At 69.9% G+C, this 57,671-nt stretch carries 46 protein-coding genes, 1 tRNA gene and 3 pseudogenes (2 of these 50 only partly in view); 30 read left to right on the forward strand and 20 right to left on the reverse strand.

The genetic code is table 11. The annotated features are described in order from the left end of the window. From ACZ4RZ_RS00435 to ACZ4RZ_RS00470, 8 genes are all read right to left on the reverse strand, one after another. A protein-coding gene (locus ACZ4RZ_RS00435) for a trypsin-like serine protease (RefSeq protein ID WP_467740595.1) crosses the window boundary here: on the reverse strand, positions 1-759 show its start. The gene continues 1,011 nt to the left of window position 1, outside the view; the window shows 759 of its 1,770 coding nt (coding positions 1-759); it begins with the start codon at positions 757-759; its stop codon lies off the left edge, out of view. A 171-nt stretch (positions 760-930) separates the two neighbouring features. Further along, positions 931-2,997: a transcription termination factor Rho gene (gene rho / locus ACZ4RZ_RS00440; RefSeq protein WP_467740597.1), complete on the reverse strand. Its 2,067-nt coding sequence runs from the start codon at positions 2,995-2,997 to the stop codon at positions 931-933. A gap of 388 nt (positions 2,998-3,385) precedes the next feature. After that, the gene (gene thrB / locus ACZ4RZ_RS00445; protein WP_467740599.1) at positions 3,386-4,315 is read right to left on the reverse strand and encodes a homoserine kinase; all 930 of its coding nucleotides are present in this window, start codon (positions 4,313-4,315) and stop codon (positions 3,386-3,388) included. A 452-nt stretch (positions 4,316-4,767) separates the two neighbouring features. Then, positions 4,768-5,826, reverse strand: coding sequence for a threonine synthase (gene thrC, locus ACZ4RZ_RS00450; protein WP_467740601.1), 1,059 nt, complete (start codon positions 5,824-5,826; stop codon positions 4,768-4,770). Between the two features lie 6 nt (positions 5,827-5,832). Further along, positions 5,833-7,131 carry a homoserine dehydrogenase gene (locus ACZ4RZ_RS00455; RefSeq protein WP_467741901.1) on the reverse strand — a complete coding sequence of 433 codons (1,299 nt, stop codon included), beginning with the start codon at positions 7,129-7,131 and terminating at the stop codon, positions 5,833-5,835. 220 nt (positions 7,132-7,351) lie between these two features. Continuing rightward, positions 7,352-8,743: a diaminopimelate decarboxylase gene (gene lysA / locus ACZ4RZ_RS00460; RefSeq protein WP_467740603.1), complete on the reverse strand. Its 1,392-nt coding sequence runs from the start codon at positions 8,741-8,743 to the stop codon at positions 7,352-7,354. A 7-nt stretch (positions 8,744-8,750) separates the two neighbouring features. Next, positions 8,751-9,728, reverse strand: a complete 978-nt coding sequence (nrtL, locus tag ACZ4RZ_RS00465) for an ArgS-related anticodon-binding protein NrtL (protein WP_467740605.1) — start codon at positions 9,726-9,728, stop codon at positions 8,751-8,753. Positions 9,729-10,219: 491 nt separating this feature from the next. Beyond that, entirely contained in the window at positions 10,220-10,753 is a 534-nt protein-coding gene (locus ACZ4RZ_RS00470) for a response regulator (protein ID WP_467740607.1), read from the reverse strand. 282 nt (positions 10,754-11,035) lie between these two features. On the opposite strand from ACZ4RZ_RS00470, the gene ACZ4RZ_RS00475 reads away from it, so the two are divergent. Together ACZ4RZ_RS00475 and ACZ4RZ_RS00480 are read left to right on the forward strand one after the other, a co-directional pair. After that, positions 11,036-11,107 (forward strand) — tRNA-Arg (locus ACZ4RZ_RS00475). A gap of 371 nt (positions 11,108-11,478) precedes the next feature. After that, a complete protein-coding gene (locus tag ACZ4RZ_RS00480) occupies positions 11,479-12,483 on the forward strand; it encodes a DUF6215 domain-containing protein (protein ID WP_467740609.1) in 1,005 nt (334 codons plus the stop codon). Between the two features lie 75 nt (positions 12,484-12,558). Here ACZ4RZ_RS00480 and ACZ4RZ_RS00485 read toward each other — a convergent pair whose 3' ends face one another. Beyond that, a complete protein-coding gene (locus tag ACZ4RZ_RS00485; protein ID WP_467740610.1) occupies positions 12,559-13,635 on the reverse strand; it encodes a zinc-dependent alcohol dehydrogenase family protein in 1,077 nt (358 codons plus the stop codon). Between the two features lie 12 nt (positions 13,636-13,647). Then, complete coding sequence (locus tag ACZ4RZ_RS00490) at positions 13,648-14,094, reverse strand: hypothetical protein (RefSeq protein WP_467740611.1); 447 nt, start codon at positions 14,092-14,094, stop codon at positions 13,648-13,650. A gap of 734 nt (positions 14,095-14,828) precedes the next feature. Here ACZ4RZ_RS00490 and ACZ4RZ_RS00495 point away from each other — a divergent pair. The 11 genes and pseudogenes from ACZ4RZ_RS00495 to ACZ4RZ_RS00545 all read left to right on the forward strand — a co-directional run bounded on the left by ACZ4RZ_RS00495 (position 14,829) and on the right by ACZ4RZ_RS00545 (position 33,278). After that, positions 14,829-15,626, forward strand: a complete 798-nt coding sequence (locus ACZ4RZ_RS00495; protein ID WP_467740613.1) for a hypothetical protein — start codon at positions 14,829-14,831, stop codon at positions 15,624-15,626. A 535-nt stretch (positions 15,627-16,161) separates the two neighbouring features. Further along, complete coding sequence (locus ACZ4RZ_RS00500) at positions 16,162-19,863, forward strand: S8 family serine peptidase (RefSeq protein ID WP_467740615.1); 3,702 nt, start codon at positions 16,162-16,164, stop codon at positions 19,861-19,863. Positions 19,864-20,236: 373 nt separating this feature from the next. Continuing rightward, entirely contained in the window at positions 20,237-24,016 is a 3,780-nt protein-coding gene (locus tag ACZ4RZ_RS00505; protein WP_467740617.1) for a S8 family serine peptidase, read from the forward strand. A gap of 114 nt (positions 24,017-24,130) precedes the next feature. Beyond that, positions 24,131-25,135 carry a helix-turn-helix domain-containing protein gene (locus ACZ4RZ_RS00510; RefSeq protein ID WP_467740619.1) on the forward strand — a complete coding sequence of 335 codons (1,005 nt, stop codon included), beginning with the start codon at positions 24,131-24,133 and terminating at the stop codon, positions 25,133-25,135. A gap of 146 nt (positions 25,136-25,281) precedes the next feature. Further along, complete coding sequence (locus ACZ4RZ_RS00515) at positions 25,282-25,695, forward strand: cytidine deaminase family protein (RefSeq protein WP_467741903.1); 414 nt, start codon at positions 25,282-25,284, stop codon at positions 25,693-25,695. 1,267 nt (positions 25,696-26,962) lie between these two features. Beyond that, positions 26,963-27,157, forward strand: a complete 195-nt coding sequence (locus ACZ4RZ_RS00520; protein WP_467740621.1) for a hypothetical protein — start codon at positions 26,963-26,965, stop codon at positions 27,155-27,157. A 232-nt stretch (positions 27,158-27,389) separates the two neighbouring features. Then, positions 27,390-28,286, forward strand: a complete 897-nt coding sequence (locus ACZ4RZ_RS00525) for a tetratricopeptide repeat protein (protein WP_467740623.1) — start codon at positions 27,390-27,392, stop codon at positions 28,284-28,286. Continuing rightward, positions 28,286-28,711 (forward strand): hypothetical protein, encoded by a 426-nt coding sequence (locus ACZ4RZ_RS00530; protein WP_467740625.1) that lies wholly within the window; start codon positions 28,286-28,288, stop codon positions 28,709-28,711. Before ACZ4RZ_RS00525 ends, ACZ4RZ_RS00530 begins: the two co-directional genes overlap by 1 nt. A 274-nt stretch (positions 28,712-28,985) precedes the next feature. Continuing rightward, positions 28,986-30,521, forward strand: a complete 1,536-nt coding sequence (gene amaB, locus ACZ4RZ_RS00535) for an L-piperidine-6-carboxylate dehydrogenase (protein ID WP_467740627.1) — start codon at positions 28,986-28,988, stop codon at positions 30,519-30,521. A gap of 92 nt (positions 30,522-30,613) precedes the next feature. Then, a pseudogene (locus ACZ4RZ_RS00540) lies at positions 30,614-31,056 on the forward strand (MarR family winged helix-turn-helix transcriptional regulator). Between the two features lie 461 nt (positions 31,057-31,517). Further along, positions 31,518-33,278, forward strand: a complete 1,761-nt coding sequence (locus ACZ4RZ_RS00545) for a beta-ketoacyl-[acyl-carrier-protein] synthase family protein (RefSeq protein ID WP_467740629.1) — start codon at positions 31,518-31,520, stop codon at positions 33,276-33,278. 114 nt (positions 33,279-33,392) lie between these two features. Here the strand turns inward: ACZ4RZ_RS00545 and ku are convergent, their stop codons facing one another. After that, on the reverse strand, positions 33,393-34,505 hold the full coding sequence (gene ku / locus ACZ4RZ_RS00550; protein ID WP_467740631.1) for a non-homologous end joining protein Ku: 1,113 nt from the start codon (positions 34,503-34,505) through the stop codon (positions 33,393-33,395). Between the two features lie 190 nt (positions 34,506-34,695). Here ku and ACZ4RZ_RS00555 point away from each other — a divergent pair, with 190 nt between their 5' ends. From ACZ4RZ_RS00555 to ligD, 4 genes are all read left to right on the forward strand, one after another. Further along, entirely contained in the window at positions 34,696-35,124 is a 429-nt protein-coding gene (locus tag ACZ4RZ_RS00555) for an SgcJ/EcaC family oxidoreductase (protein WP_467740633.1), read from the forward strand. A 43-nt stretch (positions 35,125-35,167) separates the two neighbouring features. Continuing rightward, positions 35,168-36,055 (forward strand): alpha/beta hydrolase, encoded by an 888-nt coding sequence (locus ACZ4RZ_RS00560; protein ID WP_467740635.1) that lies wholly within the window; start codon positions 35,168-35,170, stop codon positions 36,053-36,055. Positions 36,056-36,114: 59 nt separating this feature from the next. Then, positions 36,115-37,200, forward strand: coding sequence for a sigma-70 family RNA polymerase sigma factor (locus tag ACZ4RZ_RS00565; RefSeq protein WP_467740637.1), 1,086 nt, complete (start codon positions 36,115-36,117; stop codon positions 37,198-37,200). 78 nt (positions 37,201-37,278) lie between these two features. Then, positions 37,279-38,160: a non-homologous end-joining DNA ligase gene (gene ligD, locus ACZ4RZ_RS00570; RefSeq protein WP_467740639.1), complete on the forward strand. Its 882-nt coding sequence runs from the start codon at positions 37,279-37,281 to the stop codon at positions 38,158-38,160. A gap of 78 nt (positions 38,161-38,238) precedes the next feature. Here ligD and ACZ4RZ_RS00575 read toward each other — a convergent pair whose 3' ends face one another. Next, positions 38,239-39,042, reverse strand: a complete 804-nt coding sequence (locus ACZ4RZ_RS00575; RefSeq protein ID WP_467740641.1) for a nuclease-related domain-containing protein — start codon at positions 39,040-39,042, stop codon at positions 38,239-38,241. Between the two features lie 105 nt (positions 39,043-39,147). Here ACZ4RZ_RS00575 and ACZ4RZ_RS00580 point away from each other — a divergent pair, with 105 nt between their 5' ends. From ACZ4RZ_RS00580 to ACZ4RZ_RS00610, 7 genes and pseudogenes are all read left to right on the forward strand, one after another. Beyond that, complete coding sequence (locus ACZ4RZ_RS00580) at positions 39,148-39,657, forward strand: protein-tyrosine phosphatase family protein (protein ID WP_467740643.1); 510 nt, start codon at positions 39,148-39,150, stop codon at positions 39,655-39,657. Between the two features lie 134 nt (positions 39,658-39,791). Then, positions 39,792-39,950, forward strand: a pseudogene (locus tag ACZ4RZ_RS00585) (class F sortase); the annotation flags it as partial. A gap of 39 nt (positions 39,951-39,989) precedes the next feature. Beyond that, positions 39,990-40,748 carry a hypothetical protein gene (locus tag ACZ4RZ_RS00590; RefSeq protein WP_467740645.1) on the forward strand — a complete coding sequence of 253 codons (759 nt, stop codon included), beginning with the start codon at positions 39,990-39,992 and terminating at the stop codon, positions 40,746-40,748. Beyond that, entirely contained in the window at positions 40,745-42,025 is a 1,281-nt protein-coding gene (locus ACZ4RZ_RS00595; protein WP_467740647.1) for an ATP-binding protein, read from the forward strand. The genes ACZ4RZ_RS00590 and ACZ4RZ_RS00595 overlap by 4 nt, the downstream gene beginning before the upstream one ends. A gap of 167 nt (positions 42,026-42,192) precedes the next feature. Next, positions 42,193-42,690, forward strand: coding sequence for an SH3 domain-containing protein (locus ACZ4RZ_RS00600; protein ID WP_467740649.1), 498 nt, complete (start codon positions 42,193-42,195; stop codon positions 42,688-42,690). 95 nt (positions 42,691-42,785) lie between these two features. Further along, positions 42,786-44,162 (forward strand): FtsW/RodA/SpoVE family cell cycle protein, encoded by a 1,377-nt coding sequence (locus ACZ4RZ_RS00605; protein ID WP_467740651.1) that lies wholly within the window; start codon positions 42,786-42,788, stop codon positions 44,160-44,162. Between the two features lie 19 nt (positions 44,163-44,181). Then, positions 44,182-45,654 carry a penicillin-binding transpeptidase domain-containing protein gene (locus ACZ4RZ_RS00610; RefSeq protein ID WP_467740653.1) on the forward strand — a complete coding sequence of 491 codons (1,473 nt, stop codon included), beginning with the start codon at positions 44,182-44,184 and terminating at the stop codon, positions 45,652-45,654. 2 nt (positions 45,655-45,656) lie between these two features. Here the strand turns inward: ACZ4RZ_RS00610 and ACZ4RZ_RS00615 are convergent, their stop codons facing one another. After that, complete coding sequence (locus ACZ4RZ_RS00615) at positions 45,657-47,621, reverse strand: sensor histidine kinase (RefSeq protein ID WP_467740655.1); 1,965 nt, start codon at positions 47,619-47,621, stop codon at positions 45,657-45,659. A gap of 165 nt (positions 47,622-47,786) precedes the next feature. Here ACZ4RZ_RS00615 and ACZ4RZ_RS00620 point away from each other — a divergent pair. Beyond that, positions 47,787-48,002: pseudogene (locus ACZ4RZ_RS00620) on the forward strand (DUF3291 domain-containing protein); the annotation flags it as partial. Positions 48,003-48,015: 13 nt separating this feature from the next. Here the strand turns inward: ACZ4RZ_RS00620 and ACZ4RZ_RS00625 are convergent. Then, positions 48,016-49,125 (reverse strand): ferritin-like domain-containing protein, encoded by a 1,110-nt coding sequence (locus ACZ4RZ_RS00625; protein WP_467740657.1) that lies wholly within the window; start codon positions 49,123-49,125, stop codon positions 48,016-48,018. 140 nt (positions 49,126-49,265) lie between these two features. Here ACZ4RZ_RS00625 and ACZ4RZ_RS00630 point away from each other — a divergent pair, with 140 nt between their 5' ends. The 5 genes from ACZ4RZ_RS00630 to ACZ4RZ_RS00650 all read left to right on the forward strand — a co-directional run bounded on the left by ACZ4RZ_RS00630 (position 49,266) and on the right by ACZ4RZ_RS00650 (position 53,600). Then, positions 49,266-50,201, forward strand: coding sequence for an AurF N-oxygenase family protein (locus ACZ4RZ_RS00630; protein WP_467740659.1), 936 nt, complete (start codon positions 49,266-49,268; stop codon positions 50,199-50,201). A 194-nt stretch (positions 50,202-50,395) separates the two neighbouring features. Then, entirely contained in the window at positions 50,396-51,121 is a 726-nt protein-coding gene (locus ACZ4RZ_RS00635) for a TetR/AcrR family transcriptional regulator (protein WP_467740661.1), read from the forward strand. A 34-nt stretch (positions 51,122-51,155) separates the two neighbouring features. After that, a complete protein-coding gene (locus ACZ4RZ_RS00640; RefSeq protein WP_467740663.1) occupies positions 51,156-51,473 on the forward strand; it encodes a hypothetical protein in 318 nt (105 codons plus the stop codon). Between the two features lie 102 nt (positions 51,474-51,575). Next, positions 51,576-52,742, forward strand: coding sequence for a C40 family peptidase (locus ACZ4RZ_RS00645; RefSeq protein WP_467740664.1), 1,167 nt, complete (start codon positions 51,576-51,578; stop codon positions 52,740-52,742). Positions 52,743-52,964: 222 nt separating this feature from the next. Next, a complete protein-coding gene (locus ACZ4RZ_RS00650; protein ID WP_467740666.1) occupies positions 52,965-53,600 on the forward strand; it encodes a DUF1345 domain-containing protein in 636 nt (211 codons plus the stop codon). Between the two features lie 30 nt (positions 53,601-53,630). On the opposite strand, the gene ACZ4RZ_RS00655 is transcribed toward ACZ4RZ_RS00650, so the two are convergent. The 6 genes from ACZ4RZ_RS00655 to ACZ4RZ_RS00680 all read right to left on the reverse strand — a co-directional run. Next, a complete protein-coding gene (locus ACZ4RZ_RS00655) occupies positions 53,631-54,566 on the reverse strand; it encodes a Dyp-type peroxidase (protein ID WP_467741905.1) in 936 nt (311 codons plus the stop codon). A gap of 208 nt (positions 54,567-54,774) precedes the next feature. Continuing rightward, the gene (locus ACZ4RZ_RS00660) at positions 54,775-56,028 is read right to left on the reverse strand and encodes a styrene monooxygenase/indole monooxygenase family protein (protein ID WP_467740668.1); all 1,254 of its coding nucleotides are present in this window, start codon (positions 56,026-56,028) and stop codon (positions 54,775-54,777) included. A 24-nt stretch (positions 56,029-56,052) separates the two neighbouring features. After that, positions 56,053-56,691, reverse strand: a complete 639-nt coding sequence (locus ACZ4RZ_RS00665; RefSeq protein WP_467740670.1) for a GTP-binding protein — start codon at positions 56,689-56,691, stop codon at positions 56,053-56,055. Next, complete coding sequence (locus tag ACZ4RZ_RS00670) at positions 56,672-57,085, reverse strand: DUF742 domain-containing protein (RefSeq protein ID WP_467740672.1); 414 nt, start codon at positions 57,083-57,085, stop codon at positions 56,672-56,674. The genes ACZ4RZ_RS00665 and ACZ4RZ_RS00670 overlap by 20 nt, the downstream gene beginning before the upstream one ends. Further along, entirely contained in the window at positions 57,082-57,585 is a 504-nt protein-coding gene (locus ACZ4RZ_RS00675; RefSeq protein WP_467740674.1) for a roadblock/LC7 domain-containing protein, read from the reverse strand. Before ACZ4RZ_RS00675 ends, ACZ4RZ_RS00670 begins: the two co-directional genes overlap by 4 nt. Continuing rightward, positions 57,582-57,671, reverse strand: partial view of a sensor histidine kinase gene (locus tag ACZ4RZ_RS00680; protein WP_467740676.1) — the 3' end only. The gene runs 2,835 nt beyond the window's last position; 90 of the gene's 2,925 nt are visible here — the last part of the coding sequence; its start codon lies off the right edge, out of view — the gene reads right to left on this strand; the stop codon is at positions 57,582-57,584. The genes ACZ4RZ_RS00675 and ACZ4RZ_RS00680 overlap by 4 nt, the downstream gene beginning before the upstream one ends.

Genomic DNA, 57,671 nt, shown 5'->3' on the forward strand with positions numbered 1-57,671 from the left:
GCTGTCGGAGTTGATGGGCAGCGTGGCCGTCTTCAGGGTCTCGGAGATGTCCTGAGTGGTGGAACTCGTGCGGCCCCAGCCGTAGAGCGTCGCCTCGGTGCCGGACGCGTACGAGGCGGTGTCGCCGGACGTCGTCATGCGGATCGGCTTGGCGGTGACGGGGGTGTCCAGCGTGATGACCGCGATGTCGTTGTCGATGGTCGTCGAGCTGTACGACGGGTGGTTCCACTGCCGCAGGGGCAGGGAGACGGTGCCGCCGTGCAGGTCGGTGTTGCCGGAGCTGTCGGTGGTGGGCAGCTGGGCGGTGCCGGTGACGACGGCGCCGTACTTGAACCAGTTGTAGCCCTTGACGCAGTGGGCGGCAGTGAGGATCTTCGTCGGCGACACGACGGAGCCGCCGCAGAAGAAGCCGAGGTCGTCGCTCTCGTCGGTGGTGCCCTTGTCGTCGTAGTACCAGAGCTGGGCCATCCACGGGGCCGTGCTGATGGTGGTCTGGGTGCCGCCGATGATCTTCGGGTCGACGCTCGACGTGTTCGTACTGGCGCTCAGCGACGACTTCTTGGTCGTCTGACCCGCGGTGTCGTCACCAGCGAGGGCGCCCGCGACGCGCTTCTCCAGCTCGGCCGTGGACGGCGCGGAGGTGCTGGGCTTGACGGTCGGCGTGGGCAGCGCGGTGGCGGCGTTCGCGGACGACATCAGGAGCGCGCCGGCGACCGCGGCCGCCAGACCCGCCGCCGCGACGGGCACGGCTATGCGCACCCGGCGTCTGTGACGACCGCGCCCGGATATGGACGTATCCACTCAAGTCCCCCCTGAGACAGGCGAATTCGAAGTTGGCTGAAAGAAGCGTGATCGTACACCTGTCCCAGGCAGCACAAAGGGCCGCCCCCGTCACGGGGGCGGCCCTCAGATGTGGATCAGCAGGAGACGTCAGTCGTTGCCGTTGCCCGGCGACGGCGTGGTCTTCTGGATCTGCAGCAGGAACTCCGCGTTCGACTTCGTCTGCTTCATCTTGTCGAGCAGCAGCTCGATCGCCTGCTGCTGGTCGAGCGCGTGCAGCACACGACGCAGCTTCCAGGTGATGGCGAGCTCGTCGCTGCCGAGCAGGAGCTCTTCCTTACGGGTACCGGACGCGTCGACGTCCACCGCCGGGAAGACGCGCTTGTCGGCGAGCTTCCGGTCGAGCTTGAGCTCGGCGTTGCCGGTGCCCTTGAACTCCTCGAAGATCACCTCGTCCATGCGGGAACCGGTGTCCACCAGCGCGGTCGCGAGGATGGTCAGCGAGCCGCCGTCCTCGATGTTGCGCGCGGCACCGAAGAAGCGCTTCGGCGGGTAGAGGGCCGTCGAGTCGACACCACCGGACAGGATGCGGCCGGAGGCCGGGGCGGCGAGGTTGTACGCACGGCCAAGACGCGTGATCGAGTCGAGCAGTACGACGACGTCGTGACCCAGCTCCACCAGGCGCTTGGCGCGCTCGATGGCGAGCTCGGCGACCGTGGTGTGGTCCTCGGCCGGGCGGTCGAAGGTCGAGGAGATGACCTCGCCCTTGACCGACCGCTGCATGTCGGTGACCTCTTCCGGACGCTCGTCGACCAGGACGACCATCAGGTGGCACTCGGGGTTGTTGTGCGTGATCGCGTTGGCGATCGCCTGCATGATCATGGTCTTGCCGGTCTTCGGCGGGGCCACGATCAGACCGCGCTGGCCCTTACCGATCGGCGACACGAGGTCGATGATGCGGGTGGTCAGCACGCCCGGGTCGGTCTCCAGACGGAGCCGGTCCTGCGGGTACAGCGGCGTCAGCTTGTTGAACTCCGGCCGCCCGCGCCCGGATTCGGGCGCCATGCCGTTCACGGAGTCCAGGCGGACGAGAGCGTTGAACTTCTCGCGACGCTCGCCCTCCTTCGGCTGCCGGACCGCGCCGGTGACGTGGTCACCCTTGCGCAGGCCGTTCTTGCGGACCTGGGCGAGGGAGACGTACACGTCGTTGGGACCCGGCAGGTAGCCCGAGGTACGGATGAAGGCGTAGTTGTCGAGGATGTCCAGGATGCCCGCGACGGGGATCAGGACGTCGTCCTCGGCGAGCTGCGGCTCTGCGATCTCGTCCCGGCCACGACGGCCACGACGGTCACGGTAACGCCCGCGACGGCCGCGACGGCCGCCCTCGAAGTCGTCGTCGTCCTGCGGACCGTTGTCGCGCTGCTGCGGGCGGTCCTGGCGGCCGCCTCCGCCCTGCTGCTGACGGTCCTGGCGGTCCTGGCGCTGCTGGCCACCGCCCTGGCCGCCCTGCTGCTCGTCGCCCTTGCCGCGGCGGTCGCGGTCCCGGCCACCGCGGTCACGGTCGCGGTCACGGCGGTCACGGCGGCCCTGACGGCCGTCGGCGCCCTCGGCGGTGTCGCCCTTGGGCTCGCCCTGCGCCTGGACCGGCGTCTCGGCCTTCGGCTCGCTCTTCGCCTCGGCGGCGACCGTCTCGGGGCTGCCGGCCTCGGCGGTGGCACGGCGACGACGGCGCTCAGCGGGGGCGTCGTCTCCCCCACGCTCGGCTTCGCTCGCGCGCGAGGGGCCCCCAGCGGGCTGGCCGGGGATCTCGATCTGCTGCTGGGCCACGGCCTGCTCGGCGGCGGCCTTCTCGGCCTTCTTCTCGGCCGCAGTGGCGGTCTCGTCGCCCGTACGGGCCTTCGAGGTGGCCCGGCGCTTCGGCTTGGTCTCGGTGGCTGCCTCGGCGGTCTTCGCCGGGGCTCCCCCTCCCCCAGAGGGGGCACCCCCAGCCTGCGCCTCCTTGATGACCTCGATCAGCTGGCTCTTGCGCATGCGCGCGGTGCCCCTGATGCCGAGGCCGGATGCGACCTGCTGCAGCTCGGCCAGCACCATGCCCTCGAGGCCGGTACCGCGGCGCCGCCGGGAGCCGGCACCGGTGGCAGGCGCGGAGGCGTCCGTGGCGGGCGCGGCAGCGGTCTCCTCGACACGTGCGCCCATCAGATCGGTGGTGTCGCTCACGAAGGGTCCTTCCCTGGAGCGGACGTCGGCCTGTCTGGCTCGGCGACCGGTTGTGCTGTCCGGCTTTGGTCCTTGCTGTGTGGACCGTGCCGGGGCGGTGGTCCGCCAAAGAGGCGGAAGAAATATCTAGTGATGACGATTCCGGAGCCGTGGCACTGATTTGCGGTGTCATCGGCACGGTCACGCCGGTTCCGGAGCGTGCTCAGTACTGCTCAGCGCATAGCACCCAATGCATGGCACAAAGCAGTTTGGGAGGCTCCCGGAAGAATGGTTGTCCCGGACGGGGACACGAAGCACCTCGACATGGTGGGTTCGGGTGCAGACTTGAGGTTAACACTACCGGATCCAACAAACATTCCCCCTCTCCAAATCCGGCAACCGTGCGCCGCTAATTGACCCCGAGAGGTGCGAGCGGCAGCACACTCGCCCCTTGGGCATCGAGGTCCAGCCGGTTGGCGGCCCAGACCTGACCTGCGAGATCGGCCACCTTGTCGGCCGACGCCCGGTCCGCGAGGGCGAGTACGGTGGGGCCCGCGCCGGAGATCACCGCGGGGATGCCGTCGGCGCGCAGCCGCTCCACGAGAGCCGCGCTCTCCGGCATGGCCGGGGCGCGGTACTCCTGGTGCAGCCGGTCCTCAGTGGCGGGCAGCAGCAGCTCGGGGCGCCGGGTCAGGGCCTCGACGAGCAGTGCGGCGCGGCCCGCGTTGGCGGCGGCGTCGACATGCGGCACGGTGCGCGGCAGCAGTCCGCGCGCGGTCTCGGTGAGCACCGGTTTTCCCGGTACGAAAACCACCGGAACGATGGAATCGGCGGGCTCCATCCTGATCGCCCGCGCCGCGCCGGCCTCCATCCAGGAGAGCGTGAAGCCGCCGAGCAGACAGGCCGCGACATTGTCGGGGTGCCCCTCGATCTCGGTGGCGAGCTCCAGGAGCGCGGTGTCGTCGAGCTTGGTGTCCCCGCCTATGGTCACGGCGCGCGCGGCGACGATGCCGGCGCAAATGGCGGCGGAGGAGGAGCCGAGGCCCCGCCCGTGCGGGATGCGGTTGGCGCAGACGATCTCGAGGCCGCGCGGCTGTCCGCCCAGCAGATCGAAGGCGGTGCGCAGGGAACGTACGAGGAGGTGACTCTCGTCGCGCGGGAGCGTCTCGCTGCCCTCACCTGCGATGTCGATGTGCAACCCGGAGTCGGCCACCCGGACGACCACGTCGTCGTACAGCCCCAGTGACAGGCCGAGGGCGTCGAAGCCTGGGCCGAGATTGGCACTGGTGGCGGGGACGCGCACCCGGACGGCGGCGGCGCGGAACGCTGGACCGGCCATCGCTCGATGACTCTCCTTGAGCTGCGTGATGTACGAGATCTTCGATGAATTGAGATGAACTGCGATGAGTTGCGATACGTGCGGAGGACCCGGAGGCCGTAATGACGGCGCGGCACCGCGGCATATGCGGCGGGCGGGTTCGGTACAGCCTATCGAAGGAAGGTTCTGTGGCGACATAGGGCGCACAGGAGGCGCACGATGCGTGTCGTAAGCCCCCTGTGCACCCCCCATCGGGTTGCCGTAGGGGTGACCCTGGCGTCGGGCGGTTTTCGTCGGCTTCTGGCGATATTCCGCCCGCCTCCGACAAGGTTTCCACCTGCCTCCGACAAGGTCTGCCTGCCACCGGCCGACTCTGGCGGGTTTACGCCAGGCGGCTTTACGCCAAGCCGAGCCGCTCAGCCATGCGCCCTGCCGAGCCGCTCGGCTTGGCACCGGGCCGAGCCCGCTCCGCCTTATGCCAGGCCGAGCCGCTCCGCCGCCGTCACCGCGTCCACCGGGACCGTGACCGGCTGCGGGGCGCCCGCGACGGCCCAGTCGGGGTCCTTGAGGCCATTGCCGGTGACGGTGCAGACGATCGTCTGGCCCGGGTCGACCTTGCCCTGCTCGGCGGCCTTCAGCAGACCGGCTACGGACGCGGCGGAGGCGGGCTCGACGAAGACGCCCTCCTGCGCGGCCAACAGCCGGTAGGCGCGCAGAATCTCACGGTCCGTCACCTCGTCGATGAGACCGCCCGATTCGTCCCGCGCGGCCAGCGCGAACTTCCACGAGGCCGGGTTGCCGATACGGATCGCGGTGGCGATGGTCGAGGGGTCCTTGACGACCTCGCCGCGCACGATGGGAGCGGACCCGGAGGCCTGGAAGCCCCACATGCGAGGCGTCCGCTCGGCGATGCCGTCGGCGGCGTACTCGGTGTAGCCCCTCCAGTACGCGGTGATGTTGCCCGCGTTGCCCACCGGCAGGACGTGGATGTCGGGCGCGTCGCCGAGCATGTCCACGATCTCGAAGGCGGCGGTCTTCTGGCCCTCGATGCGCGCCGGGTTGACCGAATTGACCAGCGCCACCGGGTAGTTGTCGGACAGCGCGCGCGCCAGCGTCAGACAGTCGTCGAAGTTGCCGTCGACCTGGAGGATCTTCGCGCCGTGCACGAGGGCCTGGCCCATCTTGCCGAGCGCGATCTTGCCCTGCGGGACGAGGACGGCAGAGACCATCCCGGCCCGTACGGCATAGGCGGCCGCCGAGGCGGACGTGTTGCCGGTGGAGGCGCAGATGACGGCCTTCGCGCCCTCCTCCTTGGCCTTCGTGATGGCCATGGTCATACCGCGGTCCTTGAAGGACCCGGTCGGGTTGGCGCCCTCCACCTTGAGGTGGACCTCGCAGCCCGTGCGCTCGGAGAGCACCTGCGCGGGCACGAGCGGCGTGCCGCCCTCACGGAGCGTCACGACCGGCGTGCTGTCGGATACCGGCAGCCGGTCCCGGTACTCCTCGATGATTCCGCGCCATTGGTGGGTCATTGCTGGTTACTCTCCTTCAACCCGCATGATGCTGGCGACACCCCGCACGGTGTCGAGGCTGCGCAGCGCCTCGACGGTCCCGTTCAGGGACGCGTCGGACGCACGGTGGGTGACGACGACGAGGGAGGCCTCGCCGCCTCCGTCTTGTCGTCCTTGCTGGCGCACCGTATCGATGGACACGCCGTGCTCGGCGAAGACGGTTGCCACCTGGGCGAGAACACCCGGTTTGTCTGCCACGTCGAGGCTGATGTGGTAGCGCGTCACGACGTCGCCCATGGGCGACACGGGCAGCCGGGCGTACGCGGAGTCGCCGGGCCCGGTCGCACCGCTGAGCTTGTTGCGGCAGACGGCGACGAGGTCACCGAGGACGGCGGAGGCCGTCGGGGAGCCGCCGGCGCCCGGCCCGTAGAACATGAGCTGCCCGGCGGCATCCGACTCCACGAACACGGCGTTGTACGCGCCGCGCACGGAGGCGAGCGGGTGGCTCAGTGGAATCATCGCCGGGTGCACGCGCGCCGTCACCGAGCCCCCGTCGGCGGCCCGCTCACAGATGGCGAGCAGCTTGATGGTGCAGCCCATCTCCTTCGCCGAGGCGAAGTCGGCGGAGGTGACCTCACTCATGCCCTCGCGGTAGACATCGTCGAGGCGCACGCGCGTGTGGAAGGCGATTCCGGCCAGGATCGCGGCCTTGGCGGCGGCGTCGAAGCCTTCGACGTCGGCGGTCGGGTCGGCCTCGGCGTATCCCAGGGCGGTGGCCTCGTCGAGGGCCTCCTGGTAGCCGGCCCCCGTGGTGTCCATCTTGTCGAGGATGTAGTTCGTCGTCCCGTTGACGATGCCCATCACGCGGTTGATCTTGTCGCCCGCCAGGGATTCGCGCAGCGGCCGGATCAGCGGGATGGCACCGGCGACGGCGGCCTCGTAGTAGAGGTCCTTGCCGTTCTCTTCCGCCGCCGCGTGCAGCGCGGCCCCGTCCTGGGCGAGCAGCGCCTTGTTGGCGGAGACCACGGAGGCGCCGTGCTCGAAGGCGGTGGTGATGAGGGAGCGGGCGGGCTCGATGCCGCCGATGACCTCGACGACGACGTCGATGTCGCCGCGTTTGACGAGGGCGGTGGCGTCGGTGGTGATGAGCTCGGCCGGGATGCCCTCGCGGACCTTGGAGGGCCGCCGGACGGCGACACCGGCCAGCTCGACGGGGGCTCCGATGCGCGCGGCGAGGTCATCGGCGTGCGTCGTCATGATGCGCGCCACCTCTGAGCCGACAACCCCACAGCCCAGCAGCGCCACCTTCAGCGGACGCGTACGCATCATCCGACCTCGTTTCCTCATACCGTCTTCGGTTGGACCAGTCTCACTCACCGGACGGGCGTTTCTATCCCTCGTCCGGATCGTGAGACGTCTATTTCATTTTTCCAGGGGCGACGCGCAGGAGATCTTTCGTCGCCCCTGGGGCTTCTTCGAGCCCGCGTCGGGGGGCTTTGTTCGAGCCCGCCTCGGGGGCTGCTCCCGCCCGCCTCAGGGGCTCGTGTCAGCCGACGTCGAGACGCAGGAGATCCTCCTCCGTCTCACGGCGGACGATGACCCGGGCCTCGCCGTCGTTGACGGCGACGACGGGCGGGCGCAGCGCGTGGTTGTAGTTGCTGGCCATCGAGCGGCAGTAAGCGCCGGTCGCCGGAACCGCGATGAGGTCGCCGGCGGCCAGGTCGGAGGGCAGGAAGGCGTCCTTCACCACGATGTCGCCGCTCTCGCAGTGCTTCCCCACGACGCGGACGAGCATGGGCTCGGCGGCGGATGTGCGCGACACCAGGGCGACGCTGTACTCGGCGTCGTACAGGGCGGTGCGGATGTTGTCCGACATGCCGCCGTCGACGGAGACATACGTGCGCAGCCCGTCGAGCGGCTTGATAGTGCCGACTTCGTAAAGGGTGAAGGCGGTCGGGCCCACGATGGCGCGTCCGGGCTCCACAGAGATCCGAGGCGTCCGCAGCTTGGCGGCTTCGCACTCACGCGTGACGATCTCGCTGAGGGCCTTGGCGATCTCGTGCGGCTCGCGCGGATCGTCGTCACTCGTGTACGCGATGCCGAGACCGCCGCCGAGGTCGATCTCCGGCAGCTCGACACCGTGCTCGTCACGGATGGCGGCGAGCAGCGACACGACGCGCCGGGCGGCGACCTCGAAGCCGGCCATGTCGAAGATCTGCGACCCGATGTGCGAGTGAATCCCCACGAGCTCCAGCCCGTCGAGGGCGAGCGCCCGCCGTACCGCCTCCGCGGCCTGCCCGTCGGCCAGCGCGATCCCGAACTTCTGGTCCTCGTGGGCGGTGGCGATGAACTCGTGCGTGTGCGCCTCGACGCCGACCGTCACACGGATCTGCACGCGCTGCCGCTTGCCCAGGGACTGGGCGATGTGGGCGACGCGGACGATCTCCTGGAAGGAGTCGAGCACGATGCGCCCGACGCCCGCCTCCATGGCCGTACGAATTTCGATTTCGGACTTGTTGTTGCCGTGGAAGGCGATGCGGTCGGCGGGCATCCCGGCGGACAGGGCGGTGGCGAGCTCACCACCGGAGCAGACGTCGAGGTTGAGGCCCTCGTCGTGCAGCCACCGCACGACGGCGCGCGACAAGAACGCCTTTCCGGCGTAGAAGACGTCGGCGTCATGCCCGAACGCGGTCCGCCACGCGCGGGCGCGCTCGCGGAAGTCGGCCTCGTCGATGAAGTAGGCGGGTGTGCCGAACTCCTCGGCGAGCCGCGTGACTTCAATCCCTCCGACACTGACCACACCGTCCTGGTCACGGGTGACGGTGTGCGCCCAGACCTTGGGGTCGAGGGCGTTGAGGTCGGCGGGCGGGGCGGTGTAGTGGCCCTCCGGGAGGACATCGGCGTGACGGGGCCCGGCGGGGTGTGCGGAACGGCTCATTCTTCTCTCACAGATAGTCAGGGGCACTGATGCCGAGCAGGGACAGGCCGCCGGCCAGCACCGTCCCGGCGGCTTCGGCGAGCGCGAGCCGGGCGCGGTGGGCGGCCGAGGGTTTCTCGTCGCCGAGCGGCAGCACGGTGTGCTGGTGGGCGAGGAAGGCGTCGGCGGTGACGACGAGGTGCCGGGCGAGCCGGTCGGGCGTGCGCTGGGTCGCGGCGACGCGCAGGGCGTGCGGGTACTCGGCGAGGGCGCCGAGGAGGTCGAGGAGCTCGCCCTCATGGCGTACGTCGCTGGGGTCGCCGACGTATCCGAGCGCGGCGGCGTTGCGGCGCAGGGCCCGGGTGCGGGCATGGGCGTACCGGACGCGGAAGAGAGGGTTGCTCTCGCGCTGAACGAGGTGGTCGGCGGTGATCCGGGGCCGGTCGTGGGGTGCGGGGTGGAGCAGGGCCCAGCGGGCGGCGTCAGGGCCGAGCGGGGCGGGGTCCTCCGGCGCCGGCACGGGCCGCAGGTTCACCGGCTCGGCGTGCCGCACCTCGGCGCGGCCGCCCTGGGTGGCGACGATCCGCACGAGGGTGTCGGCGACGACCTCGGCCCGGGTGTCGTACGGCACACGCAGCTCGACGACCTGCCCGGCGAGGGCGTCACCGTGCCCGTACGACGGACCCTGCCGCAGGAGATCTTCCACTAGCGCGGCGGACGCCCCGCCGCCGAGGCGGATGTTCAGAAACCCGGGTCCGGTGATCGCGACGTCCGCGACACCGGGGGCGCCGTTGATGTGCGGCCGCAGGATCTCGGCGACCTGCAGGGGCGGCCGCCCGGCCGGACGCGCCAGCTGGAGGGCGATGTTCGTGGCGTAATCCCCACACCCACCCGGCCCCGGCACCGTGACCACGGCCCGTGCGGGCACGGCGACATTCAGCTCCCCCGCGTCGACAGCACGACGCACCGCGCACAGCACGGTACGGGAGAGCTCGACGGGGGTCACGGGACAAGCGTAGGGGAGGAGGGGGGTGGGTAGGCGAGTCGGTTTGGGGGACGGTCCGGGATGTGGACGGGGCCGGATCCGGTGGGTGGTGACGGGAAGGGCTGTGCGGTCTGCTTCGGGGGACGGGCGACGGGCTCCGAGCCTCGGGCTTCGAGCCTCGGGCGACGGGCGACGGGCGACGGGCGACGGGTGTCGGGCGACGGGCGACGGGTGTCGGGCGACGGGTGTCGGGCTTCGGGTCTCGGGCGTCGGGCGTCGGGCGACGGGTGTCGGGCTTCGGGCGACGGGCGACGGGCGACGGGCTGAGCGGCGGGCGTATCGCTCAGCCCTGTGGACGGCGCCGTGTCGGTGACCGTTGTATCCGTTGTGTCCGTCACGGGTGGTCGCATCCGTCACGGGTGGTCGTATCCGTCACGCGTGGTCGCATCCGTCACGCGCGGTCGCATCCGTCACGCGCGGTCGTATCCGTCAGCGACGGTCATGCGCACCCGTCAGTGACCGGCGCGTCCGGCGCGCTCGGTTTCCTCGACCCCGGCGGTGGCCTCGAACGACGGCGAGCCACCCTCACCACCGCCTCCCGCACTGCCCCCACTCCCCCGCCGCTCCATCAACTGGCGTACGAGCCGCACGAGTTCGGCAGGTTCGAAAGGCTTGGAGAGAAAGGCGTCGACACCCACGTCCAGCCCGCTCTCGACCTCGTGCTGAGTGCAGGCACTCACGATCGCGAGGGGAAGATTCCGGGTAAGGGGATCGGCACGGAGCCGCGCCGCGGTCCGCAGCCCGTCCAGCCGAGGCATCACCACATCGAGGGTCACGACATCGGGCCGCACCTGATGCACGATGTCCAGGCACTCGGCACCGTCGGCCGCGGTCACGACCTCGAGACCCTCCAGTTCGAGGTTGACCCTGATCAGTTGCCGGATGACCTTGTTGTCGTCCACAACAAGCACCCGACCGGACGCGCCTGACACAACTCGAGAGTAGGTCCGCGCCCACCGCCGCGTCCGGGTTTTCCCCACTTCCACCCCGTGCGGGGGTCAGGTTCCATCCCGTGTGGGGGGTCACGTTCCACCCCGTCAGGAGGTTGCGCATGGGCTCGACCCGCGCCCCCGCCACCACCCACCCCGCGCCCCGCCACCACCCAGCCCGCGCCCCGCCACCACTCGGCCCGGACGAGGCGCTCACGCCGAGAACAGACCCGCCGCCCCTCCCCGGAACCCCACCCCGCCCCCGCCAAAACCCGTGGCAATCACCCCCGAAGGAGCTGGTAGGGTTCTACCCGTCGCCGCGAACACCGCGCCCGACACGCCCCCGTAGCTCAGGGGATAGAGCAACGGCCTCCGGAGCCGTGTGCGCAGGTTCGAATCCTGCCGGGGGCACAGAAGCCGGAGCAGCGCGATCAACCCGCTGACCAGCCAAAGTGCCAGACATTAAGAGCCGGACCCAGTCCTACTGAGTCCGGCTCTTTGTCATTGCTACGCACTGATCGCGAGTGAGCAGCGAGTGGGTTTCAGGAACCTGGCCGGTAGAGGACGGCAGGTCACGGGCGTGCCGTGGGTGTCCGAGCTCGGGGCAGTGGAGTGGTCCAGAACATCAGGCAGCTTTGGCTCAGCCCTTGCACCCGCTGTCGTCCCGGTAGCCGATCTCGGGATCGTCGGCTTGGCGTCTCTTGCTTCGGCAGGCCCTGCACGTGCCCGGAACTGTGGCTTCCATCATGGCGAATGTGATCTTGTCCTGGTGAGATCGCCAGATGCTCGGTTTCCTCCTCCGTCTCCTGCCGTTCTGGGTCCGCGAGCCCCTGCTCATCGCGGTCGGGTCTGTTCTCGGCGTACGCATCATGTATCTCGCCGTCCGCGACCACGATCGGGTCGCGGCCGGTCTCGGCGTGGTGTTCCTCGTGTTCACCGCAATACGCGTCTACGCGGTGATCCGGGCCCTGCGCGCACGCCGGAACCCGAGTCCGGCAGCCTCCGCAGACGGGGCGGCGGTCGATGCTGCCGCCCAGCCCCAGGCCCAGGCCGGAGCCGGGCCGCGTCCCGGCCCGGACACTCCGGAGAAGGAGCACAACGCATGGAGCCAGGCCGTCGCGGCCGTGGCCGTGTTCGGGGCACTCGCGGCCGCGCTGTGGGTGGCCCCACGCTTCATGCCGTCCGACGACAACGCCCCGCAGCCCGCCTCGTGTTCGGGCGGGGCACACGAGGAGCTTCCGAAGGCCTACAAGGACACGCCCCGGCCTGTGACCGGTGAAGAGCTGTGCAAGGCGCTCAACCGGCCAGACCTGGCCAAGCTCCTTGGAACGCCTGGAGAGACCGCGACCACTGCTTCCAGCACCAACAACACCGCTCCTCTGACTGATGGGAAGGTCGCCCAACCGGAGGCCGAGGTCACGTTCGACACGTACACCGTGAATGTCTCGGCCACTTACAACGACCTGTCGACCGACCAGTACGTGAAGCTGATGAAGTTCGGGGATGAGAAGGACATCAAGACGCTTACGGTTCTTGGTCGGCCCGCGGTCCTCTCCTCGGATCACACCATGAAGCTCGAGATCAATCTCGGGAGTGGCGGATCCGGCGGACCGGTCGAAGAAGGCCCCCTGGCCAGGACGCTGTCCGTGGCCCTGGACCGCAATGACCGAGGCGGCTACTGCGACATCACCGTGTGGAGCACGTCCGGAGCCCTCCCGAACGACAGCGTTCTCCTCAACATCGCCGAGAAGGTTCTTCCGAGGATCCCCGAACGACCTGTCCGATGAGACGCCGAAAACATCTCGGCGAAAACCACCAACAGCCCGCCCGGCGACAGGCTCCCGCTATCCAAATACCGCGTCCTACCTGTCGTCGTTGTCCCGGCCATCTTCGAAGACGAAGAGTGGCTTGGCGCCACGTGCGGGTGTTTCGGCGAGCGCGATGGCTTCAGTGAAGCGTTCGAGTGGGAACGGCCGGCCTTGGGGGATGCTCAGCACTCCATCAGCGACGAGACTGCGAACCTCGGACAGCGCGCGCAAGGCATCCGCAGGTGAGGCAGTGCCGAACCAGCGGTTCAGCCAAAAGCCACGGACTGCTTTGGTCTCGTAGATAACCGAGCGTGCCTGCAGCGGGATCGTCAGCGCTGCCGGGTCGGTCTGCCGGTGGGTAGAGAGCGCGCCGTAGACCACGACCTCTCCTCCCGGAGCCAATGCCTGGGATACCTGGGCACCTACGTGGCCCGCGACACAGTCGATGGCCTTGTGCACGCCGGCCGGTCCTGCGATCTCAGACACACGTTGCAACAGGTCCTCGTCCTCAGTGCAAATGACCTCGTCACCACCAAGCGCCTTGATCTCCTCAACGGCATCGCGCCGCCGCACGACATTGATCGTGCGAATACCCAGATGCCTGGCCAGCTGAATGACGAGCCGGCCGACAGTGGAGCCCGCGGCCGTCTGCAACAACCATTCACCCGGCTGCACGTCGAGTTCGCGTGTCACCAGGAGCAGCGCGGTCAACGGATTCACGGCGAGTTGACAGGCGTCGGAGTCGCTCAGACGATCGGGGACCGGCAGGAGCCTTCGCGTATCGGCAACAAGGTATTCCTGCCAAGTGCCGGCCACATGGGGCCCGGGTACCGCCGGGATTGCAGCGGCCACCACGCGCTCGCCGATCTTTAGCCCCTCGGTATCCGGCCCCAGGGCCTCAATACGGCCCACGCATTCCATGTGCCCACCAACAGTGGGAAACTCGGGGGAGAAACCGTAGCGGCCACGCAGCACGTGCAGATCGCTTGCGTGAATCGGAGTCGCCTTCACACGGATCAACGCCTGACCGGCTTCTGGCGTGGGAACAGGACGAGATTCCAGCCGCAGGACATCGGCCGGCTCGCCAACCTTTCCGGCCACGAGCGCGCGCATGGATTGTGGCATGGGCATGAGATCTCTCCTTTAGTCTCGCTCAGCATCGGCCGGCGGGGCGGCGAAGTACCGGGCGTACCGTGTCCCAGCGAAGTGCTCGCCCAACAGCTGAGAGAAAAGCAGGACCGCCGGCAGTGGACGGTGGTTCACCACTAGATGTTGCGTCTGCCCCTCTGAGTTCCTGTAAACGACAGCGATGTTTGCGATCGGCTCGCCGCGCACCTTCGATGCGTAGTCCTCGACGAAGCCATTCTCTCCGTACTCACCGATGTAGGCGAAGTCTTGGTGCTCGTACAGAGTGCGTGCATAGGCCAGCACCGTACGAACGTCCTCGGCCCCGCGCACGACCCCGTTCAGAACCGAGCCCTCCAGGGTCACATCGTCGGCAAGGTTGTCCAGCCAAAGGGGGTAGTAATCCGTGCGCTGCCGCGCCGGGTCGCCGCTTCCCAGATACATCGGTGTCGTCTTGTCAGCCATCTTCCAGCCGTTCTAGTAGGGAACCAGCTCCTGCGAGCAGCCCCAAGGAATACGAAATAATCGTAACACCTTTACCTATTTCTTCCTGGCTCTGGAACGACTGGAACGATGTCGCATGCTTGTGCGACTCGACGCCTCTCGGGAGGACAGGAAGCCGGGTGTGGCCCGTTCGAGTTCCCACAGGCGAGTTAGGCACTCCTGCGTCGAAGGCTCATGGGACTGAGTCGGGGTCTCCGTGCAGTGCGCCGATCTTCGATACTTCGCCACTAACGGAGCGTCCGTATTCATCGAGTTCAATCAATCCACCAAAATTAGGATCCTTGACTGTCGTCGCGTCACGGGCGCCCCTTCCGCAGCTCCCAGATCTTCCGGAAGTTCTGTCGCCGCCGCCAGTTCGAGGCGATCAGGGTCTCTGCGGGGAAGATGAACTTGCGAAGGCTCTCCCTTCTCGACAGAACCCCTAATACCCCAAGAGCTATGGGCGAAGGCCCCGTTCACGTGTTGGCCGCTACAGGGCGTCGCCCTCCTCCTCAAGCGACTTGAGGTTCTTCACGCTGGCAGATTCCTCGTGACCGTCGGTGCAGCCGTGGTATCGGCGGTGGATTACCTCTGGGGAATTGCCTACTCGGCGAGCCACCTCAGCTATGGGCACCCCGGTCCGACACTGCTCGATGTGACGTCAGATACGTCTGTGAGCAAGTCCATTGTCAGTGCGGTGAGCTTCACTGTCCGCCATGGAGCTCACGCAAGCGACCGTCAACGACCTGCTGGCCCAGCTCGGCCCGGGAGACGGCTACACGTACCTGCCCATCGACCTGAACCCGCAGGACCTGACCGACCTGCTCGACAGCAGGTACGGCGCCCCGCGCACCCTCGTCCTCGACGGCTTCACCGATCCGACGGTCGACGAGTCCAAGGGTGCGGCTCTCCTCGTCCCCTTCGAGGACCGCGCCGTGACGATACGGGCGTGGGCGTACGGGAATCAGTGGGTCGGTACGGGTACGGCGCGGGACGCCGAGGGGGCCGAGCGGCCGGTGTTGGTGGTCGCTCACAGGGAGGTGCCAGGACCCTTGGCGGTCGCTCCGGACGAGGACGTCGACTGGATGGAGCGGCTCAGACGGATCACCGGCTGGACGCACCCCGCCCAGCGGCCGGACCTGGACTGGGCGGAGGTGGAGTCGCGCCTGGGCACCGCGCTGCCGAGCGACTACAAGCGCATGGTCGAGACGTTCGGCAAGGGCGCCTTCGACGGATACCTGGACCTGAACCAGGAGCCGTGGACGCGGCTCAGGGAGGACGGTCTGCTCATCTGGGCGGGCACTGAGCACGAGGACCTGTACTGCTGGAGGGCCGACGGCGACGACCCCGACCGCTGGCCCGTCGTGGTCCGTTCCTTCGACGGCGAGCATGTCCCCTTCGACTGCCAGGCCGCGGAGTTCGTCTGCCGCATCCTCACTGACCCGCACCACCCGTTCACGATGGCCCGCTATTTCGACACGCACTGGTTCATGAACTACCGGGAAAGCGGCTGACCGAACCCCGCAGCCAACGGCATCCGCAGCCTGGTTGGCGGTGCCTTCGGGGAACAGGGCAGGAGCACTCGTCCGCCACAGCAGACTCGCCAACTGCAATGACGTCTTAGCAGGCCTCATCGGCACTAAGGGCGGACCGACGACCGCCCGCCATGAGGCGGACCCCGCATCAAGCAGCTGCCAAGTGGGCGCGATCGCCGGTCAGTCGCCCCGAATTCGCCGGCACCCGGGGCCCCGCAGAGCGTATCCACCGGCCCATCTCGCCGGGAAGCGAAGCTCACCCGTGCCCTTCGGCGTCACCGCAGTACTCAGCCGCGCCGGAACCACGGCCCCTCCGGACCGAAGCAGTCAACCTTGAACCCGCCGTACCGGCGGCCCGAGCTCCCTGCCAAGTCCCGCCTCCGCCCCGGCGGTAGCGCAGTTGTGCCATGACGCACCCGCGCCAGAGGCAATGCATTGCCGGAGTCCGAGGGCGCCTCCATGATCCAGGTCAACTCCCGTTCCTGGTGCCTCTTGGAGGCCTTCCTTGCCCGAAATGCCCGTTCCCAGACGCAGGTTGATCGCGCTCGGCGCGGTCGCCGCCCTCGCACTCGGGGTCGTACCAGCCACCGCCGCTGTGCCCGCGGCCCCCGTCACCCCCGTGCCTGCCCAATCCACACAGCAGTCACCCGGCAACAGCGGCACACACACCGTCACCCTGATCACCGGTGACAAGGTCACGATCGGCACCGCCCTCGACGGCACCGTCGTCCGGTCGTTCGAAGCCGCGAACGGAGCCACTGCGGGCTTCCACCGTGCCGTCATCGACGGGGCGACGTACGTGTATCCCGACGCCGTCCTGCCGTACGTCGGTGCCGGGAAGCTGGACAAGCAGCTGTTCAACGTGACCCGGCTCATAGCCGACGGCTACGACGACGCGCGCGCCTCCCGGTTGCCGCTCATCGTGAGCTACACCGACGCCGCCACCAGGTCCCGGACCCAGCCGAAGGTGGCCGGTTCGAACGTCGTCCGCCGGCTGGACAGCATCCAGGGTGCCGCCCTCGCGCAGAACCGTAAGCAGGCCCCGGCGTTCTGGTCCGCGCTCACCGGCGGTTCCGGCGCGGCGGCACGGTCGGCGAAGCCGGCCTTCGCGGGAGGCATCGCCAAGGTCTGGCTCGACGGCAAGGTGAAGGCCGACCTGGCCGACTCGACCGCTCAGATCGGCGCGCAGCAGGTCTGGGCGGAGGGGAACTCCGGCAAGGGCGTGAAGGTCGCGGTGCTCGACAGCGGCGTGGACGCCGAACACCCGGACCTGACCGGACAGGTCGACACCAGCGCCAGCTTCGTCCCCTACGAGGAGGACGCCACCGACTACAACGGTCACGGCACGCACGTCGCCTCGACCATCGCCGGCACCGGCAGTGCCTCCGACGGCAAGGAGCGGGGCGTCGCCTCCGGTGCCCGGCTGGCCATCGGCAAGGTGCTGGACTCCGACGGCAGGGGCCAGGAGTCTTGGATCATCGCGGGCATGGAGTGGGCCGCCCGGGACCAGCGGGCCAGGATCATCAGCATGAGCCTGGGCGGCGGCGGCGACGCCACCGACCCGATGAGCCGGACCGTCGACCAGCTCAGCCGCGAGACGGGCGCGCTGTTCGTCGTCGCGGCGGGCAACGGCGGCCCGCACGCCATCAGCAGCCCCGGTGCCGCGGACGCCGCGCTGACCGTCGGCGCCGTCGACTCCGCGGACCAGCTCGCCGACTTCTCCAGCCAGGGCCCGCGTGAGGGCGACGCCGGGCTGAAGCCCGAACTCACCGCACCCGGCGTCGACATCGTCGCGGCGCGCTCGCACTACAGGCGGGGCTCCGGCTACTACACCACGATGAGTGGCACGTCGATGGCGACGCCGCACGTCGCCGGCGCCGCCGCGCTGCTCGCCTCCCAGCACCCCGACTGGACCGGTGCGCAGCTGAAGGAGGCGCTGGTCAGCAGCGCCAAGGCGACCCCGTCGTACACGCCGTACCAGGCGGGCGCCGGTCGGCTCGACGCGCTGGCGGCGGTGCACACCTCGGTCTTCGCCACCGCCAGCGCCTACTCCGGCTTCCACACCTGGCCGCCGAAGCCGGGAGAGACCGACGTCCAGAAGGTGACGTACACCAATGTCGGCGACGCCCCGGTCAGCCTCGGCCTGGCGGTCGACGGCGCCGTCCCGGCGGGGTTGTTCACCCTCTCCGACGACCGGATCACCGTTCCCGCGCACGGCACCATCTCGGTCGACGTGACCGCGCGACTGGACCGGCTGACGGCCGACCAGCCGGTCAGCGCCATGGTCACCGGTACGGACGGCACCGGAGCGGTGCGGGCCCGGACCCTGATCGGCGGCGCCCGCGAGGGTCAGCGCCAGAACCTGACCGTCGTCGCGAAGGACCGGTCGGGCAATCCGCTGGTGGGCAGGGTCGTCGTCACCGCCGAGCACCTCTTCACGGTGATCGACCTCGACGCGTCCGGCACCGGTACGGTGCGGCTGCCAGTCGGCAGCTACAGCGGCTGGCTCACCGCCGACGTGCGGGGGGCCAACGGGCCGCACTCACGGGGCATGGCACTGCTCGCCTTCAACGACGTGCAGCTGGACCAGGACCGCACCGTCACTCTGGACGGCCGGAAGACCCGTCAGATCCTGGCACGCGCGCCGCAGCAGACCACCGCTGTCGCACCGCGCCTGGACGTCCACCGGTCGTTCACCGACAGCCTGGTCGAGTCGTCCATGCTGCCCAACCCGTCCTACGACAGCATCTGGGCGCTTCCGACCGGCAAGAAGGTCACCGCCGGCGAGTTCGAGTTCGGTGCCCGCTTCCGTCTGGAGCAGCCGGCGCTGACCCTGGGCACGACCTCGCAGACCTACGCCGACCCGCTGGTCAAGCGCGCGGCCAAGCCGCTGCCGGCCGGCACCCGGACGCTCACGGCGGTCTACGCCGGCGAAGGCACGGCCGAGGAGCTCGCGCGGCAGAACCCGCGCGGCAAGGCCGTGGTGGTCCGGGGCAGCGACCCTGCCGGGATCAAGGCACAGGCGCAGGCCGCCGCGGCCGCGGGCGCCCAGGTGCTCGTGGTCGTCAACGACGGCATCGGCCGGCTGCAGCCCTGGGACGAGACTCCCTGGAGCCCGGAGAGCCCGGCCCCGCTGACGGTGGCGACCCTCAACGCCGACCAGGGCGCCGATCTGATCGGCGCGCTCCGGCACGGAGCGGTCAAGCTGAAGGTCACCTCGCACCCCACCACCGACTACGTCTACGACGTGGTGCACCACTGGTCCGGCGCCGTCCCGGCGGATCCGACCTGGCGGGAGGAGCCGAAGGACCTGGGCAGGGTGGACGTCTCGTTCCGCAACTACCGGCCGGGCAAGGCGATGGAGTTCCGCCCCGACGTCTGGCGCGGCTGGGCCGTGGGCAACCAGCTCACCGCTCCCGCCCAGGGCGAGCGGACGGACTGGGTCACCTCCGCCGCCACCTGGCTGGACGACGCCGTCATCCAGGGCGAGACCGGGCAGCACTCGATCGGCGTCCTCCGCTACCCGGCACGGAAGACCGGCAAGGTCAGCTGGTTCGGGCCGATCCAGCGGCCCCGGATGGGCCCGATGGGCTACCAGCCGGTGCGCTACCTCGACACGATGTACATCACCGCACCCGGGTGGGGTGACTCCGGCGCCGGCCATGTGGGCGAAGCCAGGGCCAACTTCGACGTCAAGGACTGGATGTCGCTCTACCAGGGCGACCGGCAGCTCGACTGGGGCAACGCCGAGTGGCTGCAGGTCCCCGCGCTCGCCGCGGAGCCGCTGCCCTACCGGCTGGTGGTCGACAACGACCGGGCAGCCTGGGCCGGCCCGTACTCGACGCACACGCTGACCGAGTGGAACTTCACCTCCGCGGCCACCGGGGCCGAGTCGACGGAGTCTCTCCCGCTGATCCAACTCGACTACGGCGTCGACACCGACAGGGCCGGCCGGGCCGATCGGCATGCCGACCTGACGGTGACCGCCTCGCACCTGCCCGGCACCACCGCCGCCATCGCCAAGCCCTCCATCGAGGTCTCCTACGACGACGGCAAGACCTGGCTGCGGAGCGACCTGACCCGCACCGGCGACGGATGGCGGACGAGCCTGCGCGCACCGAAGTCGGCGGGCTTCGCCACCCTCCGGGTGACCGCCCATGACAGCGCCGGCAACACCGTCTCCCAGACGATCACCCGAGCGTTCGGCCTGCGCTGACGTCACCGACGGAGCACGAACCGGGCGGGGCTGCGGTCGGCGGCCCCGCCCGGCGGCATGCGCACCATGGTATTTCGGTACGAGTCCACATCAGCCGGGCCACCGTGGCGCCGGTCGACGCTCCTCGCAGCAGCGGCGCTCCGCTTCCCTCCGCTCCTCCCCCCGCGATCCGCCGGTCGATCAAAGGGGTTCGGGGCGTGCGCCCGGGGTGCAGTTGCCGTGGACGCCTCCCGGCCGCCCGGCACCGAGCGGTGTCACCGTTGCGACATGTCCCACCTGTGCCACCGGAATCGAGTGACACCTCATCCGCTGCCAGCTGATTCTTTCCAGCGCATGAACACCACACTGCGGGCCGAGGGAAGGCACAGGACTGATGAGACGGATCCGCCTAGTGGCGGCGATATCGACAGGCTTGGCGCTGGCAGCCGGGGCGGCGGCGCCCGTGTCCGCGGGCGCAAGTAGCCCGCGTGAAGGCGCCGTTGCGAGCACCTCGGCCGACGGCACGGCGACGGTGCGACTGATCACCGGTGACAGCGTGACGGTCACCAGGGCCTCGAACGGCCGGCAGATCGCCTCCGTCACCCCTGGCGCCGGGCGACGGGGCGTCCTCTTCCGGACCCAGGAGCAGGACGGGCATCTGACGGTGCTTCCGTCCGACGCCGGCAACCTGGTCGCATCCGGCCGCCTCGACCGGCAGTTGTTCGACGTGACGGCGCTCGTCGCGCAGAAGTACGACGAGGCCCACACCGACGCGCTGCCGCTCATCGTGGGGCGGGCGGACGGGGTGGCGGCCTCTGCCGTCAAGGACCTCACCGCTCTGGCGGCGGAGGAGTCCCCCGTCCGCAGGCTCGACAGCATCGACGCACGGGCGATGCGCGTGTCCGACACCGACCTCGGCCGGTTCTGGAAGGAACTGGTCCCCGCCGGCGGGCAGATGCGGGCGACCGAGGCCGCCGCCACCCCGCGGGTGTGGCTGGACGGCCGGGTGGGCGCGTCCCTCGACCGCAGCACGGCACAGATCGGTGCGCCGGACGTGTGGCAGGCCGGTTACCGGGGCGACCGGGTGAAGGTCGCCGTCCTGGACACCGGCGTGGACCAGACCCATCCCGATCTGGCCGGGCGGATCGCCGAGGCCAGGGACTTCTCCGGCAGTTCCGGTACCGGGGACGTCTTCGGGCACGGAACCCACGTCGCGTCCATCGTCGGCGGCAGCGGTGCCGCGTCCGGCGGCAGCCGCAAGGGAGTCGCACCCGCCGCGGAGCTGCTCGTCGGCAAGGTCCTCGGCGACGACGGCTACGGCAGCGCCTCGCAGGTGATCGCCGGCATGGAGTGGGCGGCCTCGCAGGGAGCCAAGGTCGTCAACATGAGCCTGGGTTCGGAGGAACCCTCCGACGGCACCGATCCCATGAGCGAGGCGCTGAACGAACTCAGCCGGGCCACCGGCACCCTGTTCGTCGTGGCGGCGGGCAACAGCGGGCAGCAGGGTGCAGGCACGGTCGGCTCCCCGGGGGCGGCGGACGCCGCGCTCACGGTCGGAGCCGTCGACCGGGACGACTCGCTCGCCCCGTTCTCCAGCCGCGGACCACGCCTCGGCGACGACGCGGTCAAGCCCGATGTGACGGCACCCGGTGTGGGTATCGTGGCGGCCCGCGCGGCTGGGACCACGATGGGCGATCCGGTGGACGAGCACTACGTCGCGGCCTCCGGTACGTCCATGGCGACCCCGCACGTGGCAGGTGCCGCCGCTCTGCTCGCCCAGCGCCACCCCGACTGGTCCGCCACGCAGTTGAAGGACGCACTGGTCAGCACGGCACGTACGGTTCCTGGTCAGGAGGTCACCGAGCAGGGGGGCGGCCGGATCGACGTGCGCGCCGCGGCCCTGGGGACGGTCACCGCCACCGGCACCCTCGCCCTCGGCCCGTTCTCGACCGGTTCCGGTACCGACGACGCGTCGAAGCTGCGGTACACGAACACCTCCGACCAGGACCTCACGCTCGCACTCACCGTCGAGCTGTCCACCGCGGGCGGCAAGACGCCCGCCGAGGGCACGGTGCGCCTCGGCTCCGGGTCGGTGCGCGTCCCGGCGGGAGCGACGGCGGAGGTCCCGGTGACCGTCGACCCGGCCCGTGCCGGGAGGGGCAAGTTCTACGGCTATGTGACGGCCGCGTCGGCGGACGGGAAGACCGCCGTGCACACCACGCTCAGCCTCGTGGTGCACGGGCCGGTCCACCGGGTCACCGTGAAGACGTACGACAAGGACGGCAAGCCCGTCCCGGCCCTGCCGACCATCTGGGGAGCCGACGGGTTCGTGGGCTACACGAGCACCGAACCGGCCGTCGCCGAGGTCGAGGAGGGCGTCTACCAGGTCAACACCAGCTGGCTGGACACGGTCGGCGACGGGCAGGAACTGCGCGAGGTGGTGCTGCCCGAGGTGAAGGTCACCAAGGACACGACCGTCACCCTCGACGCCCGCAAGACGGTCCCGGTGAACATCCGCACGCCCCGGCCCGCGGAACAGCGCGGTGTCCTCAACTACCAGACGTACCGGAAGCTCGACGGCCACAGCCTGCTCCAGGGCACCATGTACTTCGACGTCGCCAAGCGTCTGCTGGTGAGTCCGACCGCCAAGGTCACCGAGGGAACCTTCGAGTTCGCCTCGCGCTGGCAGCTCGTCGCCCCGCTCCTGCAGGCCCGGGTGCCGGGCGCCGACCTGGATCTCAACGCCTACTACATGCCCGCCTCGCCGCTCTTCGGCGACCGCGGGGCCACCTTGACCGCGGTCGACGCCGGTGATGCCGCCACCCCCGACTTCCGGCACGCCCGTGGCCGGCTCGCGGTCGTCAACGACCCGACCGGCGCCGACGAGAAGGACCTCGTCGCGCGGGCGGCCGCGGCAGGCGTTCGCGCCGTGATGCTCGTCCACTTCAGCGACATCGGCTGGACCCGCTGGAGCCCTCAGGGTGAGCGCTGGGCCGTGCCGACCGTGCGGATCGGCGCCCATGCGGGAGCCGAACTGCTGGCACGCCTCGCCGACCGCACCACCACGGTGAAGTTCTCCGGCACCGCCCGCAGCCCGTACCTGTACGACGTGATGCAGGTGTCCGCGCAGCAGATCCCCCGGCATGTCGTGCACACCGTGTCCGACAGCAACAGCGCGGTCGTCCCGAGCACGTACGCCGACAACGGCGGTACCGGCTGGGCGAGCGAGCAGCGCTTCGGCTGGCGGCCGTACCAGGGCACGGCCTGGCTCCAGTACACCCGGTTCGTGCCGACCGGCTTCGCCCGGACCGAGTACGTCAGTGCCGGTGACACCACGTGGCAGCACCTGGTGCACCACACCACGACATGGGACGTCGACATGCCGCTCGCCGTCGGCATGCGCGACGACCCGCGGACCTACCGAGCCGGCGAACAGCCGCACGAGACCTGGCAGGGCGCTGTCGTCCGGCCGTCGATTCCGGCCGGCACCGCCACCGCGACGGTGCGCGACGGGAACGTGCTGCGACTGCGCATCCCGGAGTTCACGGACTCGCAGGCCGGGCACTGGTCGCGGGCCGCGGCCGGCGACGGCGGCGGCGGTGTCGGCACCTCCGGTGCGGATCCGGTCGGTGACGCCACGGGCGCCGTCCTGTATCGCGACGGCCAGAGGATCGAGGAGCTGGACGGCGCCTGGTCGGACGTGGAGGTTCCCGCCGACCGGGCCCAGTACCGGCTGGATCTGACGACCTCACGGAACTCGCCGGACTGGACGTCGGGCGTCGCCACCAGCACCTCCTGGTCCTTCCCGTCGGGCCGGACGGACACCGCCACGCCGTTGTCGCTGCTCCAGCTCGACTACGACGTACCGGTCGACGCGCGCAACGCGATACGCGCCGGGGGTGCGCACACCATCGGTGTCCGGGTCCGCCTCCAGGACGGCCTGTCCGTTCCACGCGGGGTGACGGTCCGTGTCGAGGCCTCCTACGACGACGGTCGCACCTGGCACCGGTCGGAGGTGACCGACCGCGGTCACAACGCCTTCCGGGCCGGGATCGAGGGGCCGTCGCGGAGCACGCCCGACGACGCCTGGGTGACCCTCCGCGTCACGGCTCGTGACGCCGCCGGGAACTCGGTCCGGCAGACCGTGCAGCGCGCGTACGCCCTGCACCGGTAGCACCCCCCAGGGGGCGTACGGCTCGCCGTACGCCCCCTCTCCTCCCCCTGATGTAGTACGGTATTCAACCACCGAGTTCAATCATTGAATCCCAGGGGCCGAGGAGGGACATTCGTGGTGCTGGAGCCCGCCGGAGTCTCTCCCGAGGAGGAGTCCGTCTACGGGCTGCTCGTGACGTCCGGCCGCGCTACGACGGCGGACCTCGTCCAGCGGGCCGGTCTGACGGAGCTGGAGGCCGAGCGGATCCTGACGTCGCTGACGTCCAAGGGCCTGGCCAGCCATACGGACGCGACCCCGCGGGTGTTCCGGGCGGTACCCCCGGACGTGGCGCTGCTGCCCCGGCTGAAGCGCAGCGCCGACGCACTGGACCTCGCCCGGGTCGAGGCCACCCGTCTGGTCGAGTCCTACCGGGACACGATGCGCCGGCACGACGCCGGCCAGTTGCTGGAGGTCATCACCGGGGCCGAAGCCCTGCGCCAGCACCTCCGGCAGATCCAGACCGGCGCCCAGGACGAGATGCTCTGGTTCTGCAAGGCCCAGTACGTGGCCATGCCGTCGGGCAGCAACGCCGAGGAGTTCCAGGCACTGACCCGGGGCGTTCGGTACCGGGTGCTGTACGAGAAGGCGTTCTTCGACGACGAAGGTGCCGTGGACAACGTCGTTGCGGGCGTACGGGCCGGCGAGGTCGCCCGGGCCGTACCGCACTTGCCGCTGCGCCTGGCGATCGCGGACCGTTCCGTCGCCATCTTCCCCCTCGTGGCCGGCGGACCCCACGGCAGCCCGGAGGAACCCACCACCGCGCTGGTCAGGGACAGCAATCTGCTCGCAGCCCTGATCGCCCTCTTCGAGCGCTACTGGGAGGACGCCGTCCCCCTGCATGTCGACGACGCCGGCGCGGTCTCGAGCACCGACGCGGTCGGCGGGGCCAATTCCCTCTCCCCCACCGACCACAAGCTGCTGTCCCTGCTGGTGGCGGGAGTCGCAGACAAAGCGATCGCCTCGCAGATGGGGCTGAGCCGGCGGACCGTCCAGCGCCGTATCCAGGGCATGATGGAGCACGCCGGCGCGACGACCCGTATGCAACTCGCCTGGCAGGCGGCACGCCGCGGATGGCTGTGAACCGCACCGTCCGGAACGTTCGCTCCGGGTCCAGGCCGCGCACTCTGCGCCGCCATGGCACGCGGCCGCCGCCGGGTGGCGATATGCGCTTGCGCACCATCGTCACGGGGGTCAACGTCGCCTGGCAGCCGACGAAGGCAGAGAAGATGACCACCAAGACCCACCACGTCGACCACGAACTCATCCAGGCCGCGGCGCACGTCGCGCGCACTCACTGCCGGGGCGACAACCACACCATGGCAGCCGCGGCCCGCGCCAGCGACGGCCGGATCGTCACCGCGGTGAACGCCTACCACTTCACCGGAGGCCCCTGCGCCGAGCTGGTCCTCATCGGCGCGGCAGCCGCCCAGGGCATCTACGAGCTGGACACGATCGTCGCCGTGGGCGACCGCGACCGCGGGGTTGTCCCCCCGTGCGGCCGCTGCCGTCAGGTCCTTCTCGACTACTTCCCCGCCCTCAAGGTCATCGTCGGCGAAGCGGACCGCGTCCGAACCGTCCATATCACCGACTTGCTCCCCGAAAGCTACATCTGGGCCGACCACCAGCTCGACGCCGAGTAGACCGCCACTCAGCGCGAGCCGGCACCGCCGGCCGACAACAGGGCGAACGTTGTCTGATGCGGCACTGGCCCCCTCCAGCCCCGCTACCCGCACTGCCTGACGAAGGTCAGGTCGATCTGTGATCGAAGGCCGCGCACAGCGCGGGGGAATACAGCTCTGGGCGTAATGGGGGCACTCCCGATGACAACCCACCTCGGCTGCAACGCCTGGCAACGCTCCCCATGCGTCAGCCGGACCGCGCGCCTTTCCCCCACCCGGCCGGCAGACGGCGGTTGCCCGCACCGCAACCAACTTCTTCCGGGACCAGGCCGGAAAGGGGCAACCGCATCCCTCCCGCAAGCGGCGCCCCCACTCGTCGGCCACAGGAAAACCGTGGCGCCTGAGACGCCGGCACCGCGGGGCGGCTGCTCGCGGCCCGGCGACGGGATCGCAGGGATCTCCTCGTGCGGGGGCGACCGACCCCGTTGGCGGAACCGGCGCTCAGGCAGCGAGCACTGTCTGCCAAGACATGGCCGCGACCAGGCAATTGGCCCCCGCGCGGCCCGCCGTCCCGGAACTGGCGGGCCAACGCCTCGAAAGGCGCTTCGCGGGGTAACCGGAACCTACGCCTCCGACAGTCAAAACGGAAGGCCCCTGTTTTCCGCAACGGTCGGGGCCCCCAATCGTGGGCGGCTGGGCCGGGGCTTCAGCACGGTTCTCCGGGGTCACACGTCACCACCCTCCGGGCCTGGCTGCCCCGCACCCAAACCGGGGCATACGGTGCTCTCCTACCCGAGTTGGGTCATACCCAGCGCGACCGGAATCGCACCAATGAAGCGCTCGCCCGGCGGCCTCCTCGGACCACGGCACCGCGCAGACGCATGCACGAGCCGGCGAGCCGCACAGGGAGACCCGGCACACGGGTCCGCTCCGGGCCCGTCCAGGGCAGACCGCGGTCGATGATCAGGGGCGCTCGCCGGCACCTTGCGCTTACCCCGCAGCGCATTGAGCGCACTGCGCGCGGCGGCGCCGCCCCGGCACGCCGTACAGAGTCCCCAGGTGCGACGGGACACCCCCTGCCCTGCGGCAGAAGGAAACAGGGGGAAACACCGTGGCGCCCTGCCAGATCCGTAGCCGCGCTCGCCGCTGTGGTGGCCTCGTTCGCCACCGTCCTCGCGACTGCGCCGTCCGCGTCCGCCGCGACCTCCTGTGCGGCTGATGCGTGCAGCTCCGCCTGCAACCGGGCCTGCTTTCGCATTCACACAACTCCTGTTCCGAGACGACGCAGTTGTCCCAGAGCGCCTGCTTCGCCAGCAACAAGTCGATCAAGGACCACTGGGGTTACTCCCCGAACGGGGCCTCCAACGTCCGGTATGTCTTCAGCGGATTCCCCGGCTACCGCACGGACCCCGATGGTGACACCCACAAGGGCATGTCCAACCCGCAGCCCCCGGTGGAGGGCAGGGCCGCGGCGGTCGGCTGAACAGGAGACCTGGTCAAGAGTGCTCAGAGTGCGCCCATGCCGCAATCGCGGGAACCGACCCTGTCTGCGTGCACCACCGGCACCGGCCCTGCGAGGTGGCCGAGTCTCGCCCGCCGGATCGACCTGTCACACCGAATACTCTGCCCAACTAGACCTCGCTGCAATAAAGTTGATCGGTGTGAGCGAGGTGACAGGGGGCGGAAGGGTGACTTGGAGGACCGTCCTCGACGGTATGCTCGACGTCTTCGCGCCTGGCCATCTCACCGTCGATGAACGGCCCGAGGACCACGACTTCCACGATCGTCTTACGCGTCATTGGGCAAGCGCCTATGCGACGCTCGGCCGGCCACCCGAGGGCCGGTCTGCCACTGAAGTTCAGGCAACGGCCACGCCGGATGCGGCCGACTACGCTCCTCCGGCCCTTCGCCCTGATGAGGTCGGGGATGAGGCCCATGTTCGGGCCCTTCGTCTCGCACGCGTGGGCCGTGCGCAAGAAGCAGCGAACGTACTCAAAGAATTGGCAGATGCGGGAAGTGTCCAAGCCCTCACAGACCTGGGAGTACTCCGCTTCCGCCACGGTGCCGTGAGTGAGGCGCGCCTGCTCTGGGAGAAGGCCTATGCCCGGGGCGACGGTCGGGCCACGCACTATCTGGGGCTGGCGTTGGTGAGGGTGGGCAACTACAGCCAGGCTGAACACCGGCTGCGCCGGGCGTTCCACCACGGCCAGGCCCTGGCCGGAAAGGATCTCGGGCTGGTCCTGCGGCACGAAGGCCGGCTCAGCGAAGCCGAGAGGGCGTGGACCGCAGCTTCTGACCAGGGTGTGGCGGATGCCGACTCGCTGCTGGGCTTGTTGTGGAAGGAACGGGACGATGTAGGGCGCGCTCAATACTGGTGGCGCAAGGGCGCAACCCGGGGTAGCGCGGACTCCGCGTACAACTTGGGACTGCTCTTGGCGGAGCAGGAAGACTTCCTCGAAGCAGCACGATGGATTCGACAGGCGGCCCAGGCCGGGCACACGCGGGCTTCGGACGGCCTGGCATGGGTCGAGTTGCTGAAAGAACAACTCCTGACCGAGCGGTTCCCTGAATCCGATGCCCCAGTCGATCGAGTGCATGGCCGGGACCAGTGATGGCACGGCAGGACACTGGCCCAGGACCGCGTTGGGACGCGAAAGTCGCCAGGGACTGGGAGTCCGTCAAGCCCGGCCTCGCAGCTGAGATCTGGGAGGAATTCCGAACCGACGAACGCCACCGTCGCCGTCTGGCCTGGGCCGCCGTCGGACAGCGAGCCATGGGGCAAGTCTTCGCTCTGGCCTCGGTCTCCGCGATGCTCGTCTTCGCGAAGTACAGTCTCGACGCGGGCGAACCGTTGGTGGCGGCGTTCGCGGTCGGCGCTCCGTCCATCTCGCTGGCCGTGATCTTCGGCCTTTCCCGGATGCCGGGACGCTCGCTGGAGAACGCGTTGGGTCGGCCCGCCCGCCGCGTTTCAGCAGTCACAGCAGCTTCTCAGCCACCTCCCGACCCAGTTCCTCCCTCAACGGGCAGCAGCGTCTAGGACACACGCAATTGCGCTGCCCAAGGCCCTGGTCCTCCATGCCGAGCGCGCGACCGGCCGGGGATCGGCGTGGATGTTCCCGTCTCTGTCGAGCGGCCCCCCGCGCTGCGGCGGACGGCGGAACGGCGCAGGGCAGGAGGAGCGTACGGCGGAAAACACCGTGGGTGCTGCCTACGCTCGAGGGTTGGAGGCCCTCCATGAGGCGCTGGCGGTCCTGCGGAGGGCCGCACGCACACGGACCCGGTACGACCATTGAATCGACGAGGGAGTCGCCATGGTTACCGAACTCAGCAGCACCGACGACATCCGCGCCCGGGCCGAGGCCGCTCTCGCGCGCTGCGGTGTCGAGCTCGCCGCGGTCAAGGGCGACGCCATGAGCGCTCGTACGCCGATCACCGGGGCGGAGCTGTTCGGCCTGCGTGCGGACACCCCGGAGGGAGTCGAGCGAGCCGTCGAGGCCGCCCACGCGGCGTTCCTCAGCTGGCGGACCACGCCGGCGCCGGTGCGGGGCACGCTGGTCAAGCGGTTCGGCGAGCTGCTCACCGAGCACAAGGCGGACCTCGCCGACCTGGTCACCGTCGAGGCGGGCAAGATCCGCTCCGAGGCACTCGGCGAGGTGCAGGAGATGATCGACATCTGCGACTTCGCGGTCGGTCTCTCCCGGCAGCTCTACGGCCGCACCATGCCCTCCGAGCGCCCCGGCCACCGGCTGATGGAGACCTGGCACCCGCTGGGCGTGGTCGGTGTGATCTCCGCCTTCAACTTCCCGGTCGCCGTGTGGGCGTGGAACACCGCGGTGGCCCTGGTCTGCGGTGACACCGTGGTCTGGAAGCCGTCCGAGCTCACCCCGCTCACCGCGCTGGCCTGTACCGCCCTGCTCGACCGCGCCATCGCCGAGACCGGCGCCCCGGCGGGCCTCGGCCAGGTCGTGCTCGGTGCGGCGGAGATGGGTGAGCGACTGGTGGACTCGCCGCTGGTGCCGCTGGTCAGCGCGACCGGATCGACCCGGATGGGGCGCGCGGTGGGGCCCCGGGTGGCCGCCCGGTTCGGCCGCAGCATCCTGGAACTCGGCGGAAACAACGCGGCCGTAGTGGCTCCGTCGGCGGACCTCGATCTCGCCGTGAACGCAGCCGTGTTCGCCGCCGCGGGCACGGCGGGCCAGCGGTGCACCACGTTGCGCAGGCTGATCGTGCATGCCGACGTCGCCGACGCCGTCGTGGATCGGATCAGCGCCGCCTACGGCCGGCTTCCGATCGGCGACCCGTTCGAGGAGTCGACGCTGGTCGGGCCACTTGTGAACAAGGCCTCGTACACCGGGATGCGCTCTGCCCTCGACCGTGCCGCCGAGGATGGCGGCACCCTGTGCGCGGGCGGCGAACGGCAGCTGGCGGATGCGGCGCCCGGCGGCTACTACGTCCGCCCCGCCCTGGTGCGGATGCCCGCGCAGACCGCCGTCGTCCGCGAGGAGACCTTCGCGCCGATCCTGTACGTCCTCACCTACCGCGACTTCGACGAGGCGATCCGGCTGCACAACGACGTACCGCAGGGTCTGTCGTCCGGGATCTTCACCGCCGACCAGCGCGAGGCGGAGCGGTTCCTGGCCGCCGACGGCGCGGACTGCGGCATCGTCAACGTCAACATCGGTACGTCGGGCGCGGAGATCGGCGGTGCGTTCGGCGGCGAGAAGGAGACCGGCGGCGGCCGCGAGTCCGGCTCCGACGCCTGGCGGGCGTACATGCGTCGGGCGACCAACACCGTGAACTACTCGGGGCGGGTGGCGTTGGCGCAGGGGGTGGACTTCTCGCAGTAGGCCCCAACCGGGCGCCGGCGGTGGAGTGTTGAACGGGGGCGGCCTCACCGAGGCCGCCCCTGAGTCCTGCTCCCGAGCCGAAGGAACCCCGCATGGACAAGCCCCTTGATCTGATCGAATTCGAGACCATGCTGCTCGGGCGGTACATGCACCTGCTGACACCGCGCATGCGGAACGGCGACCGGCGGCTCGACCGCAGCGCCTACCTTCTGCTCAGCCGCATCCAGGTGGACGGGCCGATGTCCATCGGCCGGCTCAGCGAGGCATTCGGGCTGGACACCTCCACGCTCAACCGGCAGACCGCCGCCATGCTGCGGGCCGGGATCGTCGAGCGCATCCCCGACCCCGACGGGGGCATCGCCCGCAAGTTCGCCATCACCGCCGAGGGCGAGCGCCGACTGGCCGCCGACCGCGCCGCGAACCTGCAGGGCCTGGAGAAGGTGATGGAGGACTGGACGCCGAGTTCGCCGACTACCTCGGACGCCTGAACCGCGACATCGAGCGCCTGGACGGGCGCCCCTGGCCGCGCCGCTGACGGACACGCCATGGCGGTGTTCAGCAGCGGACTTCTGCTCCCGGCCGGTGGACCGAGCGTATTGCCCGGCATCCAGGCCGATCTCGGAGTTCTGCTTCCGGTGATCTTTCCGGCGTCGGCCACGATACCGATACACAGGTTCTGGAAGGAAACTGACGCCCAGTCCCGACAGCTAATAATGATCACTTTCCCGAGGCATCTCGCACTCACTCGGAGCGGCACTCATCCCGTTCGCTCCGATCGCCCGCACCGGCGATGACCTGGGACTGACGATCACTGGTCCACTCTTCAACATCGATGGACAGACGCCTTCGATTTCCCTTTTCCGGAGCGGGAATTGGGGAACGCCTTCCGTGACGTTGCGCACATCGATGGTGGGGACACCTAGGCAACTGGCGATTCATCGTCGACAGTTGAGCCTGGCATTCCCCCCACCCCCGTGCACCGAAGGCTCTCGCTCCATGCGCAATTCGTCCGACGTTCCCGTACAGCCCCACGCCGTCACCGTCGCCGAAGTGATTCCCGGTGATCTTCTCGCCCTCTCCGAACAAGATGTGACGGAAGACAAGTGGTACGTGGTGATGCACACACTCCCCGAGACTCCGCACACCATTCGGCTGACCCTGCGGCCGCCCCTCGGCGGAATTGATCACGACCAGGTATTCGAGCGCGGCCACCGGGTGACGGTGGCCTGTCGGCGCATGGACATCACCGGAATTCCCGAGATCGCGCCGGCCGATCTCGCGGCGGTCGAATTCCGGGACGGCGACCGCGTCACCTCGCTGCGCGCCGTCGACCCCCAGGCCGTCGAGGAGTCGTACACCCGCAGGTGGGGCCGCTGGCACCGGGATCTGGAGAGCCGGACCGAGGAACCCGTCTCGGACGCCGGGCTGCGGGAGCATCTCGCGCGCGCCGTCGGGGAGGGACATGTCGTACGTCACCTCCCCCGCCCGCGTCGTACGCCCACCGGCGCCGCGCCCCGGCGGGTCGTCGTCACCGGGCTCGGGGCCGTCACGCCGCTAGGTGTGGGCGTGGACGAGCTCTGGCAGGGGCTGGTGGAGGGCCGTTGTGGGATACGGGAGTTGGAGGGCGAGGAGTTCGCCGAGCTGCCCGTACGGGTAGCGGGGAGCGTTCCGGTGGATCCCGCCGGGCTGCTGCCGAGGCCGCAGGCTCGGCGGATGAACCGGGCCGCGCAGTTCGCGGTGCTCGCCGCGCGCGAGGCGTGGCAGGACGGCGGGTTCGACGCGGCCGGCACGGCCGAGAGCGGGCTCGACCCGGAGCGGATCGGCGTCAGCGTCGGCGCCATTCTTGGTGACGCCTCCGTACTCGTCGGCGGCGACCGCAAGCTGCGGGACAAGGGGCCGCGTGCCGTGTCGCCGCTGACCACGCCGATGACCGTGCCCTCGCAGGCCGCGTCCCAGGTCTCGCTCGCCCTGCGCATCACCGGCGAGGCCCGCACCGTGACCAGCGCCTGCGCCTCCGGCACCGAGGCCATCGGGCAGGCCATCGACCGCATCCGGTACGGGCATGTCGACGTGGTCCTCGCCGGTGGCGCGGAGGCCGTGGTCACCCCGGCGATCATGGCCTCGTTCGCCGCCATGCGCGCGCTGTCCACCCACGCACTCGGGTCCACCAGCCCGTCCCGGCCCTTCGCCAAGGACCGCGACGGCTTCGTGAACGGCGAGGGAGCGGGCTTCCTGCTGCTGGAGTCCGAGGAGCACGCCAGGGCGCGTGGCGCGCGCATCTACTGCGAGGCCGCCGGATGGGGACTGTCCGCCGACGCCCACCACATGGCCGCGCCCGACCCGTCCGGCAGCGGGGTCGCGCTCGCGCTGCGGCGGGCCGTGCGGGACGCGGGCGCCCATGCCGTGGACGTCGTGCACGTCAACGCCCATGCCACCGCCACCACCGACGGCGACCTCGCCGAGGCAGGTGCCCTGCGTGCCGTGCTGGGCGGCGACGTCCCGGTGACCGCGCTCAAAGGCCATCTCGGCCATCTGCAGGGCGCGGCGGGCGGCGTGGAGGCCGTCGCCACCGTGCTCACGCTGCACCACGGGCTCATCCCGCCGACCATCGGCTGCGAGGTCCAGGACGACGCCATCGACCTGGACGTGGTGACCAAGGGCCCCCGCGCGCTGCCGCCGCTGGGCGACCTCGCCCTCAGCAACTCGTTCGGGTTCGGCGGGCACAACGCGGTGCTGGCGTTGCGGCGTACTGGCTGACCTCGGGGGGCGGACGGGTGGGCGGCGCCGGGTTTGTTTCGCCCCCTCGCCCCTACCCGTCCCGTACCTGGGGGCTGCGCCCCCAGACCCTCGCAATTGCGGGCGCCGCCCCGCTCAGGCCGACGCCCGCCTCCGTGGTGCGGCCTTCTTCGCGGCCGTCTTCTTCGCGGCCGTCTTCTTCGCGGCCGTCTTCTTCGCGGCGGTCTTCTTGGCCGCCGTCTGCTTGGTGGCCGTACCGGCGGCCTCCTTGGTGGCCGTCTTGGCGGTCGACTTCTTCGCGGTGGTCTTCTTCGACGTCGTCTTCTTGGCCGCCGTCTTCTTCGTGGCGGACGTCGACTTCTTGCCGCCGACCTCCTTGGGGGCCGTACGGGCGGACTTGCCGGCGGCCGTACGGCGGGCCGGCAGGGGCGTGACTTCGGCGGGCTCGCCGGGCTCGCCCGCTTCCTCGCCACGCGACTCCTTGGCCGCGCGCACGCTCTTCTCCAGGGCGGCCATCAGGTCGAGCACCTTGCCGCCGGGGCGCTCCCCCGCGGGGACGGCGGGCGCCTCCACGCCGGCGGCCTTGGCGGCGATGAGCTCCTCGACGGCATCGCGGTAGTCGTCGTGCAGGTCTTCGAGGTCGACCTCGCCGAGGGTGTCCATCAGGGCGTCCGCCAGGTCCAGTTCCTTCTCACGGACGGTGACGCCCGTGTCCGGGGCGACCTCGTCGGTGGCGCGGATCTCGTCCGGCCAGAGCAGCCCGTGCATGGCGATCACGTCGTCGACCACGCGCAGCATGCCGAGCCGCTCCCGCCCGCGCAGCGCGAACTTCGCGACGGCGACCTTCTGGCTGCGCTTCAGGGCCTCGCGCAGCAGGACGTACGGCTTGGCGGCGGGGACGCCGTTCGCGGACAGGTAGTACGCCGTGTCCATCTGGAGCGGGTCGATCCGGTCGGCCGGCACGAAGGCCACGATCTCGATCGTCCTGGCGGTCGGGATCGGCAGCGAGGCCAGGTCCTCGTCCGTGATCGGGATCAGCGTCCCGTCCGCGTCCTCGTACGCCTTGCCGATCTCCGGGGTCGAGACCTCGCGGTCCTCCAGTTCGCAGACCTTGCGGTAGCGGATGCGGCCGCCGTCGTCGAGGTGGATCTGGCGGAAGGAGATCGAGTGGCTCTCCGTGGCGTTCACGAGCTTGATGGGGATGCTGACCAGGCCGAAGGAGATGGCGCCGTTCCAAATGGATCGCACGTGCAGCACCTTCCTGACATCGATTCGAGAGGTGCGTATGAAAGCCGGAAATCCAGGCTAAAGCCAGGCTAAACGGACGTCCGCAACGGCACATCCGCACGCGCCCTCCCCCGGTGCCGCGCGCCCCGATTCCTTTCGGCGACACAGCTGGTCTTCATAACCAAACGCTGGAACGACGAGAGGGAAGACCATGACCAGCACCGACACCACCCCCGTCCAGGCCGCGCAGGGCGACGCCGAGCAGGCGGTACTCGCCGTACTCGACGGCGTCTACACCGCCTGGGCGGCGAACGACCCGGACGCGTTCGTCGCGGACTACGCGGCCGACGCGACCGCGCTGCTGCCGGGCACCCAGCTGCGCGACAAGGAGGAGATCCACGCCGCCATGGCGGCCGCCTTCGCCGGGCCGCTCAAGGGCTCCCGGGCGGTCCACGACGTGCAGAGCGTCCGGTTCCCGGGGCCGCGGACGGCCCTTGTGATCAGCAAGGGCGCCATCCTCCTGGCGGGCGAGACCGAGCCGCGGAACGAGAACCGGGCGCTGGACAGCTGGGTGCTCTCCGAGCAGGACGGGGCCTGGCGCGTCCGGGGCTTCCACAACTGCCCGGAGCACACGGCCTGAGCCGCACGAACGACAGGAGACCAAGGGGACAGGAGACCTGGACATGGCCAGTACGCAGTCGGGCGCTGTGGCCAAGCTGTACAAGACATGGCTGGGCACCCCGGCCGAGGACGACGTGGTCCGGGACCAGTCGCAGTGGGACGTCCTGACGGCCGAGCCGGGCGGCATCGACTACCTGGAAACCGACGCGGGGGGTACGGAGGCGATGTGGGCGGTCCCGCACGGATGCGCCGAGGACCGGGTGCTGCTGTGCGTCCACGGCGGCGGCTTCGTCTCGGGGTCGATCCACACCCACCGCAAGATGTTCGGCCACTTCGCCAAGGCCGCCGGTGTCCGGGCGCTGATCGTCGGCTACCCGCTGCTCCCGGAAGGCGTGCATCCACTCCCGGTCGACCATGTGGTCGCCGCCTACCGGTGGCTCCTCGGCCAAGGGGTCGGCGCCCGGCGCATCGCGTTCACGGGAGACTCGGCCGGCGGCGGGCTCGCGGTCACCGCACAACTGCGCGCCCGGGACCGGGGGCTGCCGCTGCCCGCGGGAGCGCTGCTGATCTCGCCCTGGGTGGACATGGAGGTCACCGGCGAGACGATGGTGTCGAACGGCGGGAAGGACGCGCTGTTCAACGAGCCGTGGGTGAAGGAGCTGGCGGCGAACTTCCTGGGCGGCGGCAGCCCCCGGGATCCGCACGCCAACCCGCTCCACGCCGATCTCACGGGCCTCGGGCCGATCTACACCCAGGTGGGCGACCAGGAGCTGCTGCTTGACGACAGCCGCCGACTCACGGAACACGCCGAGAAGGCCGGGGTGTCGGTCCGGCTCGATGTCTTTCCGGAGCAGCAGCACACCTTCCAGATGATGGCCGGACGGGCCCCCGAGGCCGACGACGCGATCCGCCGGTTCGCGGAGTGGGTCAGCCCCCTGCTGGGCCTCTGACCTGGCCGGGCAGCCGAGCGGCGAGGGAGCCATGATGGCGCAGCGGACAGCGGCAGAGCGTGCCAGTGGTACCGCCGAACCGGACGGCCCGAGCGGCACGACCATCGAGCGGCACGACCGGCACGAGCGGCACGACCGGCTCGAGCGGCACCACCGGCCCGAGCGGCACCACCGGGCCGGACGCCACCGAGTTCGCCGAGCTCACCGCCCCGTTCCGGCGGGAGCTGCTCGCCCACTGCTACCGGCTGCTCGGATCGGTGGACGACGCCGAGGACCTGGTCCAGGAGACCTACTTGCGGGCGTGGCGCTCGTACGACGGTTTCGAGGGCCGGTCCTCGGTGCGCGCCTGGCTGTACCGGATCGCCACCAACGCCTGCCTGACGGCGTTGCGGCACAGTTCCCGGCGTCAGCTGCCGTCCGGGCTCGGCGCTCCCGGCGACGACGCGGAACCCGCGTCGGCCGACGGCTCCGAGGCCGGCTGGCTGCAGCCGGTGCCCGACGCGCTGGTGGCGCCGGAGACCGGCGATCCCGCGGCTGTCGCCGTCGCGCGGGAGAGCCTCCGGCTCGCGCTGATCGCGGGGCTGCAGTTCCTGCCGCCCCGGCAGCGGGCCGTGCTGCTCCTGCGGGACGTGCTGGCCTTCCCTGCGGCCGAGGTCGCCGGAATGCTCGGCACCAGTACCGCGGCGGTCAAGAGCAGCCTGCAGCGGGCCCGGGCCCGGCTCGAGCAGGTGGCGCCTGCCCCGGAGCGGATCAGCGAACCCGCCGAACCCGAGGTGCGCGCGCTCCTTGAGCGGTACATCGCCGCCTTCGAGCGCTCCGACGCGGCGGCCCTGGAGCGGCTGCTGCGAGCCGACGCCACGCTGGAGCTGCCGCCTTCCCCGCGCTGGTACACGGGCGGCGACGCCACGACGCACGCCGTCGCGGGGCTCGGCTCGCCCGGCGACTGGCGGATGGTCGCGACGGCCGCCAACGGGCAGCCCGCCGCGGCGGCCTACCGGCGCGGCGACGACGGCACCCATCACGCGTACGGGATCGTCGTGCTCACCCCGGTCGGCACCGGGATCGCCCGGATCACGGTGTTCGCCGACCCCAGCCTGTTCACCGCCTTCGGCCTCCCCCCGGTCCATCGCACCGAGATGCCATGATCTGTACGCCTCAATCACATTTCATGGCTTCACGACCTATTCATGGGCTTCTCCATACATTCATGGGATTCTCGATCCATGACGCCGATCACGGAGGTGGAGGGGCGAAGGCTCGCGCTCAGCAATCTGGAGAAGGTGCTCTACCCGGCCACGGGCTTCGCCAAAGGCGAGGTGCTGCACTACTACGCGACGGTGGCGGACGCGTTGCTCCCGCACCTCCGCGACCGGCCCGTCTCCTTCCTCCGCTACCCGGACGGGCCGGACGGGCAGGTCTTCTTCACCAAGAATGTGCCGCCGGGTACGCCCAGCTGGGTCAGGACGGCGGAGGTCCCCCGTTCGGAGGGGCCCGCGCGCATGGTGCTGATCCAGGACCTGGCCTCGCTCATGTGGGCGGCGAACCTCGTGACCGAGTTCCATACGCCGCAGTGGCGGATCGAGGCGCCCGGGGCCGCCGACCGGATGGTCTTCGACCTCGATCCGGGGGCGCCGGCGACGGTCGTCGAGTGCTGTGAGGTGGCGTTGTGGCTGCGGGAGCGGCTGGGTGGGGACGGGATCGAGGCGTACGCGAAGACGTCCGGGGCGAAGGGGTTGCATCTCTTGGCCGCGGTGGAGGCTACGCCGTCTGCCGAGGTCAGCGCGTACGCCAAGGAGCTTGCCCTCGAGGCCGAGCGGGCGTTGCCCGGGCGGGTGACGCACCGGATGACCAAGAACCTGCGTGGCGGGAAGGTGTTCGTCGACTTCAGTCAGAACGCGGCGCGGAAGACGACGGCGACGCCGTACACCCTGCGGGCGCGGGCCGAGCCCACCGTCTCCGCGCCGGTGACCTGGGACGAGGTCGCCACCTGCGAACGTCCGGCACAACTGGGCTTCCTCGCCGCGGACATCGTGCCTCGCCTGGAGCGGTACGGGGATCTGTTGGCGCCGTTGCTGAGTCCTCGGCGGGCGAGTCCACTGCCGTGATGGGGTACGGGTGGGCGGTTTTTCGCCCCCCGCCGCCCAGGGGCGACGGGGGCGAAAACGCCCCGTCGTCCGCCCCGGTCACACCCGCGACCACGTATGGCGGTCGCGGGCCATCGCGTGGAGGGCCTCCACGTCCGCGGGTTTCAGGACGCCGCCCAGGCGGGCCAGGGAGGCGAGGTCGGTGTCCTGGAGGATGCGGACCGCGCGAGGGGGTGCCATGACGTCCAGGTCGGCGGGGCCGGACACAGCGAGGACGGGGTGGACCTCGGCCGTGAGGGCGTAGGAGGCGCGGTCGGCGTCCGCGCGGACTCGGCGCAGGACCGGGTGCGGCTCGTGGCGGCCCACGGTGACCATGGGGTCGGCGATCAGGACGCGTTGTTTGCGGGCGTAGAGGCTATGGACGGAGAAGAGGCCGCCTGGGCCCATGAGCAGGTGGTGGATGCGGGCGCCGCCGGGGAGCGGGATCGAGTGGAGGGTGTGCCAGCCCGCACCCTCCAGCTGGTCCAGGGCCTCGCCGACGGCCTGCTCGGCGGCCAGTGCGCGGCGCCGCGGATCGGGACGCAGCCGGTGCGCCGGGCCGGGATCCCGGTCGAGTGCGATCACCAGCGCCTCGCCGGGCCGGTTCGGCGCGAGGTCGTCGTCGGGGTGGAGGGTCAGCCTGGCCAGCTCCGCCGGGGTCGGGACCGGCGGAGGCCCCACCGTCACCGGGCCGGTCAGGAAGGGACCCAGCACACCGAGCACGTCCTCGCGCCGGTCCTCGCTGAGCAGGTTGACCCGGGCCGCCTCACGGTCGTACCAGGCGACGTTCCTCCCGTCCGCCAGGCAGACGTACAGCCGCTCCTGACCGTGCCGCCAGGTCGGTATGACGCGCAATCCGTTCATGCACCATCACCCCATGACCATGGGAACAGGCGGGGTGCTCCAGGGGCAAGAACCCGGTTACCTTTGGGAGGAGTTGGGGGAGTTGGGAATCGCTGGGAGGTGCCGTTGCGGACGCGCAGTAGGCAACCCGATGTGCCCGCTCCGGACAGCCCCTGGAGCGAGATCGTGCCTGGCCTCTGGATGGGCGGACACGCGTTCTCGGGCCGTTCCGGTGAGCCGGAATTCGCTGTCGTACGGGATGAGTTCGACCTGGTCCTGACGCTGTTGCGGCTGCCGGGGCACGGCCCGGACCCCGGCGTCGAGCACCATGTGTGGCCCATTCCGGACGGACCCCTCGACGGTACGCAACTCGCCGGTGTGATGCGACTCGCGCGGGCCGCGGACGACGCGCTGGAGGACGGGCGCCGGGTTCTCGTGCGCTGCTATCACGGGTACAACCGTTCGGGACTGGTCGTCGCGCACGCGCTCGTCCTCGCCGGGCACACCACCGAGGACGCGATACGGCTGATACGGACCCGGCGCTCGCCGTGGGCGCTGCACAACGAGCTGTTCGTGGAGTACCTGCAGGCGGGGCTGGCCACGGCCCGCCTCCTCGAGGAACTCGCGGAGCCGTGACTCACTTGCGGTACGACCACCCCACAGTGCGCCGGCGACCTACGGCCGCACGCGCACCGCACCGCCGTCGTAGCACCGCACCGCCGTACCAGCACGGCACAGCCGTACCGGCAGCGCGCAGTCGTCATGGCACCGTCCGCGAGATCCAGCAGGTGAACAAAAAGGACTTCCCTACGAATAAGGTGTACGGGGCGGCCGACCGTCCGGAGTTGCGCCTGATCACCTGTGGTGGGCCCATCATGGATGGTCACCGCGCCGACAACATCATTCTCTACGCCGACCTCGCGCGGTAGCGCCCTGCGGGGCGAGGGCGGCCCGGAAGCAGGAGTGCAGTGACCCCCAGCCGCCCCAGCCGCCTCGCGCGGGCAGCCGGAAGGCCCACGCGCGCGGCCCTCGGTGCCGCCGTCGCCGCCGTACTCGTGGCGACCCTGGCGGGCTGCGGCGACTCCGGCGACCTGCGCGCCGCGGGGGCCACACCCACCGCCGTCGGCCCGACCAAGCTGTGGCCCGAGGTGCCGCCCGCCTCGACGCCCGCCCTCGACTACGGCGAGGCGGACACCGAGACCATCAAGGGCGTCACGGCACCGGGCGACGACATCCATCGGGTGGATCCGGTCGCCGTGGTGCGTGCGGAGGTCGCCGCGCACCCGGACGAGTACACCGGCCCGCACGCCATGTACGCACAGACCGTCGACCAGCTGAAGGACTGCGGCAAGAAAGGCACCCAGGGCAGGAAGTGCCCGATCCTCCAGGCGTACTACCGCGATCTCACCGGCGATGGGAAGGACGACCTGGTGCTCGGCATCCGCTTCCCCAAGGACCAGCTGGCGGTGCGCGTGTACACCTTCATGCACCACAGGCTGGTGCAGGTCATGGGCACCTCGGACAGCGTGGTGAGCGTGGAGCTGGCCGGCCGTGACGTGATCATCCGATCTCCCTCGACACTGCCCGGGTACGAGTTCCGTACGGCGTGGACCTGGGACCCGCACCAGAGCGCGATGCTGGCGACGCGCGACGAGATCCTGCGGGTGGGAACCACCCCGCCGAAGACACCGGCCCCCACGCTCTCGCCCTCCCCGAGCGCCTCATGAGACAGACCCTTCAGCGCCTCCCCCACTGGACAGCCACCCTCACCTGGAAGGCGGCCGCCTTCATCACGGTGATGTGCTGCGGCCTCGCCGCGCTCCTCGGCGTCCTCGTGCACGTGTCGGTGACCAACCAGACCGTCGGCGAAGCCCGCGGCCGCGCGCTCGACCGGCTCACCGACGTGACCGCGAGGTACGAGGCGGGAGACCGGCTGCCGCCGGACGCGGGCGTCGACCTTCCCAGGCTTCCGGCCCCGCTGCGCGAGCTCGCGGCGGACGGGAAGCGCGGCACGATGGTCGGCGACCAGGACGGGCACCCCACGATGTGGGCGGCCGGGCCCGCGGACGGCGGACGCGCGCTCGCCGTCCAGTACGACTACGCGCAGGGCGCCCACACCATCGACGCCCTGGACCGTGCGATCGTGTGGTCCTCGGCACTGGCGATCGGCGCGACACTGCTGGTGGGCTCGTTCGCGGTGACCCGGGTGACCCGCCGGCTGCACGCGACGGCACAGGTGGCGCGGCGGATCAGCGCGGGCGACCTGGACGCGCGCGTCAACGACCCGCGCACGCAGGATCCGACGCACCCTCAGGACGAGGTGGGCGCGGTCGCCGGGGCCCTCGACACGATGGCGTCCTCGCTGCAGAGCAAGCTGCTGAGCGAGCAGCGGTTCACCGCGGACGTGGCGCACGAGCTGCGCACCCCGCTGACCGGGCTGCACGCGGCGGCCGAACTGCTGCCACCGGGGCGGCCGACCGAGCTGGTGCGCGACCGGGTGGCCGCGCTGCGCACGCTGACCGAGGACCTGCTGGAGATCTCCCGCCTCGACGCGCGGAGCGAGCGGCTGGAGCTGGACTCGGAACCGCTGGCTCCGCTGGCCGAGCGGGTGGTGCGGGCGTCGGGAACCGACACCGAGGTCCGGGTCGTGCGGGACGTGCGCGTGGAGACCGACCGGCGCCGGCTGGAGCGGGTGCTGGGGAATCTGGTGGCGAACGCGCACAGGCACGGCGCCGGGCCCGTGGTGCTGACGGTCGACGGCCCGGTCGTCACCGTGCGGGACCACGGCCGTGGCTATCCGGATTACCTCGTGGCGCACGGGCCGCGGCGCTTCCGTACGGAGGGCGGCTCGAAGGGGCACGGGCTCGGGCTGACGATCGCGCTCGGCCAGGCGGAGGTGCTCGGCGCGCGGCTGACATTCGGCAACGCGCAGGAGGGCGGCGCGGTGGCGACCCTGACGCTCCCTCAGCCCGACCTCCACGAACAACTTTCCGGAACAACCTGAACGAACGTACGGCGCAAGCTGAACGGCCTTCCGGAGTAGCCCGAAGGGCCGTCCGGAGGACCCTGGGCGCCTCCGTGTCCCCGATGGCGCAGTGCGACCTGCGCGTACCGAACCCCGCTCCTAATGTGGCGATTAGTCAGGTTCGCCTACTCTCGGAGGAGCTCCCCATGTCTCAGCGATCCACGTATGCACGTCTCGGCATAGCTCTCGCCGCGGGCAGCTTCGTCGCCCTTGCCGCCGCCACCCCCGCCGTCGCCGGCGTGGGCTGGGATCCCGGGATCGGCGACAGCCGCGACTGGGCCGACGGAGGGGACAACGGAATCGGATTCCTCGGCGACGGCGGCGACGGACTCGGGCCGTTCAACGAATTCGGCGACGGGCTCAGTCCGTTCGGCGAATTCGGCGACGGACTCGACGACATCAGCACGATCAGAGGCAGGGTCGACCGAAACGGCGGGCTGGCCCTACGGAGCTCCCCGCATCGCAGCAGTCGACTGGTCCGTGTCGCGCAGAACGGCGAATTCGTCCCCATCGTCTGCCAGACCAACGGCGAGTCGGTCAACGGCGACTCCCTCTGGTACCTGCTCAACGGCGGCGGCGTCTGGTCCTGGGGCCCCGCGCGCTTCATCGACATCGACAGCTTCGACTCTCCCCCCTGGTGCTGAACCGCCGGCGCCAGTTCCCCGATCAGATACACCGGAACAGCCCGTTTGTCATCACATAACGGGACATCAGGTTCCTTGCTTGCTACGTTCCGGACATGATTCAGCCCCGAATGCCCGGAACGACCGTGACAGCGGACCCGTCCGCACCCGCTGTACGCCTGCCCAGGCGCCGTGGCATCGAGTTCACCCTCATCGTCGTCGCCGTCCTGCTCTGCGTGTACGGCTACTGCGCTGTCGGTTTCGCGAGGAACGGCACCGTCCCGCCCGGCGCCGCCGGTTACGGCGCCGGGCTCGGCGTGCTCGCGCTGCTCGCGCACCTGGCGGTGCGGTTGCGGGCGCCGTACGCCGATCCGCTGCTGCTCCCCATCGCCGTGCTCCTCAACGGCCTGGGCCTGGTGCTGATCTACCGGCTCGATCTGGAGACCCCGGGCGACCGGGCAGCTCCCACCCAGCTCAGCTGGTCGACGCTCGGTGTCGCATTCTTCATCGCGGCCGTGCTCTTCCTGCGCGACCACCGTGTCCTTCAGCGCTACACGTACGTCTCCGTCGTCACCGCGCTGGCTCTGCTGATCCTGCCGATCCTCTTCCCGGCCGTGAACGGCGCCCGCATCTGGATCCGGATCGCCGGATTCTCCATCCAGCCGGGCGAGTTCGCGAAGGTGCTCCTCGCGGTGTTCTTCGCCGGATATCTGGCCGCCAACCGCAACGCGCTCGCATACACCGGCCGCCAGATCTGGAAGTTCAAGCGGCTTCAGCTGCCCACCGGCCGCGTACTCGGCCCGATCGTCGCGATCTGGCTGCTGAGCGTGCTGGTGCTGGTGCTGGAGCGGGACCTGGGCACCTCGTTGCTGTTCTTCGGTCTGTTCGTGATCCTGCTGTACGTCGCCACCGGCCGCACCGGCTGGATCGCGGTCGGGCTGCTGCTGGCCTGCGTGGGCGCGGCGGCCGTCGGCTGGCTGGAACCGCACGTCCACAGCCGGGTGCAGGACTGGCTGCACCCCTTCGCTTCGATCGAGGCGGGCCAGGGGCCCAACCAACTCGCCCAGTCCCTCTTCGCGTTCGCCGCCGGCGGGATGCTCGGCACCGGTCTCGGGCTCGGCCACTCGATCCTCATCGGCTTCGCCGCCAAGTCGGACTTCATCCTGGCGACCGCGGGCGAGGAGCTGGGCCTGATCGGCCTGTCGGCGATCTTCCTCCTCTACGGCCTCCTCGTGGAGCGCGGCCACCGGGCGGGCCTCGCCCTGCGTGACCCCTTCGGACGGCTCCTCGCGATCGGCCTCGCGTCGATCGTGGCGCTCCAGGTCTTCGTGATCGCGGGCGGGGTGACCGGCCTGATCCCGCTGACCGGGATGGCGATGCCGTTCCTCGCGCAGGGCGGCTCCTCGGTCGTCACCAACTGGATCATCGTGGCGCTGCTGATCCGGATCAGCGACTCGGCCCGCAGTCAGTACGACGGGACGGCGGCGCCGTGAGTGTTCGAGAGGTCTCGCCATGACCAAGTACATCCGACGGGCCGCGGTCCTGAGCGCCCTGTTGCTGGTGGCCCTCCTGGTCAACGCCACCCGTATCCAGGTCTTCCAGGCGCAGTCGTACGACGACAACCCCGCCAACCGCCGTCGCACGATCGCCCGTTACGACCAGCCGCGCGGGGACATCGTCGTCGGCGGCAGCACGGTCACCGGCTCCCATGACACGGGTGAGCAGCTCCGCCATGAACGGACGTACCGAAACGGTCCGTTGTACGCGCCCGTGACCGGCTTCGCCTCGCAGCTGTACGGGACGACGTTCCTGGAGAACGCCGAGGACGACATCCTCTCCGGCGCCGACCCGATGCTCGCCCCGCTCCCCCTGTGGAACGACATCACCCGCGCCCAGAACCCCGCCGGCAAGGTGGTCACCACGCTCAACCCGGCCGCGCAGCAGGCGGCTTACAAGGGGCTCGGCTCTCGGCGGGGCGCGGTCGCCGCGATCGAGCCGTCCACCGGCCGGATCCTGGCACTGGTCTCCACACCGTCGTACGACCCCGCGGAGCTGTCCGGGACCGGCTCGGCGGTGACACGGGCGTGGGCGCGGCTGAACGGGGACGCGAGCAAGCCGATGCTCAACCGGGCGATCCGGCAGACGTATCCGCCGGGGTCGACGTTCAAGGTGGTGACGGCCGCGGCAGCGCTGGACGCGGGTGTGGTGACCGATCTCGACGCGCCGACGGCGTCGCCGAACCCGTACCGGCTGCCCGGCACGACGACCCGGCTCACCAACGAGATCGAGGGCTGCGAGGACGCGTCTTTGCGGGACGCCTTCGAGTGGTCCTGCAACACGGTCTTCGCGAAGCTCGGTGTGGACGTGGGCCTCGACGACATGACGCACACGACGGCGAACTTCGGCTTCAACGACCGGATGCTGAAGATCCCGTTCTCGGTCGTGCCCAGCAACTTCGACACGCGACTCGACAACGCGCAGCTGGCCCTCTCCTCCATCGGGCAGTTCGACACCCGCGCGACTCCCCTCCAGATGGCGATGGTCTCGGCCGCCGTGGCGGGCGGGGGTTCCGTCAAGTCGCCCTACCTGGTGGAGAGGACGACCACGAAGGGCGGTGCCACGGTGTCCACGAACGGCCCGAGGACCCTCCACCAGGCGATGAACCCGACGACCGCGATGCTCATGCGCGAGCTGATGACCGACGTCGTGACGGAGGGCACCGGAACGAGCGCCGCCATCCCCGGCGCCACCGTCGGCGGCAAGACCGGCACGGCCCAGCACGGCGTCGGCAACTCCGGCCTGCCGTATGCCTGGTTCATCTCCTGGGCGCAGGCCGACGACTCCATGGAGCCCGCGGTGGCCGTCGCGGTCGTCGTAGAGGACGCGGCGGCCAATCGCGGGGACATCAGCGGGGGTGGGGACGCCGCGCCGATCGCGAAGGCGGTGATGGAGGCGGTGCTGAACTCCACCTCCGGCGGTAGCTGAACTCAGTGACTGACCAAGGCCGTTGATGAGTCGGGAGGCCGGACAAGGCCGGCCGGCAGGGCGACGTACGCAGTGACTCCCGCGCCCTGTGTGGGGCGCAGCTCGACATGGGCGGCGAGGCGGGCGGCGAGGGCGCCGACGACGTGGTGGCCGAGGAGTCGCGTGGGGCTGGTGTGCGGGGAACCCCCCTTGCCGGACAGGACGTCGTTGGCGTGCGCCAGCCGTTCCGTGGTCATTCCGATCCCTCGGTCGACGACGGCGAGGCAGTACTCGCCGGCGTCCCGCCAGCCGTAGATCTCGACGGGCTGCTGTGGTGGGCTGAACATCAGCGCGTTCTCCACCAACTCGGCCAGCAGATGGGACAACTCGGCCACGCAGTGACCGCGGACACGGCACTGCTCGATCTCGGCGACGGCCACGCGCCGGTACTCCTCGACCTCGGAGACGGCCGACTGGACCACCTCGGCGACGGTGACCGTTCCGGTCCAGGAGCGGGCCGGGGACTCCTCGCCGGCCAGGACGAGCAGGGACTCGGCATTGCGCCGCATGCGCGTGGCCAGGTGATCGAGTTCGAACAGTTCGGCGAGGGCGTCCGGGTCGAGTTCCTGGCTCTCCAGAGTGGTGATCAGGCCGAGCTGGCGGTTGAGGAGCGCCTGATTGCGACGGCCGAGGCTGGCCAGGGACTCGGTGCTGTTGCGGCGCAGGACGGCCTGTTCGGCCGCGAGTCCGACGGCGGTGCGCTCAACGTTGCGCAGGGCGGCGACCAGGCGGGTGATCTCCCGTGCGGTGCCCGGGGGTTCGGGGCGTCCACCCTCCGCGGGGAGCGGGGTGTCGAGGTCGGCCTCCTGGATGCGCCTGACGGCGAAGGGCAGGCGGGTGCCCGCGAGCGCGTCCGCCTCGTCGGCGAGGGCGCCCAGGGGGCGGGTGATGGAGCGGGCCGAGATCACAGCGAGCGCGGTAGCCACGACGAGGATCAGCGCGCCGAGAGCCAGGAAGCCGCCGAGCTGCCGGGTGGCCGCGCTGCCCGTTTCCTCGGCGAGGGCGCGCACGTCGTCGCCGACCTGCTTCTGCACGCCGTGCAGGTCGTCGACAAGTGTCGTCATGTCGGCCCACCAGCGCGCGGGGGCGACGTCGAGGGCCGATCCGTCGGCCCCGCGTTCGGCCTTGTCCTCGTAGCCGGTGATCCGGCGAGCCGCGGCAGTCCTGAAGGCCGCGTCGAGAGCGGACTCCTGGACGGAGGTGGCGAGTTCGCGGAACTGGCCGAGGGCCGCCACGCGGGTGGCACGGACCTCCGTGAAGTCGAGGTACTCGCCGGAGCGGAACCGCTTCGCCGCGAACACGCCGTTGAGGGAGCCGCGTTCGAGGGCGACGGCCTCGGTGGCGCGTGCCAGGGCCTGGAGGGCCTGCGCGCCCTGGGCGGTACGACGGTCGCCGCTCGGCGTGCCGGCGGATTCGGCGTCGATGAGGGCGGTGACGGCCTTGGTGTAGGTGGTCAGGGCGGTGGCCCGGTCGACGGTGCCGGAGTCGACCTCGGCACGCAGGGTGGCGAGGCCGGTCAGCGGCACCTGTGCGGCTTCGAGGGCGGAGGAGGCGGCACCTGGGAGATCGCCGCTCTCGCTGGAGAGCGCTGCTCGCAAAGTGGAGCGGGCGTCATCGGTACGGCTCCGCTGTGCGCGCACGTCGTCCCGGTACTCGTCGGCGCCACCCAACAGCCCGTTGGTGAGCCCGCGTTCGCGCTGTAACTCGCGCACGAGATCCTGCACATGCAGCAGGACACCGACGTGTGCCTCGGTCTCCCTGGCGGCGGACCAGTCGGCGGCGCGGTCGGCGACGCCGAGTCCCGTGAGCGCGAGCAGCAGACAGGTCGGGACGGCCAGGACGATGGCCATGCGGCCACGGATGGAGTTCCAGCCGGGAAGGGTGGGAAGGGTGGTAAGGCGAAGCGTGGTCAGTACGTTCCCCGTCATGCCCAGGGAGGCTATGGGCGGGCCCGTCAGGGAGCGGTTTCCCGTCCGTAAGGCGTCGGTTCCCAGGTACTCACGAGGCCCATGGGTGTGCTGTGAGAGGCGGACATTGCTCACGTAGCGAGACGGGGAGGGGACACCGCGTCGCACCGACCTATCGTTCGGTCCATGACGGAACCCGGCACGCACGAACTCGCCCAGGTCAACATCGCCCGTCTCAAGGTTCCGCTGGACTCACCTCAGTTGAAGGACTTCGTGGAGGCCATCGACCCGGTGAACGCGGTCGCCGACGCCGCCGACGGTTTCGTCTGGCGCCTGCAGAGCGACTCGGGCAACGCGACCGATGTCCCCGTGTTCGGGGACGACTGGCTGATCGTCAACATGTACAGGTGAGCGGTCAGGGCTCGGTGACGCCGGACTCGATCGCGTCCTGTACCTCCGCGACCCGCTCCCGCTCCTCCGCCGCGAACCGTTCCGCGTCCAGCTGCTCCGCGATCTCCTCGTCCTGGGCCATGAGCTGGTCGAGGTTCGCGTTGCCCATCTCGAAGACGCCCATGTCGACGTAGGCCTGTTGGAGACGTTTGCCCCACAGGCCGATGTCCTTGACGCAGGGGACGATCCGGGAGAACAGCAACTGGCGGAACAGGGCGAGGAATTCGGACTGTTCGCTGTATTCCTCGGCCTCGGCCTTCGGAATGCCGAAGTTCTCCAGCACCTCGACACCGCGCAGGCGATCGCGCATCAAGTAGCAGCCCTCGATGACGAATTCCTCGCGTTCGCGGAGTTCGGCGTCGGAGAGTTGTTTGTAGTAGTCGCGGAGCGCCATCCTGCCGAAGGCGACATGCCTCGCCTCGTCCTGCATCACGTACGCCAGGATCTGTTTCGGGAGAGGCTTGTCGGTCGTGTCCCTGATCATGCCGAAGGCTGCCAGCGCCAGGCCCTCGATCAGGACCTGCATGCCCAGGTACGGCATGTCCCAGCGGGAGTCGCGGAGGGTGTCGCCCAGGAGGGACTGCAGGTTGTCATTGATCGGGTAGAGCATCCCGATCTTCTCGTGCAGGAAGCGGCCGTAGATCTCGGCGTGCCGGGCCTCGTCCATGGTCTGGGTCGCCGAGTAGAACTTGGCGTCCAGGTCGGGGACCGATTCGACGATGCGCGCCGCACAGATCATCGCGCCCTGCTCGCCGTGCAGGAACTGGCTGAACTGCCAGGAGGCGTAGTGCTTGCGCAGTTCACCCTTGTCCCGGTCGGTCATCTTCGTCCAGTACGGGGTGCCGTACAGCGTCATCGCCTCATCGGGGGTGCCGAGTGGGTCGTACGGGTCCACTTCGAGGTCCCAGTCGATCCGCTTCTGGCCGTCCCACTGCTTGTCCTTGCCCTTCTGGTACAGGGCGAGCAGCCGGTCACGACCGTCGTCGTACTCCCAGCTGAAACGTGCCGCCCCGGAGGCCGGTACCTGCCAGAGCGGGTCCCCCGAGTCTTTGGCGTACAGCTCATGCGTCGGCATACATCGCAGGCTCACACGGGGTAGACGCGTCGTCAACAAGTAGGACGCAGGGGATTGACGAGCTTGCTGACAAGCAGTCTCATAAGTCGTGACCGCCGGTAACCCCTGGAGTAATCCCGTACGACGAGGTGGGAACAGCCATGACGACGGTGACGGAAGACGGACTCGACGGACTCCGCGACGCGCTCGGCCTGCTCAAGGACCGGGAGCAGGTGGCCGAGCGGTTGCTCGACTCTTCCGCCAAGCATTCCTTCGACCCGGACAAGGAGCTGGACTGGGACGCGCCCTTCGAGGAGGGCAAGTGGTTCTGGCCGCCGGAGCTGGTGTCGCTGTACGACACCCCGATGTGGCGGCGGATGAGCGAGGAGCAGCGGATCGCGCTGTCCCAGCACGAGGCCGCCGCGCTCGCGTCCCTGGGCATCTGGTTCGAGATCATCCTGATGCAGCTGCTGGTGCGGCACATCTACGACAAGGCGGCCACGAGTGCGCATGTGCGGTACGCGCTGACCGAGATCGAGGACGAGTGCCGGCACTCGAAGATGTTCGCCCGGTTGATATCGCGCGGGCAGACGCCGTACTACCCGGTGAGCCGGGTGCACCTGAATCTCGGGCGGCTGTTCAAGACCATCTCGACCACGCCGGGGTCCTTCACGGCGACGCTGCTCGGCGAGGAGATCCTCGACTGGATGCAGCGGCTGACGTTCCCGGACGAGCGGGTGCAGACGCTCATCCGGGGGGTCACGCGCATCCATGTCGTGGAGGAGGCGCGGCATGTGCGGTACGCACGGGAGGAGCTGCGGCGGCAGATGGTGACGGCTCCGCGCTGGTCCCAGGAGTTCACCCGGATCACTTCCGGGGAGTTCGCGCGCGTCTTCTCCGTCGCGTTCATCAATCCCGAGGTCTACACGAATGTCGGGCTCGACAAGCGTGAGGCCATGGCGCAGGTCAAGGCGAGTGGGCATCGGCGGGACGTGATGCAGAGCGGGGCGAAGCGGTTGACGGACTTCCTGGACGACATCGGGGTGCTGCGGGGGGCCGGGCGTCGCCTGTGGAAGTCGTCGGGGTTGCTGGCGTGAGGTTTTCGCGCCCTCCGCCCCTGCCCGTCCCGTGACTGGGGACTCCGCCCCAGACCCCCTTGGTTGTTCTTTGGGTGCGGGTGGGCGGGGGCTTGTCGCGCAGTTCCCCGCGCCTCTGACGGGGCGCTCCTGCCCCTCGCCCGGGACAGGATCGGCAGGGGCGGCGGGGGCGAATACATGGATACGCTGCCGACATGACCTCCGAGGCTCCCACCCGCGCGTACCGACGGCTGAGTGTCGAGGAACGGCGCAGTCAGCTGCTCGAGGCGGCGCTGTCCCTCTTCGCGCACCGCGTGCCCGAGGAGGTCTCGCTGGACGACGTGGCGGAGGCGGCGGGGGTGTCGCGACCGCTGGTGTACCGGTACTTCCCGGGCGGCAAGCAGCAGCTGTACGAGGCCGCCCTGCGGTCCGCGGCCGAGGAGCTGGAGCACTGTTTCGCGGAGCCCCCGGAGGGACCGCTCACCCAGCGGCTGTCCCGGGCGCTCGACCGCTATCTCGCGTTCGTGGACCAGCACGACGCCGGGTTCAGCGCCCTGCTGCAGGGCGGAAGCGTCGTCGAGACGTCGCGGACCACGGCCATAGTGGACGGGGTGCGGCGGGCCGCCGCCGAGCACATTCTCGATCATCTGGCGGTCGACGATCCCGGGACACGGCTGCGGATGACCGTACGGATGTGGATCACCGCCGTGGAGGCCGCCTCGCTGATCTGGCTCGACGAGGACAAGGAGCCGCCGCTCGACGAGCTGCGGGACTGGCTCGTCGAACAGTTCGTGGCGGCGCTCGCGGCGACCGCGGGCCGGGATCCGCAGGCCGCCGGGGTGGTGAAGGCCGCGCTCGCGCTGGAGACGGCGGACGGGGCCGTGGGAGCGATGGCCCGTCGGGTGCTCCCGGTGATCGAGGACGCGGCGCGTCTGCTGTGACGGCGGTGACCGTGGGGTTTGTGACACTGGTTGCGTGAAGAGCGAAGACACTCCCTTTGTGGGCGGTCCACTGGACGGCCGCGTGCTGCCCGTCCTGCTCGGCCCCACCGGACATCCGCCGAAGACCTACCGCGTTCCGGTGCCGGACGCGAACGGCGGGCCGCCCACCGTGCTCGTCTACCGGCGCGTCCAGGCGAGCCGGAGCAAGCGGCTCGGGCTGCATCAGGCGTGGAAGTACGAGTACGACCCCGAGGGGAAGCGGGGGCGCGGGCTGAAGTGGCCCTGGTCGAAGACCGACACCAAGGCCGACCGGCAGAGCGACGCCACGCCGGACTCCCACGCCGACGAGTGACCTTCTTGGGCTGAACCGACCAGCCCGCGCGCGCTCGGGATGCGAGCACCCGATCCTGCCGGTGCGAGGTGGAGGTACCACCCCCGCACCGGAGGTGATGACATGTCAGGAAGGCTTCTGCGTCTGGTCTGTTCGGCGTCGGTGACGGCCGGGGCGCTCCTCGCGCCCACCCCCGCGACGGCCGTCCCGGATCCCGGTCCGGCGACGGGCACGGCGGTCGGTGAGCCCGGACAGCGGTCCGTCGCCGCATTGCTGACGGACCTTCAGCGGCTGTACCGGGATGCCGAGCGGGCCACCGAGACATACAACGCGACCGCGGAGAAGCTGAAGAAGCAGCGCGCCGAGGTCGGCCGGCTCGACGCCGGCCTCGCCGAGGCCCGCCTCTCACTGCGCGACAGCCGCGGCGACGCGGGGCGGCTCGCCCGGCAGCAGTACCAGAACAGCGGCGAGATCTCCTCGTACGTACGACTGCTGCTCGCCCGCGATCCGCAGCACGCGCTCGACGAGGGGCACCTGATCGGGCAACTGTCGCTGGAGCGGGCCGAGACCGTGGAACGGGTGACCGGGAGCGAGCAGAAGGCCGATGCGCTCGCGCGTGCGGCCCGGAAGGCGCTCGACGGTCAACTCACCCTCGCCGAGCGGCAGAAGAAGGAGCGCGACAACGTACAAAAGCGGCACAAGGGCGTCGAGGAACTGCTCGCCTCACTGACCGTCGACCAGCTCGCCGAGCTGGACAAGTTCGAGAAGTCGGGGGCGGCCAAGGCGCAGAAGAAGTTCATGGCCTCGGGGGCGCTCAGCAGCAACCACCGCCCCTCACAGGAGGGCGAGGAAGCGCTGCGGTACGCCGTGCGGCAGATCGGGAAGCCGTACCAGTGGGGTGCGGAAGGCCCGAAGTCGTACGACTGCTCGGGCCTGACCTCGCAGGCGTGGCAGCGCGCCGGGCAGTCCATCCCCCGGACCAGCCAGGAGCAGTGGGCCCGGCTCCCGAGAATCCCGCTGAGCAAACTGCGTCCCGGCGATCTGGTGATCTACTTCCCCGAGGCCACGCATGTGGCGATGTACCTCGGCGACGGCATGGTCGTTCAGGCACCGCGACCGGGAACGAAGGTCAAGGTCTCACCGATCGCCGCCAATCCACTGCTGGGCGCGGTCCGCCCCGACCCCCGCGGGGAGGCCGTGCGGCGATACACGCCGCCGACGCTCCCCCGGGCGGCCACGAGTGGATCGAACCAGGGCTACAGAAGCGCCGCAAAGGGCGCGGCGCTGTGACATCACGCGGCTCCGCCGCGTGGGCGCGACCACCCCAACCGGCTTGCCCGCGAGGGGGCCGCGGGCCGTCCGCGGGCCGTCAGGCCGGGCGTCGGCCCTTGCCGCGGACGGCCGCGATCGCTGCGCGCGTGCGCTCCCAACCTCGGAGGCCTGTCGCTTTCCTCGGCGACACCCGGACCACTCCCCCTACGAATCCATCGTCCGGTTGTACCGTTATCGCCCATGAAGACCCGGTTGCCGTTGTCTGCCGTGCCTCGACTTGCCGGCGCAGTGGTCTTCGGAGTGGCGATTGGCGCGACCGTAGGATTCCTGACCGACGCCCTGCTGGGCATTCTCGCCGGCATCGCTGCCACGGAGACGCTCTTCGTCGTGGCGGGCTTGAAGGTGTTGTGGCCGATGGACGCGACCACCACTCACCGCAACGCCCGGCGCGAGAACTTCCGCCCCTTCGCCGAGGAAGTCATCGTCGTCACGGCCGCCCTGTTCGCGCTGGTCAGCATTGTTGTCCTGCTCCTGCGCGGGAAATCCGCGGACAGCCATGCGGCCGCCGCGGCAGCGCTCGCGGGCGTATTCATGGGCTGGGCATCACTGCACCTGATGTACTCCACCCGCTACGCATACCTCTTTTACGCGAAGCCGACAGGCGGTATTGACTTCAACTCCGAAGACCCACCCGCGTACGCGGATTTCCTGTATTTCAGTTACAACCTCGGTATGACCTACCAGGTCTCCGACACCAGTGTCTCGAGTACACGAATCCGCGCCGTAGTGCTCCGCCACTGCCTGCTGTCCTATGTCTTCGGTACCAGCATCCTGGCCACCACGATCAATCTGGTGATCGGAATCGTCACCAGCTGACTGCGCACCTTTGAATACCTCGGCCGCGGCCTAGCCGGGCTGCAGCTCGGGAAGATTGTTCAGGAAATCCACGGTCGGTACATAAAAGAGGCAGCCGGTGATCGCCTTCGAGAAGTCGAGAATTCGGTCGTGAATCCCGGGACGGTCGCCGAGGAACATGTTCCGCAGCATCCGTTCGGTTACCTCGGGCGTGCGCGAATAGCCGATGAAATAGGTGCCGAATTCCCTCTTGCCGATGGTTCCGAACGGCATGTTCTCCCGTATGATCTTCTGCTCGTTGCCGTCCTTGTCCGTGATGGTGTTGAGGGCGACGTGAGAATCCGGGGGCTTGACGTCGTCGGGCATCTCGATGTTGGCCAGCTTGCTCCGGCCGATGGCGTTCTCTTGTTCCTGCGTGGTCAACGCGTTCCAGGCCCCGAGATCGTGGAGGTACTTCTGGACGATCACGTAGCTGCCGCCCATGAAGTGCTCGTCCTCGGCACCGACGAACACCGCGTCGGCGGCCGCCTGGTGCCCGGGATTCTCGCTGCCATCGACGAAACCCAGCAGGTCGCGCTCGTCGAAGTACTTGAAGCCGTGCACTTCGTCGACCATCGTGACCGCTCCGGCGAGGCGTGCGGCGATCAACCGAGCCAGTTCGAAACAGAGGTCCATCTCGTGGGCGCGCAGATGGAAGAGGAGATCCCCCGGCGTCGACGGAGCCTTGTGGCTGGTCCCCTCCAACGGCACGAAGGGATGCAGGTCACGGGGGCGCGGACCGGCGAACAGCCGGTCCCAGGCGTGGGAACCGACGCCGACGACGCAGCTGAGCTCGGCGTACGGGGCGCGGTAGCCCACCGACCGCAGCAAACCTGCCACATCCTCGAGCAGGTCACGGACGATGGCCTCGCCGCCGGGGGCGATCGTGCCCACGAGAAAAACGGCGGTCTTGGCCGGCGGGACGATCACGCGCTGCGACTCGAACACGAAGCCTGCCTCCTGCCTATCGCCATAACGACGGTACGCCCAGCCGACTGATCTCGCGCTCCGCAGCCGCCTGGTCACAGAGGAATGGCAGGGCGGGGCCGACCAGGCTGGTGTGGCAAAGGTGTGGCCGTCTGTGGGCCGTCCGAGGACGGCCCACAGACGGCCACAACGACCGACAGCAACGGCCGGGCTGCTGGTCAGAAGCCTGTCAGGCCCCGGTCACCGAAGCCAGGTACGCCTCGGTCTTCGCCGGCTCGAAGAAGAAGTTCTCGAAGTCGGCCGGGTCGTTGAACCCGTTGGCGAACCGATCCGCCACAGGGGGGAGCTGCCCCGCGGCCCCGATCAGGTTGAGCACGTGCTCCGGAGGAGCGCCGAGCATCGCGTTCGTCCACTTGGTCACGTGCTGCGCCGTGTCCCAGTACCGGTCGAACGTGGCCTGCATCCACTCCTCGTCGAAGGGCTTGTCGCCCTGCTCGACGATCGACGCGAGGTACGCGGCCGCGCACTTGGAGGCCGAGTTGGAGCCCTGCCCGGTGATCGGGTCGTTCGCCACGACCACGTCGGCGACGCCCAGGACCAGACCGCCACCGGGGAGGCGACCGATCGGGTTGCGGACGGTGGGGGCGTACCGTCCCGACAACGTGCCGTTCGCGTCAGTCAGTTCCACCTTCGTGGCCCGCGCGTACTCCCACGGCGTGAACCGCTCCATGAGTTCCAGGGTCAGGGAGAGGTGTTCCGCCGGGTCCTTGACGCCGTTGAAGACGTCGAGCGGGCCGCCGGGTATGCCCTCCCAGAACAGGATGTCCGCACGCCCCGAGGTGGTGAGCGTCGGCATGACGAAGAGCTCGCCGACGCCGGGGACCAGGTTGCAGCGGACCGCGTCGTAGTCCGGGTGTTCCGGGCGCGGGCCCAGACCGTGGACGTACGCGACCGCCAATGCCCGCTGCGGCTCGCTGTAGGGCGAATGGGAGGCGTCCCGGCCGAACATGGACACGAGCTCGCCCTTGCCGGCCGACACCAGCACCAGGTCGTAGGTACGGGAGAAGTAGTCGAGGTCGGAGACCGCGGCGCCGTGGATGACCAGCTGGCCGCCGCGCTGCGCGAAGGTCTCCATCCAGCCGGCCATCTTCACCCGCTGGTCCACCGACTGCGCGTACCCGTCGAGCCTGCCCACCCAGTCGATCGCGCGCTGCGAGGGGCCCGGGTCGAAGGAGCCGGGGGCCGCGACCGAGACGCCGAGTCCTTCGATCTTCGGGGCCTGGGACTCCCAGAAGTTCAGCTGGAGATCGCGCTCGTGCTTGAGTGCCGTGTCGAACATGCACTGCGTCGACATGACACGGCCGGTACGGATCTCGTCCGCCGTCCGGTTCGACATCAGGGTGACCTCGTATCCGTGCGACTGGAGTCCGAGGGCGAGCTGGAGTCCGGACTGGCCGGCTCCGACGACGAGTATCTTCCGCATGCGCGTCCTAACTCTGCGTACGTCTTATTCGGGGCTCACGTCGAGCGCGTGCCCCACCAGCGCGAGCAGGGTCTCGACAACCGAGATCCGGTGCCTGGCATCCATGATCATGACAGGTATGTGCGCGGGCACCGTGAGGGCCTCACGCACGTCCGCGGGCTCGAACCGCTCGCTGCCGTCGAAGTGGTTGACGGCGACGACGTACGGCAGTCCGCAGCTCTCGAAGTAGTCGAGCGCCGGGAAGCAGTCCGACAGGCGGCGGGTATCGGCGAGGACCACCGCGCCGATCGCGCCGCGCACCAGGTCGTCCCACATGAACCAGAACCGCTGCTGGCCCGGCGTACCGAAGAGGTAGAGCACCAGGTCGTCGTCGAGCGTGATGCGCCCGAAGTCCATGGCCACGGTGGTGGTCAGCTTGTCCGGCGTGCCGGTGAGGTCGTCGGTGTCCTCGCTGGCCTGAGTCATCAGCGCCTCCGTCTGGAGGGGCGTGATCTCGGAGACCGCGGTGACCAGCGTGGTCTTGCCCACGCCGAAGCCGCCCGCGACGACGATCTTGGTGGCGATCGGCGCGCGGCTGCGGTCCGTCTGCCAGGCCTGCAGATTCTCCTCGCCGTCGAGGAGGGGGGCGACGCCCGGGGCGGCGTCAGAGACGACGGAGTCCACTCAGCACCCTTTCCAGCAGAGCGCGGTCCGGCTGTCCCGGGCCGTGACCTGTTCCGTACACACGGATCTTTCCCTGGTCCGCCAGGTCGCTCAGGAGCACGCGGACCACGCCGAGCGGCATCCTGAGGAGGGCGGCGACCTCGGCCACCGTACGCATCCGGCGGCAGAGTTCGACGATGGCCCGCATCTCGGGCATCACCCGGTTGGAGAGCGGGCCTCCCCCAGTCAGCTCCTTGCGCTCCTCGGGGGCTTCGAGCGCCGCCACGAACGTCTCCACGAGGAGAACGTGTCCGAAGCGGGTACGGCCGCCGGTGAGCGAGTAAGGGCGTACGCGGGCGGGTTTACGGTCGCCGCCGCGGACGGGAAGCGTGCTGGGCGTGCTCGGCGTACTCATCGGGCGCTCCCCATCGACTCGGTCTCCAGGGATTTTCGGAGTTCACTCCGCAGTTCGGGGGTCAGGACGTGTCCGGCGCGGCCGACGAAGAGCGCCATGTGGTACGCCACCACGCTCATGTCGCAGTCCGGGGAGCCGTGCACGCCGAGCAGCGAGCCGTCACTGATCGACATGACGAAGAGGCTGCCCTCGTCCATCGCGACCATCGTCTGCTTGACGTTGCCGCCGTCCATCAGCTTGGCGGCGCCGATGGTGAGGCTGCCGATGCCGGAGACGATGGTGGCGAGGTCGGCGGAAGAGCCCTTGGGGCCCGTCGGCCGGTCCGTCTGGGCCGTCCTCGCCTCCGCGTTTCTGCCCGGGTCGGAGGAGAGCAGCAGCAGGCCGTCGGAGGAGACGACCGCGACCGACAGGAGGCCCGGCACCTCCTCGACGAGATTCGTCAGCAGCCAGTGCAGATTGCGGGCTTCACTGCTCAGGCCGAAGGTACTGGGCGCGGTCAACTGCTTGCCTCCTCGACTGTGCCCCCCGATGCTTCTACGTCCTGCGCGTGCGCGTTGGACGTGGATCCTGCGGGCGCGTGCGCTGC

Source organism: Streptomyces sp. NPDC027189 (assembly GCF_055566975.1).

Coding starts and splice junctions, on each gene's coding strand:
- ACZ4RZ_RS00575 (WP_467740641.1), bottom strand. CDS start 39,042: ATGAACGGATTGCGCGTCATACCGACCTGGCGGCACGGTCAGGAGCGG.
- ACZ4RZ_RS00595 (WP_467740647.1), top strand. CDS start 40,745: ATGAGACAGACCCTTCAGCGCCTCCCCCACTGGACAGCCACCCTCACC.
- ACZ4RZ_RS00505 (WP_467740617.1), top strand. CDS start 20,237: ATGAGACGGATCCGCCTAGTGGCGGCGATATCGACAGGCTTGGCGCTG.
- ACZ4RZ_RS00670 (WP_467740672.1), bottom strand. CDS start 57,085: ATGAGTACGCCGAGCACGCCCAGCACGCTTCCCGTCCGCGGCGGCGAC.
- ACZ4RZ_RS00600 (WP_467740649.1), top strand. CDS start 42,193: ATGTCTCAGCGATCCACGTATGCACGTCTCGGCATAGCTCTCGCCGCG.
- ACZ4RZ_RS00555 (WP_467740633.1), top strand. CDS start 34,696: ATGACCAGCACCGACACCACCCCCGTCCAGGCCGCGCAGGGCGACGCC.
- thrB (WP_467740599.1), bottom strand. CDS start 4,315: ATGGCCGGTCCAGCGTTCCGCGCCGCCGCCGTCCGGGTGCGCGTCCCC.
- amaB (WP_467740627.1), top strand. CDS start 28,986: ATGGTTACCGAACTCAGCAGCACCGACGACATCCGCGCCCGGGCCGAG.
- ACZ4RZ_RS00500 (WP_467740615.1), top strand. CDS start 16,162: ATGCCCGTTCCCAGACGCAGGTTGATCGCGCTCGGCGCGGTCGCCGCC.
- ACZ4RZ_RS00530 (WP_467740625.1), top strand. CDS start 28,286: ATGGCACGGCAGGACACTGGCCCAGGACCGCGTTGGGACGCGAAAGTC.
- ACZ4RZ_RS00630 (WP_467740659.1), top strand. CDS start 49,266: ATGACGACGGTGACGGAAGACGGACTCGACGGACTCCGCGACGCGCTC.
- ACZ4RZ_RS00635 (WP_467740661.1), top strand. CDS start 50,396: ATGACCTCCGAGGCTCCCACCCGCGCGTACCGACGGCTGAGTGTCGAG.
- ACZ4RZ_RS00625 (WP_467740657.1), bottom strand. CDS start 49,125: ATGCCGACGCATGAGCTGTACGCCAAAGACTCGGGGGACCCGCTCTGG.
- ACZ4RZ_RS00455 (WP_467741901.1), bottom strand. CDS start 7,131: ATGCGTACGCGTCCGCTGAAGGTGGCGCTGCTGGGCTGTGGGGTTGTC.
- ACZ4RZ_RS00560 (WP_467740635.1), top strand. CDS start 35,168: ATGGCCAGTACGCAGTCGGGCGCTGTGGCCAAGCTGTACAAGACATGG.
- ACZ4RZ_RS00495 (WP_467740613.1), top strand. CDS start 14,829: ATGGAGCTCACGCAAGCGACCGTCAACGACCTGCTGGCCCAGCTCGGC.
- ACZ4RZ_RS00485 (WP_467740610.1), bottom strand. CDS start 13,635: ATGCCCATGCCACAATCCATGCGCGCGCTCGTGGCCGGAAAGGTTGGC.
- ACZ4RZ_RS00610 (WP_467740653.1), top strand. CDS start 44,182: ATGACCAAGTACATCCGACGGGCCGCGGTCCTGAGCGCCCTGTTGCTG.
- ACZ4RZ_RS00605 (WP_467740651.1), top strand. CDS start 42,786: ATGATTCAGCCCCGAATGCCCGGAACGACCGTGACAGCGGACCCGTCC.
- ACZ4RZ_RS00645 (WP_467740664.1), top strand. CDS start 51,576: ATGTCAGGAAGGCTTCTGCGTCTGGTCTGTTCGGCGTCGGTGACGGCC.
- ACZ4RZ_RS00650 (WP_467740666.1), top strand. CDS start 52,965: ATGAAGACCCGGTTGCCGTTGTCTGCCGTGCCTCGACTTGCCGGCGCA.
- lysA (WP_467740603.1), bottom strand. CDS start 8,743: ATGAGCCGTTCCGCACACCCCGCCGGGCCCCGTCACGCCGATGTCCTC.
- ACZ4RZ_RS00490 (WP_467740611.1), bottom strand. CDS start 14,094: ATGGCTGACAAGACGACACCGATGTATCTGGGAAGCGGCGACCCGGCG.
- ligD (WP_467740639.1), top strand. CDS start 37,279: ATGACGCCGATCACGGAGGTGGAGGGGCGAAGGCTCGCGCTCAGCAAT.
- ACZ4RZ_RS00545 (WP_467740629.1), top strand. CDS start 31,518: ATGCGCAATTCGTCCGACGTTCCCGTACAGCCCCACGCCGTCACCGTC.
- ACZ4RZ_RS00480 (WP_467740609.1), top strand. CDS start 11,479: ATGCTCGGTTTCCTCCTCCGTCTCCTGCCGTTCTGGGTCCGCGAGCCC.
- ACZ4RZ_RS00615 (WP_467740655.1), bottom strand. CDS start 47,621: ATGACGGGGAACGTACTGACCACGCTTCGCCTTACCACCCTTCCCACC.
- ACZ4RZ_RS00515 (WP_467741903.1), top strand. CDS start 25,282: ATGACCACCAAGACCCACCACGTCGACCACGAACTCATCCAGGCCGCG.
- thrC (WP_467740601.1), bottom strand. CDS start 5,826: ATGACCCACCAATGGCGCGGAATCATCGAGGAGTACCGGGACCGGCTG.
- ACZ4RZ_RS00660 (WP_467740668.1), bottom strand. CDS start 56,028: ATGCGGAAGATACTCGTCGTCGGAGCCGGCCAGTCCGGACTCCAGCTC.
- ACZ4RZ_RS00525 (WP_467740623.1), top strand. CDS start 27,390: ATGCTCGACGTCTTCGCGCCTGGCCATCTCACCGTCGATGAACGGCCC.